45 protein-coding genes and 1 pseudogene (2 of these 46 only partly in view) are annotated in these 57,671 nt (G+C 73.7%); 14 read left to right on the forward strand and 32 right to left on the reverse strand.

From position 1 onward, the window contains the following. From ahcY to BX286_RS06640, 12 genes are all read right to left on the reverse strand, one after another. On the reverse strand, window positions 1-389 hold the start of the coding sequence (gene ahcY / locus BX286_RS06585) for an adenosylhomocysteinase (protein WP_079424593.1). It extends 1,018 nt beyond the left edge of the window; only the first 389 of its 1,407 coding nucleotides appear in the window; it begins with the start codon at window positions 387-389; its stop codon lies beyond the left edge, outside the window. Between the two features lie 35 nt (window positions 390-424). Further along, entirely contained in the window at window positions 425-3,880 is a 3,456-nt protein-coding gene (gene metH, locus BX286_RS06590) for a methionine synthase (protein ID WP_121014716.1), read from the reverse strand. 1 nt (window position 3,881) lies between these two features. Continuing rightward, complete coding sequence (locus BX286_RS06595; RefSeq protein WP_121014717.1) at window positions 3,882-4,865, reverse strand: carbohydrate kinase family protein; 984 nt, start codon at window positions 4,863-4,865, stop codon at window positions 3,882-3,884. A gap of 1 nt (window position 4,866) precedes the next feature. Next, window positions 4,867-6,090 carry a methionine adenosyltransferase gene (metK, locus tag BX286_RS06600; RefSeq protein ID WP_079424597.1) on the reverse strand — a complete coding sequence of 408 codons (1,224 nt, stop codon included), beginning with the start codon at window positions 6,088-6,090 and terminating at the stop codon, window positions 4,867-4,869. Continuing rightward, window positions 6,087-6,851 (reverse strand): holo-ACP synthase, encoded by a 765-nt coding sequence (acpS, locus tag BX286_RS06605; RefSeq protein ID WP_079424599.1) that lies wholly within the window; start codon window positions 6,849-6,851, stop codon window positions 6,087-6,089. The genes metK and acpS overlap by 4 nt, the downstream gene beginning before the upstream one ends. A 1-nt stretch (window position 6,852) precedes the next feature. Then, window positions 6,853-7,719 carry a hypothetical protein gene (locus BX286_RS06610; protein WP_079424600.1) on the reverse strand — a complete coding sequence of 289 codons (867 nt, stop codon included), beginning with the start codon at window positions 7,717-7,719 and terminating at the stop codon, window positions 6,853-6,855. A 34-nt stretch (window positions 7,720-7,753) separates the two neighbouring features. Next, window positions 7,754-8,647, reverse strand: a complete 894-nt coding sequence (locus tag BX286_RS06615; protein ID WP_079424602.1) for a diiron oxygenase — start codon at window positions 8,645-8,647, stop codon at window positions 7,754-7,756. Between the two features lie 65 nt (window positions 8,648-8,712). Beyond that, a complete protein-coding gene (locus tag BX286_RS06620) occupies window positions 8,713-9,759 on the reverse strand; it encodes a class I SAM-dependent methyltransferase (RefSeq protein WP_079424604.1) in 1,047 nt (348 codons plus the stop codon). Continuing rightward, window positions 9,756-10,595, reverse strand: coding sequence for an SAM-dependent methyltransferase (locus tag BX286_RS06625; RefSeq protein ID WP_079424606.1), 840 nt, complete (start codon window positions 10,593-10,595; stop codon window positions 9,756-9,758). The genes BX286_RS06620 and BX286_RS06625 overlap by 4 nt, the downstream gene beginning before the upstream one ends. A gap of 60 nt (window positions 10,596-10,655) precedes the next feature. Continuing rightward, complete coding sequence (locus BX286_RS06630) at window positions 10,656-11,162, reverse strand: MaoC family dehydratase (RefSeq protein ID WP_079424608.1); 507 nt, start codon at window positions 11,160-11,162, stop codon at window positions 10,656-10,658. A 65-nt stretch (window positions 11,163-11,227) separates the two neighbouring features. Next, window positions 11,228-12,418: a PLP-dependent aspartate aminotransferase family protein gene (locus BX286_RS06635; protein ID WP_079424610.1), complete on the reverse strand. Its 1,191-nt coding sequence runs from the start codon at window positions 12,416-12,418 to the stop codon at window positions 11,228-11,230. Window positions 12,419-12,520: 102 nt separating this feature from the next. Beyond that, entirely contained in the window at window positions 12,521-13,978 is a 1,458-nt protein-coding gene (locus tag BX286_RS06640) for an MFS transporter (protein ID WP_079424612.1), read from the reverse strand. A 253-nt stretch (window positions 13,979-14,231) separates the two neighbouring features. Here BX286_RS06640 and BX286_RS06645 point away from each other — a divergent pair, with 253 nt between their 5' ends. Together BX286_RS06645 and BX286_RS06650 are read left to right on the forward strand one after the other, a co-directional pair. Continuing rightward, a complete protein-coding gene (locus tag BX286_RS06645) occupies window positions 14,232-16,793 on the forward strand; it encodes a molybdopterin-dependent oxidoreductase (protein WP_121014718.1) in 2,562 nt (853 codons plus the stop codon). Next, complete coding sequence (locus BX286_RS06650) at window positions 16,790-17,788, forward strand: xanthine dehydrogenase family protein subunit M (RefSeq protein ID WP_100865213.1); 999 nt, start codon at window positions 16,790-16,792, stop codon at window positions 17,786-17,788. Before BX286_RS06645 ends, BX286_RS06650 begins: the two co-directional genes overlap by 4 nt. Here BX286_RS06650 and BX286_RS06655 read toward each other — a convergent pair. Together BX286_RS06655 and BX286_RS06660 are read right to left on the reverse strand one after the other, a co-directional pair. Continuing rightward, on the reverse strand, window positions 17,760-19,919 hold the full coding sequence (locus BX286_RS06655; protein WP_121014719.1) for an FUSC family protein: 2,160 nt from the start codon (window positions 19,917-19,919) through the stop codon (window positions 17,760-17,762). The two genes, BX286_RS06650 and BX286_RS06655, sit on opposite strands and share 29 nt — an antisense overlap. 45 nt (window positions 19,920-19,964) lie before the next feature. Further along, window positions 19,965-20,825, reverse strand: a complete 861-nt coding sequence (locus tag BX286_RS06660) for a DUF1152 domain-containing protein (RefSeq protein ID WP_315974781.1) — start codon at window positions 20,823-20,825, stop codon at window positions 19,965-19,967. 17 nt (window positions 20,826-20,842) lie between these two features. On the opposite strand from BX286_RS06660, the gene BX286_RS06665 reads away from it, so the two are divergent. Together BX286_RS06665 and BX286_RS06670 are read left to right on the forward strand one after the other, a co-directional pair. Beyond that, complete coding sequence (locus tag BX286_RS06665; protein WP_079424618.1) at window positions 20,843-21,091, forward strand: hypothetical protein; 249 nt, start codon at window positions 20,843-20,845, stop codon at window positions 21,089-21,091. Between the two features lie 73 nt (window positions 21,092-21,164). After that, window positions 21,165-22,144, forward strand: a pseudogene (locus BX286_RS06670) (IS5 family transposase). A gap of 19 nt (window positions 22,145-22,163) precedes the next feature. On the opposite strand, the gene BX286_RS06675 reads toward BX286_RS06670, so the two are convergent. From BX286_RS06675 to BX286_RS06725, 11 genes are all read right to left on the reverse strand, one after another. Beyond that, window positions 22,164-23,081, reverse strand: a complete 918-nt coding sequence (locus BX286_RS06675) for a DMT family transporter (protein ID WP_187344100.1) — start codon at window positions 23,079-23,081, stop codon at window positions 22,164-22,166. Between the two features lie 140 nt (window positions 23,082-23,221). Continuing rightward, complete coding sequence (locus BX286_RS06680; RefSeq protein ID WP_121014721.1) at window positions 23,222-24,904, reverse strand: thiopeptide-type bacteriocin biosynthesis protein; 1,683 nt, start codon at window positions 24,902-24,904, stop codon at window positions 23,222-23,224. A 34-nt stretch (window positions 24,905-24,938) separates the two neighbouring features. Further along, the gene (locus BX286_RS06685; protein ID WP_079424622.1) at window positions 24,939-26,843 is read right to left on the reverse strand and encodes a TOMM precursor leader peptide-binding protein; all 1,905 of its coding nucleotides are present in this window, start codon (window positions 26,841-26,843) and stop codon (window positions 24,939-24,941) included. Continuing rightward, on the reverse strand, window positions 26,840-28,915 hold the full coding sequence (locus tag BX286_RS06690) for a hypothetical protein (protein WP_121014722.1): 2,076 nt from the start codon (window positions 28,913-28,915) through the stop codon (window positions 26,840-26,842). Before BX286_RS06690 ends, BX286_RS06685 begins: the two co-directional genes overlap by 4 nt. Beyond that, complete coding sequence (locus BX286_RS06695; RefSeq protein WP_159402072.1) at window positions 28,912-30,048, reverse strand: lantibiotic dehydratase C-terminal domain-containing protein; 1,137 nt, start codon at window positions 30,046-30,048, stop codon at window positions 28,912-28,914. Before BX286_RS06695 ends, BX286_RS06690 begins: the two co-directional genes overlap by 4 nt. A 38-nt stretch (window positions 30,049-30,086) precedes the next feature. After that, on the reverse strand, window positions 30,087-32,795 hold the full coding sequence (locus tag BX286_RS06700) for a lantibiotic dehydratase (RefSeq protein ID WP_121014723.1): 2,709 nt from the start codon (window positions 32,793-32,795) through the stop codon (window positions 30,087-30,089). Between the two features lie 93 nt (window positions 32,796-32,888). After that, window positions 32,889-33,071, reverse strand: a complete 183-nt coding sequence (locus BX286_RS06705; RefSeq protein WP_079424628.1) for a thiazolylpeptide-type bacteriocin — start codon at window positions 33,069-33,071, stop codon at window positions 32,889-32,891. A 56-nt stretch (window positions 33,072-33,127) separates the two neighbouring features. Next, window positions 33,128-33,316, reverse strand: a complete 189-nt coding sequence (locus tag BX286_RS06710) for a thiazolylpeptide-type bacteriocin (protein WP_079424630.1) — start codon at window positions 33,314-33,316, stop codon at window positions 33,128-33,130. Between the two features lie 394 nt (window positions 33,317-33,710). After that, the gene (locus BX286_RS06715) at window positions 33,711-34,067 is read right to left on the reverse strand and encodes a zinc ribbon domain-containing protein YjdM (RefSeq protein ID WP_079424631.1); all 357 of its coding nucleotides are present in this window, start codon (window positions 34,065-34,067) and stop codon (window positions 33,711-33,713) included. A gap of 82 nt (window positions 34,068-34,149) precedes the next feature. Further along, window positions 34,150-35,595, reverse strand: a complete 1,446-nt coding sequence (locus BX286_RS06720; protein ID WP_079424633.1) for a glyceraldehyde-3-phosphate dehydrogenase — start codon at window positions 35,593-35,595, stop codon at window positions 34,150-34,152. 68 nt (window positions 35,596-35,663) lie between these two features. Further along, the gene (locus BX286_RS06725; protein ID WP_079424635.1) at window positions 35,664-36,623 is read right to left on the reverse strand and encodes a LysR family transcriptional regulator; all 960 of its coding nucleotides are present in this window, start codon (window positions 36,621-36,623) and stop codon (window positions 35,664-35,666) included. Window positions 36,624-36,766: 143 nt separating this feature from the next. On the opposite strand from BX286_RS06725, the gene BX286_RS06730 reads away from it, so the two are divergent. Next, window positions 36,767-40,276, forward strand: a complete 3,510-nt coding sequence (locus BX286_RS06730) for a M28 family peptidase (protein ID WP_261993377.1) — start codon at window positions 36,767-36,769, stop codon at window positions 40,274-40,276. 189 nt (window positions 40,277-40,465) lie between these two features. Further along, complete coding sequence (locus BX286_RS06735) at window positions 40,466-40,921, forward strand: GNAT family N-acetyltransferase (RefSeq protein WP_079424639.1); 456 nt, start codon at window positions 40,466-40,468, stop codon at window positions 40,919-40,921. Window positions 40,922-40,931: 10 nt separating this feature from the next. Here the strand turns inward: BX286_RS06735 and BX286_RS06740 are convergent, their stop codons facing one another. The 3 genes from BX286_RS06740 to BX286_RS06750 form a co-directional block, all read right to left on the reverse strand. Beyond that, the gene (locus BX286_RS06740) at window positions 40,932-41,207 is read right to left on the reverse strand and encodes a hypothetical protein (protein ID WP_100865177.1); all 276 of its coding nucleotides are present in this window, start codon (window positions 41,205-41,207) and stop codon (window positions 40,932-40,934) included. A gap of 57 nt (window positions 41,208-41,264) precedes the next feature. Then, window positions 41,265-42,251, reverse strand: a complete 987-nt coding sequence (locus BX286_RS06745) for an alpha/beta fold hydrolase (RefSeq protein WP_121014725.1) — start codon at window positions 42,249-42,251, stop codon at window positions 41,265-41,267. Window positions 42,252-42,317: 66 nt separating this feature from the next. Next, on the reverse strand, window positions 42,318-42,506 hold the full coding sequence (locus BX286_RS06750; RefSeq protein ID WP_148710258.1) for a hypothetical protein: 189 nt from the start codon (window positions 42,504-42,506) through the stop codon (window positions 42,318-42,320). Window positions 42,507-42,624: 118 nt separating this feature from the next. On the opposite strand from BX286_RS06750, the gene BX286_RS06755 reads away from it, so the two are divergent. From BX286_RS06755 to BX286_RS06765, 3 genes are all read left to right on the forward strand, one after another. Further along, entirely contained in the window at window positions 42,625-44,067 is a 1,443-nt protein-coding gene (locus BX286_RS06755; RefSeq protein ID WP_121014727.1) for a hypothetical protein, read from the forward strand. Between the two features lie 268 nt (window positions 44,068-44,335). Then, window positions 44,336-46,339, forward strand: a complete 2,004-nt coding sequence (locus BX286_RS06760; RefSeq protein WP_261993619.1) for a discoidin domain-containing protein — start codon at window positions 44,336-44,338, stop codon at window positions 46,337-46,339. Window positions 46,340-46,427: 88 nt separating this feature from the next. After that, a complete protein-coding gene (locus BX286_RS06765; protein ID WP_079424651.1) occupies window positions 46,428-47,048 on the forward strand; it encodes a TetR/AcrR family transcriptional regulator in 621 nt (206 codons plus the stop codon). Window positions 47,049-47,078: 30 nt separating this feature from the next. On the opposite strand, the gene BX286_RS06770 is transcribed toward BX286_RS06765, so the two are convergent. Continuing rightward, complete coding sequence (locus BX286_RS06770) at window positions 47,079-48,479, reverse strand: NADP-dependent succinic semialdehyde dehydrogenase (RefSeq protein ID WP_079424653.1); 1,401 nt, start codon at window positions 48,477-48,479, stop codon at window positions 47,079-47,081. 241 nt (window positions 48,480-48,720) lie between these two features. Between BX286_RS06770 and BX286_RS06775 the strand changes: the two genes are divergently transcribed. After that, window positions 48,721-49,326, forward strand: coding sequence for a hypothetical protein (locus BX286_RS06775; protein WP_079424655.1), 606 nt, complete (start codon window positions 48,721-48,723; stop codon window positions 49,324-49,326). A 434-nt stretch (window positions 49,327-49,760) separates the two neighbouring features. Here the strand turns inward: BX286_RS06775 and BX286_RS06780 are convergent, their stop codons facing one another. Then, on the reverse strand, window positions 49,761-50,537 hold the full coding sequence (locus tag BX286_RS06780; RefSeq protein WP_100865172.1) for a LysR family transcriptional regulator substrate-binding protein: 777 nt from the start codon (window positions 50,535-50,537) through the stop codon (window positions 49,761-49,763). Window positions 50,538-50,594: 57 nt separating this feature from the next. On the opposite strand from BX286_RS06780, the gene BX286_RS06785 reads away from it, so the two are divergent. Further along, window positions 50,595-50,999: a DUF5997 family protein gene (locus tag BX286_RS06785; protein WP_079424659.1), complete on the forward strand. Its 405-nt coding sequence runs from the start codon at window positions 50,595-50,597 to the stop codon at window positions 50,997-50,999. Window positions 51,000-51,074: 75 nt separating this feature from the next. Here the strand turns inward: BX286_RS06785 and BX286_RS06790 are convergent, their stop codons facing one another. Next, window positions 51,075-53,006, reverse strand: coding sequence for an APC family permease (locus BX286_RS06790; RefSeq protein WP_079424661.1), 1,932 nt, complete (start codon window positions 53,004-53,006; stop codon window positions 51,075-51,077). Window positions 53,007-53,187: 181 nt separating this feature from the next. Between BX286_RS06790 and BX286_RS06795 the strand changes: the two genes are divergently transcribed. Next, window positions 53,188-53,787, forward strand: a complete 600-nt coding sequence (locus BX286_RS06795; RefSeq protein ID WP_079424663.1) for a DinB family protein — start codon at window positions 53,188-53,190, stop codon at window positions 53,785-53,787. Between the two features lie 244 nt (window positions 53,788-54,031). Here the strand turns inward: BX286_RS06795 and BX286_RS06800 are convergent, their stop codons facing one another. Continuing rightward, on the reverse strand, window positions 54,032-55,708 hold the full coding sequence (locus tag BX286_RS06800) for a DUF885 domain-containing protein (protein ID WP_079431585.1): 1,677 nt from the start codon (window positions 55,706-55,708) through the stop codon (window positions 54,032-54,034). Between the two features lie 170 nt (window positions 55,709-55,878). Between BX286_RS06800 and BX286_RS06805 the strand changes: the two genes are divergently transcribed. Further along, window positions 55,879-56,229, forward strand: a complete 351-nt coding sequence (locus BX286_RS06805) for a CU044_2847 family protein (protein ID WP_079424664.1) — start codon at window positions 55,879-55,881, stop codon at window positions 56,227-56,229. A gap of 9 nt (window positions 56,230-56,238) precedes the next feature. Beyond that, window positions 56,239-57,671 carry the beginning of a trypsin-like peptidase domain-containing protein gene (locus BX286_RS06810; protein WP_121014729.1) on the forward strand. It continues 2,878 nt past the right edge of the window, so the window shows 1,433 of its 4,311 coding nt (coding positions 1-1,433); it begins with the start codon at window positions 56,239-56,241; its stop codon lies off the right edge, out of view.

A 57,671-nucleotide genomic window follows, 5' to 3' on the forward strand; every position in this document is an offset into this window, starting at 1 on the left:
ATCATGTTCGGGCCGGCCTGTCCGGGCCAGGTCAGCGCCTGCTCCGTACACCACCAGTACTCCTCCAGCGTCTCGCCCTTCCAGGCGAAGACCGGGATCCCGGCGGCCGCGATGGCCGCGGCGGCGTGGTCCTGCGTCGAGTAGATGTTGCAGGACACCCAGCGGACCTCCGCGCCGAGCGCGACGAGGGTCTCGATCAGGACGGCGGTCTGCACGGTCATGTGCAGGGAGCCGGTGATGCGGGCGCCGGCCAGCGGCTGCGCCTCGGCGTACTCCCGGCGGATCGACATCAGACCCGGCATCTCGTGCTCGGCCAGGGTGATCTCCTTGCGGCCGAAGGCGGCGAGGGAGATGTCGGCGACCTTGTAGTCGGTGAATGCGGCAGACATGCGGTGTGCTCCTCGGAAAGGTGCGGGGGCCGGGGTCATCGACGGCCTCCCGCGTTGAAATAGCCGGCCTCGGGGTGGTGGACGACCAGAGCATCGGTGGACTGCTCGGGGTGGAGCTGGAACTCCTCCGAGAGGTGGACGCCGATCCGCTCGGGGCGGAGCAGTTCGGCGATCTTGGCCCGGTCGGAGAGCTCCGGGCAGGCCGGGTAGCCGAGCGAGTATCGGCAGCCCTGGTACTCGGTACGGAACATGCCGTCCATGCCCGCCGGATCGGATCCGGCGATGCCCAGCTCGGCGCGGACGCGGGCGTGCCAGTACTCGGCGAGGGCCTCGGCCAGCTGGACGGACAGGCCGTGCAGCTCCAGGTAGTCGCGGTAGGAGTCGGACTCGAACAGCTTGGCCGTGGCCTCGCCGATCTTCGAGCCGACGGTGACCACCTGGAGGCCGATGACGTCCACCTCGCCCGACTCCTCGGGACGGACGAAGTCCGCGAGGCACAGCCGCCGGCCCCGGCTCTGCCGGGGGAAGGTGAAGCGGGTCCGCTCGGCGCCGCCCTCGTCCAGGATGATCAGGTCGTCGCCCTTGGAGACGCACGGGAAGTAGCCGTGGACCACGGCCGCTTCGAGCAGCCGCTCCGTGTGCATCCGGTCCAGCCAGCCGCGCAGGCGGGGCCTGCCGTCGGTGGCGATCGAATCCGCGTCCTTGAGGCCCCACTGCCCCTTGAAGAGCGCCTGCTCGTCCAGCCAGCCCGCGTACTCCTTGAGCTGGATGCCCTTGACGACACGGGTCCCCCAGAAGGGCGGGGTGGGCACCGGGTTGTCCACGGCCACGTCGGAACGGCCGGCCTCCTCCGGTTCCCGCACGTCGAGGGCGGCGGCGCGCTGCGGTACGCGACGCTGCTTGAGGGGCGGGAGTTCGGCGCCGGGGACGCCGCGCTTGACGGCGATCAGGGCGTCCATCAGCCGCAGGCCCTCGAACGCGTCGCGGGCGTAGCGGACCTCGCCCTCGTAGATCTCGTGGAGGTCCTGCTCGACATAGGCCCGGGTCAGGGCCGCGCCGCCCAGGATCACCGGGAAGTCGGCGGCCAGCTTGCGCTGGTTGAGCTCCTCCAGGTTCTCCTTCATGATCACGGTGGACTTCACCAGGAGCCCGGACATGCCGATCACATCGGCCTTGTGCTCCTGCGCGGCCTCCACGATCGCGGAAACCGGCTGCTTGATACCGATGTTCACCACGTTGTAGCCGTTGTTGGTGAGGATGATGTCCACCAGGTTCTTACCGATGTCATGGACATCACCGCGGACCGTGGCCAGCACGATCGTGCCCTTGCCCTCGTCGTCCGTCTTCTCCATATGCGGCTCCAGATAGGCCACCGCCGTCTTCATCACCTCGGCCGACTGGAGCACGAACGGCAACTGCATCTGCCCCGACCCGAACAGCTCACCAACGACCTTCATCCCCTCCAGAAGGGTGTCGTTGACGATGTCCAGCGCCGGACGGCCCGTCAGCGCCTCGTCGAGATCGGCCTCCAGACCGTTCTTCTCCCCGTCGATGATCCGCCGCCGCAGCCGCTCCTCCAGCGGCAGCGCAAGAAGCTCCTGCGCACGGCCGGCCTTCAGCGACTTCGTGTTGACCCCCTCGAACAGGGCCATCAGCTTCTGCAGCGGGTCGTAGTCACCCTCACGACGGTCATAGATCAAATCCAGAGCCGTGCTGACCTGCTCCTCGTCGAACCGCGCGATCGGCAGGATCTTCGACGCATGAACGATCGCCGAATCCAGACCCGCCTTCACACACTCGTCCAGGAACACCGAGTTCAGCAGCACACGAGCAGCCGGATTCAGACCGAACGAAATATTCGACAGACCCAGCGTGGTCTGCACCTGCGGATGACGCCGCTTGAGCTCACGGATCGCCTCGATCGTCGCGATCCCGTCCTTACGCGACTCCTCCTGACCCGTGCAGATCGTGAACGTCAGGGTGTCGATCAGAATGTCCGACTCACGGATACCCCAGTTCGACGTCAGGTCCCCGATCAGCCGCTCCGCGATCGCGACCTTGTGCTCGACCGTACGGGCCTGGCCCTCCTCGTCGATCGTCAGCGCGATCAACGCGGCACCATGCTCCCGCGCCAGCCGCGTCACCTTCGCAAAACGCGACTGCGGACCGTCACCGTCCTCGTAGTTCACCGAGTTGATGACCGCACGCCCGCCCAGCATCTCCAGACCCGCCTGGATCACCGGAACCTCGGTCGAGTCCAGCACGATCGGCAGCGTCGAAGCCGTCGCGAAACGCCCCGCCAGCTCCCGCATGTCCGCGACACCGTCACGGCCCACATAGTCCACACACAGGTCCAGCATGTGCGCGCCCTCACGGATCTGGTCCCGCGCCATCTCCACACAGTCGTCCCAGCGGCCCTCCAGCATCGCCTCACGGAACTTCTTCGACCCGTTCGCGTTCGTCCGCTCACCGATCGCCATGTACGAGGTGTCCTGCCGGAACGGCACCGTCTGATACAGCGAGGCCGCACCCGGCTCGGGGCGCGGGTCGCGCTCCACGACGGCGGCGCCCCTCACCCGCTCCACCACCTGCCGCAGATGCTCGGGAGTGGTGCCACAGCAACCGCCCACCAGCGACAGCCCGTACTCCCGCACGAACGTCTCCTGCGCATCCGCCAGCTCCGACGCCGACAGCGGGTAGTGCGCACCCTGCTTCGTCAGGACGGGCAGACCGGCGTTCGGCATGCACGACAACGGGATGCGCGCATGACGGGCCAGATAACGCAGGTGCTCGCTCATCTCCGCCGGACCGGTCGCACAGTTCAGACCGATCATGTCGATCCCCAACGGCTCCAGCGCCGTCAGCGCCGCCCCGATCTCCGAACCCAGCAGCATCGTGCCGGTCGCCTCCACCGTGACCTGGACGATCAGGGGCAGGTCCCCCATCCCGCACCAGTCCAGGGCCCGCCGGGCGCCGATGACGGCGGCCTTCGTCTGGAGGAGGTCCTGGGTGGTCTCGACGAGGAGGGCGTCCGCGCCGCCGCGGATCAGGCCCTCCGCGTTCTCCTGGTAGGCGGCGCGCAGACGGTCGTAGGCGATGTGCCCGAGGGTGGGGAGCTTGGTGCCCGGGCCCATGGAGCCCAGGACCCAGCGGGGCCTGCCGTCGTCCGCCGTGAAGGCGTCCGCCGACTCGCGGGCGATGCGGGCGCCGGCCTCGGAGAGCTCGTAGATCCGGTCCTCGACCCCGTACTCGGCGAGCGCGGCCAGGTTCGTGCCGAAGGTGTTCGTCTCGACGCAGTCGACGCCGGCCGAGAAGTAGGCGTCGTGCACCGAGCGGACGATGTCGGGGCGGGTGGAGTTGAGGATCTCGTTGCAGCCCTCCAGCCCCAGGAAGTCGTCCATGGTGGGGTCGGCCGCCTGGAGCATCGTGCCCATCGCCCCGTCCGCGACCACCACACGGGTCGCGAACTCCTCCCTCAGTGACCGTCTCATCTCATTCCAGTCCCCTCAGGTGTCCGGACAGTTCCGCCTCGCTGCGCGGGCCGTAGGCGGAGCGCAGCCGGGCCAGGAGGGCTTCCCGGGACAGCCGGTACTCCTGGGTGCCGGCGTGGTCGAGCACGGTCGCCGCGACCGCGCAGCCCAGCTGGGCCGCGTACCGCTCGGGCACGCCCCAGGCCGTCCCGGCGAGGAAGCCGGCCCGGAAGGCGTCGCCGACGCCGGTCGGGTCGACCACGTCCGCGACGGGCACCGCCGCCACGGTCAGCTCGCCGCCGGCGGCGGTGCGGATGCGGACGCCGTCCTCGCCGCGGGTGGTGACCCAGGAGCCGACCCGTTCCAGGACCTGCTCCTCGGTGAGCCCGGAGCGTTCGCAGAGCAGGGCGGACTCGTACTCGTTGGTGAACAGCCGCGTCGCCCCGTCGAGCAGTTCCAGCACCTCGTCCCGGGTGAGCCGGGCGAGCTGCTGGGAGGGGTCGGAGGCGAAGGGGACGCCCAGTTCGCGGCAGGCGCGGGTGTGGCGGAGCATGGCCTGCGGATCGTCCGGGGAGACGAGCACCAGGTCGGGGCGGCCGGTGCGGGCGACGACCTCGTGCAGGTCGATCTCGCGGGCCTCGGCCATCGCGCCCGCGTAGAAGGTCGCGATCTGGTTCTGCTCCTCGTCGGTGGTGCAGACGAAGCGGGCGGTGTGAAGGGTGTCGCTGACGCGTACGGAGTCGGTGTCCACTCCGTGGTCCTTGAGCCACAGCCGGTACGGCTCGAAGTCCGCGCCCACCGCGCCCACCAGCAGGGGGCGCAGTCCCAGGACGCCGAGACCGAAGGCGATGTTCGCCGCCACGCCGCCACGCCGCACGTCCAGGTGGTCGGCGAGGAAGGACAGGGAGACCCGGTCCAGCCGGTCCGCCAGCAGCTGCTCGGCGAACCGGCCGGGGAAGGTCATCAGGTGATCGGTCGCGATGGAACCCGTGACAGCGATCCGCATGTCAGACCCCGGCTGCCTTGCGCAGGGCGTGCACGCGGTCGGTGCGCTCCCAGGTGAAGTCGGGGAGCTCGCGGCCGAAGTGGCCGTAGGCGGCGGTCTGCGCGTAGATGGGCCGCAGCAGGTCGAGGTCGCGGACGATGGCGGCCGGGCGGAGGTCGAAGACGGCGGAGACCGCCTCCTGGATCCGCTCGTCGGGCAGGGACCCGGTGCCGAAGGTCTCGACGAACAGGCCGACGGGCTCGGCCTTGCCGATCGCGTACGCGACCTGGACCTCGCAGCGGGCCGCGAGGCCTGCGGCGACGACGTTCTTGGCGACCCAGCGCATGGCGTACGCGGCCGAACGGTCCACCTTCGACGGGTCCTTGCCCGAGAAGGCGCCGCCGCCGTGGCGGGCCATGCCGCCGTACGTGTCGATGATGATCTTGCGGCCGGTGAGGCCGGCGTCGCCCATCGGGCCGCCGATCTCGAAACGCCCGGTCGGGTTCACCAGTAGGCGGTAGCCCTCGGTGTCCAGCTTGATGCCGTCCTCGGCGAGCTGGGCGAGGACGTGCTCGACCACGTGGTCGCGGACGTCCGGGGTGAGCAGGCCCTCCAGGTCGATGTCCGCGGCGTGCTGCGTGGAGACGACCACGGTGTCGAGGCGGACCGCACGGTTGCCGTCGTACTCGATGGTGACCTGGGTCTTGCCGTCGGGGCGCAGGTACGGGACCGTGCCCTCCTTGCGGACCTGGGTCAGGCGGCGGGAGAGCCGGTGCGCGAGGTGGATCGGCAGCGGCATCAGCTCGGGGGTCTCGTCGCAGGCGTAGCCGAACATCAGGCCCTGGTCGCCCGCGCCCTGCCGGTCGAGCTCGTCACCCTTTCCACCTGTGGCGGCCCCCTCGACCCGGGACTCGTAGGCCGTGTCGACGCCCTGGGCGATGTCCGGGGACTGGGCGCCGATGGACACCGAGACGCCGCAGGAGGCGCCGTCGAAGCCCTTCTTCGAGGAGTCGTAGCCGATGTCGAGGATGGCTCCGCGGACGAGTTCGGCGATCGGCGCGTAGGCGGTGGTCGTGACCTCGCCGGCGATGTGGACCTGGCCGGTGGTGATCAGGGTCTCCACGGCGACGCGGCTGGCCGGGTCCTCGCGCAGCAGGGCGTCGAGGATGGTGTCGCTGACCCGGTCGGCGATCTTGTCGGGGTGGCCCTCGGTGACCGATTCGGAGGTGAACAGGCGCTTGCTCATGCCTTCACCTCGGCGGAGAAGAAGTGGGTGGCGATGGCGTCGAGGGTGCGGATCTCGTCGACCTCGAGGGTCTCCATCTGGATGGAGCGGCCACTGTGCTGTTCGAGCAGGAAGACGAACTCGACGAAGGACAGGGAGTCGATCAGCCGGTTCTCGATGAGGTCCAGGTCGGAAGCGATGTCGTCCAGCTCCTCGTGGCGGGCGAGGAGCCAGTTCTTCACGAGCTGCAGGCCTTCGGACATGGTGTCTCTCCTTGGAGTGCTGTGTTCGGGTTGCGGGGTGTGCGCGGACCCGGCGGCCGGGTCCGGGAGTGCGGGCGGTGGGGGTGGCTCCGGCGGGCCGGGGTCCACCAGCGGGGCGGCGACCGCCACCGCGTAGTCCACGTCGTGGCTGATGGTGACGGTGATGCCGGAGATGCCGGAGTCGGCTGCCATGCCGGCGGCCGCCCCGCGGAGTTCCACGAGGGGCCAGCCGCCCTCGGAGCGCCGTACGACGATGTCCCGCCAGGGCAGGACCACGGCCCCGACGCGGAGGGTCTTGAAGGCCGCCTCCTTGGCCGCGATCCGTCCGCACAGGCTCAGCACGTCGAGCCGGGCGGAGGTGTGGCAGTCGGCGAGTTCGCCGGGGGTGAGCATGCGCTGGAAGAAGTCCTCGCCGTATGCGGCGAGCAGCCGGCGGACACGGTGGACGGACACGATGTCCATGCCGAGGTTCGCCCAGCCCAGGCCGCCCGCCGGCGGGGCGACGGGTCGGGTCTGCACGTCAGATCGCCGGCCCCGCCGCGTTCGCGCTCAGGACGGCGGCGGTCGCCGCGCCCCAGCTGCCGTGGCGGCGGGTGAGCGCGGACAGCCAGCGCTCGAGGCCGAAGGCGACGCAGCTGGTGAAGGCCGGGCCCGCGCCGGAGGCGAGGGGGATGTCGCAGCGGTCGCCGAAGAAGTTGCGGTGCGTGTTGACGGAGGCGATCGCGAGGTCCTCGTACAGGAACTCGTGCTTGACCGGGGTCAGCCTCTGGAGCACCGCCTTGGAGCTGCCCTTGTCGAAGAAGGGGTCGCAGGCGGCCTCCTTCGTCAGCGGCAGGTCCAGGGCCTCCGCGAAGGCGTGGATGCGCCGGGTGAAGCGGGCCAGGTGCTCCTCGGCGTGCTCGCGGGTGCCGATGGCGACGATCTCCCGCATGCGGAAGCCGAGCTGGCGGCGCAGGCCCTCGTAGTGCGCTTCCTTGCGGAAGCACCAGCCGACCACGGTGACGAGTTCGTCGTCGGCGGCCGGGCGGCCCTGGTGGTCGATGTAGACGGCGTAGCAGGAGGCGGAGGGCAGGCCGAGGGCGGCCGGCTCCAGCGCGTCGCAGGGGAAGCAGCCGGTGTCGGTACAGAACTCGCTGGTCTCCCGGACGTCCAGGTTCAGCGGGGCGGCGACGACGGCCTGGTGGGGGAAGTTGTCGTAGTAGTCGAGCCGGGCCAGGTCGGCGGCCGGGAGCAGCGGGGGCATGGTCATCGAGCGGGCCCCGGCGTGCACCCCCCAGCTCTCGAAGGTGTCGTCGAGGAGCCGCAGCAGGGCGGTGCCCTCGGGGCCGAGCGACGGCAGGCCCCGGGTCTCGGTGGTGGTGGGTGTCTTGACGGTCGTGACGCTCATGGGGGTGTCACCTCTCGGGCGGCGGTGGGCCCTCTCAGACGACGGGCAGGACGTCGTCCGTGAAGATCCCGGTCTTCAGGAAGAAGCCGAGCGGCTTGCGGATGGCCTTGCGCTCGTGGGGGCGGCGCCGTTCGTCGGCGACGAGCGCGTTGCGCAGGCCGATCGGGTCGGCGATGCCTGCGTCCCGGTACACGTGGGGGTTGTAGAGGGAGTTGATGCTGTAGACCACGTAGCGCTTGAGGTAGGCCTCGACCTCGGCGACGCGGGCGGCGGGGACGGCCTCCTTCATGCGGGTGAACAGGAGGGAGACCAGCTCGCGGCCGAAGGCGATGTGGCGGGACTCGTCCTGGTGGTGGATGCGGTTGACCTCGCGGATGGTGTGGCACAGCGACTCGTCGCGCGCCATCCGCGTGTTGTAGTGGTCGACCAGCTCCTCGAAGAACAGGATCCGGGAGAAGACGAGGAAGTTCTCGACCTCCGGTTCCCAGGCGGAGTCGGCGCGCAGGGCGGTGGAGCCGTAGATCTTGTCGCCGTAGCGGCGGCAGAACTCGGCGAAGAACCACATGTGCTCGTTCTCCTCACCGATGAAGTGGTGGAAGAAGTCCGAGGGCACCTCGAAGCCGGGCATGTGGATGCGGCCGACGACCTCGATGAGCAGTTCGCGGATGCCGTGCACGTTGAGGCTGTAGAAGTTGATGCTCTCCCACTTCGAGAGGCGCTGGAGGGTTTCCTCGCCGAGCTCGTCGTAGAAGGGGGTGCCGTAGACGGTGAGCAGCTCGGGGGTCATCCACATGCGGCCCTCGTCCAGCTTCTCGGGCCAGTCGAACTGCTGGTACGGGTTGTAGTACTCCTCGATGGAGCGGGAGCTCAGGCGTTCCAGGACTTCCAGGAACCGGTCGTTGACGGGCAGGGGGGCGCTGACGCCCATGGTGACTCCTCGTCGGTGGTGGTGGGGCGGGGGCGTGCGGGCCCCGGGGCCGGTGGGGCCGGGCGCTACGGGCGGACCTCGTAGACCGCGTTGACCGGGGTCTCGGTCGCACGGCGCCAGCGGGTGAAGCCGGCCTCTTCGGCGATGGCGCGGAAGGCCTGCTCGCCGGAGTGGTTGCCGAGCGCGTGGGGGCCGCGCTGGGCGACGGCCACGGGCAGGCACATCACGGCGGAGAGGGCCATGAACATGCGGGCGGCGGGGGTCTGGGTGTCGATGTCGTCGGGCGACACGTTGGACTCGACGAGCATCCAGGTGCCGTCGGCGTCCAGGGACTTGTGCACGTGCTGGGCGGCGGAGACCGGGTCGCCCATGTCGTGCAGGGCGTTGAAGAAGGTGACCAGGTCGTAGCCGGAGCCGGGGTAGTCGTCGGCGGAGGCGACGTCGAAGACCACGCGGTCGGAGAGGCCGGCCTCGTCGGCGAGCTGGCGGGCGAGGGAGATGGCCTCTTCGGAGTAGTCGAAGCCGTGGACGGTCGCCTGCGGGAAGGCCTTGGCGATGAGCAGCGTGGTGTGGCCGACGCCGCAGCCGACGTCGGCGACGGTGCCGCCCGCGGCGAGCTTGGCGGTGACCCCGGTGAGGGAGGGCAGCCAGTCGGGGACGAGGCGGTGCTCGTAGGTGGGCTGGAAGAAGCTGCCCATGCCGGTGTCGAGGGCCGGGTCGTGCTCGGCCCAGCCGACGCCGTCGCCGGTGCGGTAGGCGTCGACGAGGAGGTCTTCGGTGCCGTAGAGGGCCTTGAGGGCGGTGAAGAACCCGGCGGCGAAGGTGATGGCGTTCGGGTCGGCCAGCACCGGAGCGTGGTCGGCCGGCAGGGTGTAGGCGCCGGTGGCCGGGTCGCGTTCGACGTAGCCGGCACTCAGCTGGGCGTGCAGCCACTCCTCGGCGTAGCGGGGGTGGATCGCGGTGCGTCCGGCGAGGGCGGCCGGGGTGAGCGGGCCGGCCTCGGCCAGGGCGCGGTAGAGGCCGAGCCGTTCGCCGAGGGCGACGGTGAGACCGCGTACGGCGGCTCCGGCGTCGCTGATGACGCGCTGGTGGAAGTCGTGGGTGGCGCTCATGCCGCTTTCACCTCGGTGGTCGGGAGGTCGCAGGTGAACAGGAAGGACCGCGGGACGCGCGGGACGCTGCGCGCGGGGACGGGGTAGGGCCAGCGGCCGAAGTCGGCGCCGTCCTCGCCGGGCTGGCGGACCTCGCGGACGTCCCAGCCGCATTCGGCGAGGAGCTGCTCGGGGGTCTCGGTGCCGAACAGCCAGGGGTTGCCGTCCTCTTCCAGGCACTTCAGGAAGGGGCGGGAGAGCGGGTTCTCCAGGGCGGCCCTGCTGATGACGTCGCCGAGGAGGACCGAGCCGGGCGCGGAGTGTCCGGCCAGGGTGGAGATGAGGTTGCGGACCGCGGCCTCGGGGAGGAAGAACAGGAGGCCCTCGACGACCCACAGCACGGGCTCGTCGGAGCGCCAGCCGGCCTGCGCGAGGGGGCCGGTCCAGTCCTGGGTGAGGTCGACGGCGACGGGGACGCGGGTGCGTCCGGCCGGCTGGGGCTCGTCGGCCAGCATGCCGGCCTTGGCCTCCAGGAGGGCGGGGCGGTCGAGTTCGTAGACGGTGACGCCGTCGGGCCAGGGGAGCCGGTAGAAGCGGGTGTCCATGCCGGCGGCGAGGAACACGACCTGGCGGATGCCGTGCTCCTGGACGGCGGCGACGATCTGCCGGTCCAGGTAGGTGGTGCGGATGGCGAGGAACGGCACGGTGCCGGCTCCGGCGTAGCGCTCCAGCAGCTCGAAGCCGATGGTGTCGGCGACGGTGCGGGCGTAGGGATCGGCGAACAGCCGGTCCTCGCGGTCGGTTTCCAGGGCCCGCGCTGCGGCGGTCCACTGGGCGGTGCGGGATACGGCCTCCACGGGAGGCTCCCTTCACTTCGGCGGACGGGGTGGGGGCGGGCGCGGGGTGGGGACCCTCGGCTAGGCCAGGGAGTTCACGCGGACGACCGGGTCCTCCGCGGCGCAGGGGTGCGCCGGGGAGCACGCGGCGGGCCGGCGCTGGAAGATGCTGTGCAGGATCATGCTGAAGACGACGTTCCCCTCGGCGTCGGACAGCGTGCACTTGGGCTGGACGACGCCGGTGGTGGGGTTGAACGGCGAGGGGCGCGAGCCGAGGATCTCGACGCGCGCCGTGAGCACGTCACCGGGACGGACGGGCCGCAGGTAGCGGATCTCGTCGACGCCCGGCGAGCCCGTACAGGCGCTGTAGGCGAGCAGTCCGTCGACGTAGCGGCGCATGAACATCGAGGCGCTGTGCCAGCCGCTGGCGATGAGGCCGCCGAACGGGGTCTGTGCGGCGAGCTCCGGGTCGGTGTGGAAGGGCTGCGGGTCGAAGCGCCTGCCGAACTCCAGCACTTCCTCCGTCGTGACGGTGATGGTCCCCAGCTCGTGGACGTCACCGGTCCGGAAGTCCTCGAAATAGCGCATCACGCGCCCCCCTTGACGTAGAGGAGTGGTTTTCTCTGGCGTGAACCAATCTACGAATCAGGCGCTTATTTTGTCAACCCAAAAGAAGACCGCAGTGCCTGTTCAGCGTCCTGCCAGAGGTCCTCCGGGTCCTCGATGCCGACCGACATCCGCACCAGGCCCGGACCGATGCCCGCGCGCGCCAGCGCGTCCTCGTCCAGCTCCCGGTGGGAGGTGCTGGCAGGGTGCGTGACCAGCGTCTCCACCCCGCCCAGCGACAGCGCGAGCCGGGCCAGCCGGACCCCTTCGACGAAGGCGCGGCCCGCCTCCCGGCCACCGTGCAGCTCGAAGGAGAGCAGCCCGCCGCCGCCGGAGAGCACCTTGCGGGCCATGGCGTACGAGGGGTGCGTTCTCAGCCACGGCCAGTGGACGGCCGCCACGGCGGGGTGGTCCGCCAGCCGCCGCGCGAGCAGGGCCGCGTTGGCGCAGTGCTCGCGCATCCGCAGCGGCAGCGTCGCGATCCCGCGCAGGGTCAGCCAGACGGCGAACGGGTCGGCGCTGGCGCCGAGTTCGACCGTGCGCGGCCAGATCTCGCGGCGCAGGGCGTCGTCCGCGAAGACGGCCGCCCCGCCGAGGACGTCGGAGTGCCCGGCGAGGTACTTCGTGGTGGAGTGGAGCACGATGTCGGCGCCGTGCTCGATCGGACGGCACAGGACGGGCGAGGCCAGGGAGTTGTCCACGGCGCTGAGCACGCCCAGCCGCCGGGCCGCCGCCAGCAGGCCGGGCAGGTCGGGGACCTGTCCGGTGGGGTTGGCGATGGTCTCCAGCACGAGCAGCCGGGTGCGCGGCCCGGCGAGCGCCTCGAACTCCGCCGCGTCGTCACCGCCGATGTGGTCGACCCGGATCCCGTAGCGCTCCGAGAGGTCCGCCAGCGCCGCGTACGTGCCCCCGTACAGGCAGCGTTGCGCGATCACCTGGTCGCCGGGGCGCAGCAGGGCGAGCAGGACCCCGCTGATGGCGCCCATCCCGGAGGCGAAGGCGATGGCCGAGGCCCCGCCCTCCAGGCCGGCGAGGGTGCGCTCCAGGGCGCGCACGGTGGGGTTGCCGCGGCGGCTGTAGACGTAGTCGCCGTCGGGTCCGGCCATGGCGCGCGCCAGTTCGTCTGCCGAGTCGAAGGCGAAGGCGGAGGACTGCACGAGCGGTACGGACAGCGGCCGGCTGGCGGGGGCTTCGAGCTCGTGGGCCACGTGCACGGCCCGGGTGCGGATGTCCTTCATCGAGGGGTCTCCCTGTCTCGTTCGGTACGGAAAAGGGGCCGCCCGACGTCCGGGGAGGACGTCGGGCGACCCCTGGGGCGAGCGCGGGGGCGTCCCCGTACGTCAGACCCCCGCCGTCTGGCCGCGCGACGCCGGGGCGTCGGCGGCCGGGGCGGCGGCAGCGGCAGCGGCGGCGACCGCCTTGTCGCCCTTCATGGCGAGGAGCGTGATCACCGCACCGGCGGCCGCGATGACGGCGGCGGCGATGAACGCGGCGCTGAACCCGTCGGTGAGGGCGGGCAGGTTGCCCAGTTCACCGGCGCCCTGGGTGGTGGCGAGGGCGGTCAGCGCGGCCAGGCCGAGGGCCGAGCCCACGTTGTAGGTGGTGTTGACGATGCCGGAGGCCAGGCCGGCCTGTTCCTGCGGGGCGCCGGACATCGAGGCGATCATCGCCGGGATGTAGGCGAGCGCCATGCCGAGCGCGGCGACGAGCGAGGCGGGCAGGACGTCGACCAGGAAGGTGCCGGTCGGCTCGACGGCGGAGAGCCACACCAGGCCGAGGGCGAGGGCGAACAGGCCGCCGACGATCAGCGGCTTCGCGCCGAAGCGGCCCATGAGCCGGGCGGTGATGGCCGTCATGAAGATCATCAGCAGGATGGTCATCGGGAGCAGGGCCGCACCGGAGGCGAAGGCGCCGTAGCCGAGGACCTGCTGGAGGTAGAGGTTGAGGAAGTACCACATCGGGATCCAGGCGGCGCCCAGCAGGGTCATGGCCAGGTTGCCCGAGCCCAGGCGCGGGATCCGCCACACGCTGAGCGGCATGAGCGGCTCGCGGATGCTCTTCTGGATCACGAAGAAGAGGACGAGGAGGACGGCGGCGCCGATCAGTTCCAGCACGGTGGCGGTGGAGCCCCAGCCGGCCTCGGGGGCGCGGACGACGGCGAAGACGGCGAGCGCGAGCCCGGCGGTGACGGCGATGGCGCCGAGGACGTCCACGGAGCCGCGGCGGGACCCGACGGCGGGCAGCAGCTTCGTCAGGGCGAGGGTGATCACACCGATCGGGACGTAGATGATGAAGCACCAGGGCCAGCTCACCCACTCGGTGAACACGCCGCCGAGGAAGACGCCGGCGGTGCCGCCGGCCGGGGCCGCGGCGCCGTAGAGGGCCATCGCCTTGCCGAGCTCCTTCGGGTCGTGCCCGAAGAGCATCATCAGGAGGGTCATGGCCGAGGGGGCGATCAGCGCGCCGCCGACTCCCTGGACGGCCCGGCCGGCGATCTCCACGGAGGCGCTCTGCGCGGCGGCGGCGAGCACGGAGCCCACGATCATGACGACCCAGCCGGTGGCGAAGATCTTGCGCGCCCCGAACAGGTCGGAGAGCCGCCCGCCGAGCAGCAGTAATCCGCCGAAGACGATGACGTAGGCGTTGAAGACCCACTGGAGCTCGCCCTGGGAGAAGCCCAGGTCCTTCTGCATCTCGGGGAGCGCCACCCCGATGATCGAGGTGTCCATGATCACCATGAACTGAGCGGCGGCAAGCACGCCAAGTGCCCACCAGCGCCGGGGATTGACGGTTGACATTGCCCTGGCCCTTCCTCTGTCGTATACCCCCAGGGGGTACCTTCGGGATGGAAGTTAGCATACCCATGGGGGGTATGTAAGGCTGCGGTCAGGCGCTCGAGCGGGGCTCGACCGGCCGGGGCCCCGTCCCTCACCCGCTCAGCCCTGCCCCGGGCGCGGGCGCGCTGCGCGGGCCCCTGCGGCGGGATATCAAGGAGGTGAAGGTGAGCGCGCGGCCCCGGCGGTCGCCACCCCGCCCGGAGGAGTACGTCCCGTGGAGTTCGAGGTCAATGGCGTCCGGCACACGACGGACACGGACGACGACCCCGCGGCCGTGGAGGTGCTGCGCGACCGGCTCGGCCTCACCGGCACCAAGCTGGTCTGCGGGGGCGGGGTGTGCGGCGCCTGCACCGTGCAGGTCGACGGCGACCCCCGGGTCTCCTGCCTGACGCCCGCCGCCCTGCTGGCCGGACGCCGGGTCACGACGGCGGAGGGCCTGGCGGACCACCCCGTGGCCCGGGCCTTCGCCGGCCGCGACGCCCTCCAGTGCGGCTACTGCACCCCCGGGTTCGTCGTCGAGGCAGCCGCGTTCCACGACCGGTGGCGGGCCGGACACGGGCTGACCGCCCCCGGCCGCGAGCAGATCGCCGACGCCCTGGCCGGCCACCTGTGCCGCTGCGGCGCCTACGAGCGGATCTTCGAGGCGGTGACCGCCGCCTGTACGGGCGCGTACGACGGGGAACCGGACCCGGCGGACCCGCCCCCGCGCGCCGAGGCCCCGGAGAAGGCCTGCGGCGCGGCCCGGTACACCACCGACCTGCGCCCCGAGGGACTGCTGGAGGGGGTGGTCGTCCGCTCCCCGCACGCGCACGCCCTCGTCCGCTCCATCGACGCCGGCGGCCTCCCGCTGGTACGGCTGCTGCCGCCCGACGGGGTGGTGCGCTACGCCGGCCAGCCCGTGGCCGCCGTCGCGGCGCCGACCCGGGCGGCGGCGCGGGCGGCCGCCGGGAAGGTCGTCGTGGACTACGAGGTACGGCCGGCGGCGCTCGACGTGCGCAGGGCCCGGGCCGGCGAGGGCCCGCTGGTCTACCCGGACAAAGCGGCCCGCAAGCAGGCGCCCAGCTCCGGCGAGGGCGGCCTCGGCCTGCCCGCGAAGTGGGAGGGCAACCGGCGGGGTCCGGTGAGCATGAACAAGCGCGGCGGGGAGGCCGTGCGCCGGATCCTCAAGGCCCGCGCCAAGACCCCCGACCGGCTGGTCGAAGGGCTGTACACGACCGCCGCCCAGAGCCACACCCCGCTCGAACCGCACACCGCGCTGGCCCACTGGACCGACGGCACCCTCCGGCTGGAGGTGTCCACCCAGGCCGTCCAGCGCGTCGCGCAGCTCGCGGCCGAACGCTGGGGCCTGCCCCCCGAACGGGTCATCGCCGACGCCCCGCACGTGGGCGGCGGCTTCGGCTCCAAGGTGGGGCTGACCACCGACGTCGTCGCCGCCGTGGAGCTCTCCCGGCTGTACGGCGCCCCCGTCCGGGTCTCGCTCGACCGGGACGAGGAGCTCACCGACGGCGGGTACCGGCCCGCCACCCGGATCCGGCTGGCGATGGCGGCCGACACGGCCGGGGACCTGTCGGCCCTGGCCGTCGACGCCGACAGCGACGGCGGCGTCTCGATCGGCGCTTCCGTGGCCGCGCTGGCCCGGTTCATGTACGGCCGCTCCCCGCGCCGGCTCCGCGACTTCGACACCGTCACCAACCGGCCCCCGGGCGCCCCCTTCCGCGGCCCGGGCGGACCCCCGCTGTGCTGGGCGCTGGAACAGGCCGTCGACGAGATGGCCCACCGGCTCGGCCACGACCCCATCGACCTGCGCCGCCAGTGGGACGGCAACCCCAAGCGCCGCGCCCTGTACGACTGGGCGGCGGCGCTGCCCGTGTGGACCGATGCCCGGCGCGGCGGCACGGGCCGCTACCGGCGCGGCGTCGGCGTCGCCGCCGCCAACTGGCTCTACTTCGTCGACCCCGCCACCGAGGTCGAACTCACCGTCGAGGACGGGACGGTGGTCGCCCGCTGCGCCGTCCAGGACATGGGCACCGGCTCCCGCAGCGTCCTGCGGCGGGCCGTCGCCGACGGGCTCGGCATCGAGGAGGGGCGGGTCCGCGTGGAGATCGGCCGCAGCGGCGCCGTGCACGGCCCGATCTCCGGGGGCAGTCGCACCACCCCCTCGCTCGCCCCCGCCGCCCGGGACGCCGCCGACCGGCTGCGCGCCGCACTCGGCGGCGGCGACGTCGCGTCCCGGCTGGACTCCGGCCACGGCACCCGCGTCACCGGCAGGCGCCCGCGCGACCGGCGCGGCTTCGCCCTCCCCTTCACCCTGGGCGGCCTGGCGGTCGGCCGCGGGTTCACCGGTTCGGTCCAGGTCGCCGAGGTCGAGGTGGACACCCGGCTGGGCCGGACCCGGGCGCTGCGCGTGTGGAGCGGCATCTCCGCCGGCCGGATCCACGAGGACCGCCTCGCCCGCAACCAGTGCGAGGGCGCGGTCGTCCAGGGCGTCGGCTACGCACTGTACGAGGAGCGCCGCACCGACCCCCGCACCGGCCGGGTGCTGACCGAGAACCTGGAGGACTACCGGATCCCCGGCATCGGCGACACCCCCGAGATCACGGTCCACTTCCACCAGGAGGGCTTCGATCACGTGCCCGGCGGCGGCGTGGGCCTGGGCGAGGTGGCCACCCTGCCCACCGCGGCCGCCCTGGGCAACGCCGTGTACGACGCCACCGGCTGGCGCCCGTACGACCTGCCCATCCGCCCCGACCGGCTCCTGGAAGGACTGCGTCCGTGAGCACCGAGCCCGCCCTCACCGACCTGTCGGCCGCCGTCCTGGCGCGCGGCGGGGAGCTGCGCGCCGGAGGCACCGACACCACCGCCCGGCAGCGCGCGGGCCTGTCCCCCGGACCGTTCACCGACCTGTCCGGGGTCTCCCACCTGCGGGGCTGCACCGGCCTGCCCGGTGGCGGGCTGCGCATCGGCGCCCTGACCACCCTCGCCGAACTGGCCCGCGACCCGCGGGTGCGGGAGGGCTGGCCGGCGCTGGCGCTCGCGGCGGGGAGCACGGCCACCCCGCAGATCCGCGCCGCCGGGACCCTGGGCGGCAACCTGCTCCAGCGCAACCGCTGCTGGTACTACCGCAACCCGCACATCGGCTGCCTGCAGAAGGGCGGCACCGGCTGCCCCGCCCGCGAGGGCGACCACCACTACGGGGTGGTGGCCGGCGAGGGCCCGTGCGTGGCCCCGCACCCCTCGACCCTCGCCGTGGCCCTGCTGGCCTACGACGCGGAGGCCGAGGTGCACGGTGAATCCCCGCGCCCCGTCGCCGCGTTGTACGGGGACGGCAGCCGGCTGCACGACGTCGACCACCTGCTGCCGCCCGGCCGGGTCCTCACCTCGGTGCGGCTGCCCGCCGCGCTGCCCGGCGAACGCGCCGCCTGCCACCGGGCCATCAGCCGGACCCGCGCCGAGTGGCCGCTGGTCGAGGCCGTCGCCCGGCTCGCGCTCCAGGGCTCGACGATCACCCGTGCCGCCGTCGCCGCGGGCGGGGTGGCCCGGGTCCCGCTGCGGCTGCCGGAGGTGGAGGAGGCCCTGACCGGCCGCGAGGCCACCCCGGCGGTCCTCGCCGAGGCGGCCGGGGCGGTCCTCGGGCGCTGCCGTCCCCTGCCGCACACCGGCTACAAGACCACCCTCTTCCGCGACACCGTCCTGGAGGTCCTGGAACGGGCTGCCGCCCCCGGGCCGCGTCCCGGGGAGGCGGTCAGCGGGTCCCGCCCTCCGGGGCCGTGACCCGTTCCAGGTCGGCCATCAGGGAGTCCAGCCAGGAGGCCGCCGCGTAGTAGCGGCGGGGCGCGCCGGGCGGCTCCGCCGTGAGTCCGCGGTACGCCGGGTCGCGCAGCGGCGCGGGCACCGGCGGGGTGTCCCCGCCGGGGTCGAGGTGCGCCGACACCAGCAGCATCCGTCCGGCCACCCGGTCCCCGATGCCGGTCAGCCCCTCGGCCGCCTCCGGCCCCAGGGGCGCCGGGCCCGCGGGCCCCGTGCCCAGGCCGTCGGGCGGGGCGGGCCTGTCGGGTGGGGCCGTCAGCCGGTCCGCGCCCCACAGGACGTGGTGGCCCGTCATCAGGGCCGCCTGCCAGTCGGGCCCGGGCGGGCGCGGGGTGGCGGCCCCGAAGCGAACCGGCTCGCTCTGGAACTGCGCGTACGCCGACTCGGCCATGGTCAGCGCGTGCCGCAGCGACCGGTACCCCCGTCCGGCCACCGCCCCCTCCCCCGTGCCACCCGCCGCGACGGAGGCACTCGTCGCGACCACGATCTCGGCGGCCCGGCGCAGCAGGCCCGCCGTGGCGCGGCCCAGCTCGTCGTGGGCGCCCCGGGGCCAGGCCAGCAGCCCGAACACCCCGCCGATCACGCTTCCGATCAGCACGTCGGCCATCCGTACCTCGGCCAGCTGCCAGGTCGCCGGCGCCAGCTGCGCGAACACCATGGCCACCAGCACCGTGAACAGCCCCTGCGCCCACCCCACCCCCCTCACCGGCCCCACCGTGAAGGCGAAGAGCATCCACAGCGGAAGGACCACGGCGTACACCGCCGTGTGCGGGCCGACCACGGTGAGGAGGCCCGCCGTGAGCAGGGCGCCGGCGAAGGTGCCGGCCAGGGCGATCCGGATGGTGCTCCAGGTCTCGCCGACGGTGGTCCGCGTCAGGGAGAGCGCCGCCAGCGTCGCCCAGAACCCGTGGGGCAGCGTGTCCAGTCCGGCGACCAGCCGGGCCGCGGCCAGCGCGAGGCCGATCCGCACGGCGTTCTGGAAGAACACCGACCGGCGCACGGCGTGTCCCCGGATCCGGTGCCACCACAGCAGCACGGCGGGGGTGCGCGCGTACCAGAACCGCCCCGGCTGCACCCGGTCCGCCACCACCGGGCCCCCTACGGCGAGGGAGGCGGCCGTGGCCGTGGTCAGGGCGGCGTCGGCCACCTCCAGCACCGCCGCGTCCCGGCGCAGCGCCGCCGGGCCGGCCGGCCCGGCGGGGACGGCGGCCAGCCGGGCCCGGGCCGCGGCGAGTTCCCGGTACGCGTCGCCCGGGCCGGTGTCCGCCCGGAGCCGCAGGCGGCCGGCGGTGCGCTCGGAGAGCAGCGCCACCCCGCGCAGTACCTCCCCGGCGCTCTGACCCGGGTCGTGGAGCGCGGAGAGCCGGCCGAGCAGGGTCCGCGCGGCCAGGCCCGTGTGCGTCAGCGCCCGGTCGCGCGCGCCCGGCCCCGCCGGCCGGTCGGCCTCGGGCACCTTCAGCGACCGCAGGCCCGTGCCCGCCTCGCGGGCCCGCTCGGCCGCGGCCGCCGAAAGCGCGTACGGGGGCTCGGCCAGCTCCCGCGCACAGTGCGCGGCGGCGTCGGCGGCGCGGGCGGCGAGCTCCCGGTAGGGCGGTGGCGCGGGCTCGGGGAAGAGGTACCGCTCGGCCAGGACGAGCAGGGCGAGCCCGGCGGTGGTGCCGGCCAGCCGGACGCCGAGGGAGCCCGGATCGTACGGGGGAAAGGACGGGAGCATGTACAGCAGTTGCAGTCCCGGCCCGGCTCCGGCCAGCCACGGCCCGCCGACGGCGGCGAAGGCCAGTACGAAGCCGATCACGAGCATCCCGGCGACGGCGCTCCAGGTGCGCACCGACAGGAAGGTGCCGGTCACGACCAGCAGCCAGCACGCCGGCACCAGCCGCAGCACGGTCGCGGCCCGCTGCGGCCCCGTGCCGGGGATCCGCGACAGCCCGGCGAGGGCCACCGCGGAGAACAGCGCGTAGGTGGCGGCGACGGAGGAGCCGAAGCCGTACAGGAACAGGTAGAACCCGGCGGCGGCGACCAGCGTCACCCGCACCGCCCGGACCCCCGAGGCCGCGTAGCCCGGCGGCAACCAGCGCCTGGGCACACCACCCATCCCACCAGCATCACCCGTCCGGGGCCCTGCGGCACCACGGCACGCTCAGCCTGCCGCCAGCCGCCACAGCGGGGGGACGTGGCGCCCGGGCACGGTCTTGCGCAGGCCGGTGAGCAGGGCGCGGGCCTCCGTGGCGGTCAGGTCGAGCTCCTCGGTGATCCGGCGGGTGGTGGCGTACGCGATCCCCTGCGCGAGCGTCTCCCGTTCCCAGGCGGCGAACCGGTCCAGGACCGCGGCGGGGTCGCGGTCCGGGCGGCTCCGGGCGGGCGGGGTGCCGGGGTGGGCGGCGCGGCGGCGTTCGCGGGCGATCTCCGAGAAGCCGCAGACCGCGCGGGACGCCTCCTCGGCCTCGTCCAGGCCGCGGCAGCCGGCGAGCGCCCGGGCCAGCGGGCTGAGTCCGAGGACGCGGTCCAGGGTGAGCCGGTGGACCTGCCGGGAGGTGGCGTCGAGGAGTACGGGCCGGGGCGCGTCCCGGGTGCCGCAGACGCCGCGCACCCCGCGGGCGGCGGCGACCAGCAGGGCGCCGGCTTCGGAGGGGTGCCAGTCGAAGACCCCGGCCACCACCTCGGTGTGCGCGGCGCCGAGGGTGAGGGCGGGCGCGCCGAGCCGGGGCAGCAGGTCGGGCAGGGGCACCTCGTTGTCGAGGCCGGGGCCGGCGACGTACACGGAGGCCGGCAGGCCGGTCTCGGCGCAGGCGGCGACGGCGAGGGCGTCGCCGAGCGGGCTGCGCAGGGTGGGTTCGTCCCCGTGGGCGACGATGTCGCCGCCCACGTCCACCAGGTCGATCCGGTCTGCCCGGCACCAGCGGGCGGCCGCCGCGATCTGGCGGGCCAGGCCGCGCGTGCCGCCGTACGGGTCGAGCAGCCCGAGCCGCGGCCGCAGGGCCCCGGACAGCCGCGGGAGCAGCGAGCCGGCGGCGCCGGATGTACGTGCTCCAGCACCTGCTGGAGTTCACGGGCCTGCGCCCGGGCGCCTACCAGGAGGTGTTCGCCACCCGCTTCGAGGACGACTTCGGCCCGCAGCTCGCCGCCCTGCTGGAGCGGCGCTGGCTGCGGGAGGAGGGCGGGGCGCTGGCGCTGACCCCGGAGGGCATGGCCTGGGCGGACGCGGTGGGCCCGATGTTCTTCTCCGACCGCGTGCACGAGAACATGCGCTCCTACCAGGACCGCTAGGGCCTGTGTGATGTCGTGATCAGTTGCTGGGTTCTGCCCTCTTCGTGGAGCGGAACCCGGTAGGACTGTGGCCGTGACGCGTAGGCAACTGACCGATGCCCAGTGGAAGTTCATCGAGCCGTACCTGCCGATCGGCAGGTACGGACCGTACCCCGAGCGACTGCGGGAACAGTTCGAAGGGGTGATCTGGCGGTTCCGGTCCAGTGCCCAGTGGCGGGAGATGCCCGCTGAGTTCGGGCCCTGGGCCACCGTCTACGGGCGCTTCCGCGTCTGGCGGGACGCCGGCGTCTTCTCCGCCCTGCTGGAAGGCCTGATCGCCGCAGCGGCCCGCACCGGGAGAACGGACTTGTCGCTGGTCAGCGTGGACTCCACCACGGTCCGCGCCCACCACGACGCCGCCGGGATGCGTATCGGCGAGGACCTCATGGAGGCCCTGGAAGAGGCTGCGCGCGAGCAGGAGGAGGCCCGGAAAAAAGGGGCGGACCGGAGGAACAGAACGGACAGGCCGAGCGCCGGCGCGTCCGGCTCAGACGCAAGCTCCGCATGAAGGAAGCCCTGCTCGGCAGGTCCCGCGGTGGACTGACGACCAAGATTCATCTCGCCGCGGACCGGCAATGCCGTCCGCTCGCGTTCGTCCTGACCGTCGGACAGGCCGCCGACAGCCCTCAGTTCATCCCTGTGCTGGGCAAGGTGCGGGTCCGGCTGCCCGTCGGCCGCCCCCGCACCAGACCCGGCGCGGTCGCCGCGGACAAGGCCTACTCATCCCGCGGCAACCGCACCTACCTGCGCAAACGCAACATCAAGGCAGTCATCCCGGAGAAGAAGGACCAGGCCGCCAACCGGAAGAAGAAGGGCGCAAGGGGCGGCCGGCCCGTCAGCCACGACGCCGGCCTCTACAAAGAGCGGAACACCGTCGAACGCCTGATCAACAAGCTGAAGGCCTGGCGAGGCATCGCCACCCGCTACGACAAGGCGCCCCAGAGCTACCTCGCCGGCCTCCACCTCCGCGCCACAATGATCTGGATCGACGACCTCCTGAAGACCGCCGACTGATCACAACATCACACAGGCCCTAGGCCCCGCGGGTCGCCGGTTCCGGCTCGGTGTGCGGGGCCGGTGCGGTCCGCGGCCCGGGGTGGCGCTCGGGGAGGGACACGAGGACCAGCCCGAGCAGCAGCAGCGCCGCCCCGGCCGCCGCGGACGGTCCCGGCCGCTCGCCCAGCACCGCGACCCCGAGCACCGTCGCGACCAGCGGTTCGGTCAGGCTCAGCGTCCCCGTCGTGGCGGCGCTGAGCCGGCCGACGCCCCGGGTGAACAGCAGGTACCCGAGGGCGGTGGTGCCCAGGCCGAGCCAGCCGATCAGGGCGGCCGAGCGGACGGTGGCCAGGCCCCCGGGGGCCACCAGCAGGTACGGGGAGACCAGCAGCCCGGCGCACAGCACACTCACGGGGGCCGCGGCGCCGAGGTCGGCTCCACGCGCCCCCAGTTCCTTCGTGGCGGCGATGTACACGCCGAAACTCGCCCCCGCCACGACGCCGAACAGCACACCCGGCAGGTCCGCGGTGGCCCCGCTGCCGGGCAGCAGCACCAGGGCGATGCCGAGCACGGCGCAGCCGGTCCCGGCCAGCCAGCGGGGTGTCAGCCGCTCCCCGGACAGGGCCCGGGCGGACAGGCCGCCGACCACGGGCACGGTCCCGAAGGCGACGGCGGTGGCCAGGGCCGCGCCGCCCCGCTCGACCGCCTGCAGGAAGCACACCTGGAAGGCGGCGGTGACCAGCACGCACAGCCCGAGCCACCGCCGCACCCCGGGCCGCCGCAGCGTGCGCAGCCCGGCCGGGCGCACCGTCAGCAGGCTGAGCGCCAGCCCGCCGAGCAGCATCCGGCAGGCCCCGAGCGCCACGGGGTGCACCCCGGTGTCCGCCCAGAGCTGGGCGGGCCCCACCGTCCCCCACAGCACCGCCGCCGCCAGCACGGACGCCAAAGCTCCCATGACTACCCCCTCCACCACGCTCCGGTCATGGCGAAGCTATCGGGGCGCGGCCGGGCAGACCTACTGGCCGAAACCATGAGATTCCCTCTCAAAGTACCGGCCGGTCCGTGCCTTCACACCAACCCGTCTTCCGTCGCACGTCACCCGTCTGCTGCGCGGCGTCCGAGCGGCAGCAGGTACTGGAGGGGCTGTTCCAGGTCGTCCAGGCCGAGGAGTTCGTGGGCCAGGTCGTCGTGGAAACCGCCGAGCGGGGTGCCGGCCAGGCCCAGGGCCGTGCCGGTGAGCAGCAGGTTCTGCGCCAGGTGGCCCGTCTCCAGCAGGGCCAGGCGCAGGGCGCGCAGACCGTAGCGGCGGCGCAGCAGGCCGAGGTCCGCGTAGAGGGCGAGGACCACCGGGACGCGGTCGATGCCGATCCAGTGCGGGTCGGTCGGGGGCCGGGACAGGTATGTCGACAGCGAGGCGATCTCCGCCGTGGCCGGGGCCGGGCCGACGGGGCGCAGCGTCCGCCGCTCGGGCACGCAGTCGTACGTGCCCGCCGGGACGCCCTCGACGTCGAGCACCAGCAGCCGCACCCGGGCCGTGTACAGGGCGCCCGCACTGGGGTAGGCCCGGTGGACCGGGGTGTCGGCCGAGCCCTCGGGCAGCGGCGCCCCGCCGCGCTCCCGGTCGGCCAGGGCGTGCCACAGCAGGGCGCCCAGGTCGGGGGCGGTGAGGGGCCCGCCGAGCGCCCCGCGCGCCGAGGCCCGGGCCGTGAGGGCGGCGCCGAGCGAGACCTCGGGCAGCGGGGCGGCGGGCAGGGGCAGCTCCGGCGCGGCCGGAGCGTACCGGGGCGGCCCGGGCGGCAGGGTGCGCAGGGCCGTGTCCTCGTTGCGGCCGATCTGGAACTTGCTGCGCTCCACGTACTGCAGGTCGGGGGCGGTGTGCCCGGCCGGGAAGTAGTCCGCCGGCTCCCCGGTCTCCAGCAGGGTGCGGGCGGCCAGCCGGCACACCGCCCGCTCCTCGTCGGGGGTCACCCCGAGCCGGTTGAACAGCATGTGGAGCTGCGAGCCCCAGATCCAGGCCGTCGCGTCGGGGGCCGCGTCCGGGTCCAGCCCGGCCCGGAGCAGGGCGTCGGTCTCGCGGACCCGCCGTTCCCAGTGGCCCAGCCAGGGTGCGGCGGTGCCCTGGGCGAGCCGTTCCCGCAGGCCCCGGGCACGCCGTGCCAGGCCGGAACGCTGCGCGGCGTAGACGGAGTTGACGCGGGTGTGCACGGAGGCCCCCGGCAGCAGCGGCACCTCGGTGACCCACCGCCAGCCGGCCGCGTGCCGGCGCAGCCAGCGGGCGGCGGTGAGCCGGTCCAGGCCGAGCGCCTGCACGGTCGTGTGGACCAGGTCCGCCGCGTGCGTCAGGCGGGCCGAGCCGCCGCCCCCGGCGGCGAGGTCGCGCAGGACCCGGAGCACCACCTGGGAGGAGTCCGCGAAGACCTCCTCGGCGAGGGGCAGGGCGCGCGGGCCGCCGTACCGGTCGGTCTCGGGCACGTACGGGACGGCGCGGACCTCGCCGTGGGCGGAGGTCCAGGGGCCGGGCACCGAGGGCACCTCCCCGGCCGCGCGCGCCAGTTCGGCCGGGAGCCGCGCGGCGGCGGCCGGGGCGAGCCCGCGCACGCGGACGCGTACGTGGGGGCCGTCCTCCGCGTAGCGGATGAAGAACCACCGGTCGGCCTCCCCGGCCGCCACCAGGCCGTCCAGGAGCGGGGCCGCCTCGCGGACCAGGAACGCGTCGGTGTCCTCGGTCGCGCAGTGCAGGAAGACGTGGTGGCTGTGCCAGGCGTCGGTCGTGGTCATCTGCGGTCCTAGCGGGAGGGGGCGGAAGGGCGGATCAGGGGAAGGGGTGCGGGTGGAGGGCCAGGTCCTCGTGGCGCAGCGGCCGGGGGGTGCGGCCCAGCCGGTGGGGCACGTCGAGCAGCCGGGGCAGGCCGCGGGTGCGCCGGTTGACGTGCCCGAAGGTCATCGGCAGCGAGCCGGGGACGACGACCTTCACGCAGTGCAGGCCGAGCCGGTCGCGCAGTCCCGGTTCGCTCTGGTCGACGGTGACCACCTCCAGACCCGTCGCGGCCAGCCTGTCCACGGTCGCCGTGAGCAGGGCGGCGAGGTCGGCGACCGGTTCCGGCGCGCCCGGCCAGGCCGCCGCGACCGGCACGGAGGGGGTGTCGGCGAGGAGGAACGCCAGCCGGGGGGCCGCCTGCGGGAGGGCGTTGACCCCGACGTGGTCGTCCAGGCCGACCACCAGCTCCGGCCGGTCCAGCATGGGCCGCAGCCGCCGCGGGTCGCGTGCGCCGTCCTCGGCGAAGGACCGCCCCGGCGACTCCAGGACGTTGGTGACCACCTCCGCCACGGCGGAGCGGATCGCGGCCCGCGGATCGTGGTGGGCGCCGGCCGCGAGGAACATCCGGGGCGCGTCGGGGTGGGTGCCCTCGTAGTGGCAGACGGCCACGACCGCCGGGATGCCGAAGTCGTTGGTCGCGTCGAGCAGCAGCAGCCGGTAGCCCGCGACGGCGGCCCGGTCCGCGAGGAGCGCCGTGTCCCGGTCGTCCGGGGGCGGTTCGACGCGGCGCAGGGGGGTGGCGGCGTACCAGGCCATCAGGAAGGCGTCGCGCTCCGCGACCTCGAACAGGCCGTAGAGCGCGGCCTCTTCGGGGCTGTTGCCGAGACCGCAGCCGTTGGAGGACTCGTACACCACGCGCGGCCCGCCGGCGCCGGGCACGTCCCAGTAGGCCACGTGCTCGGGTACGAGGACCGGGCGGCGCCGGGTCAGCGACCAGCCCCGTACCCAGTCCAGCTCCAGATCGGGCGTGTAGGGGACGGTGGGCGAGGCCGGGTGCCCGTGGTGGGCGGGGTCGGGCAGGCCGAGCCGTCCGGGGTCCAGGGCCCGGTCGGGGCCGAGTGCGGCGAAGGGGGCGCGCAGGTCGGTGCGCCGGCCGGTGGGGCGCATCCCCGCGTACCGTTCGACGGCCTCGAAGAGGGCGATGCGCTCGCTGGTCGCGAAGTCGTGGGCGCGGCCGTACCCGCCGTCGTCGACGAGCCGGCCGTCGCTGACGAACGCGCTCGTGAGGGAGAAGGCGGAGTCCTCGGAGCGGAAGAGACGGCGCACCGGCCCGAACCGTTCGTCGTGCAGCGCCTCCCGCAGGAGTCCGGGACCGGCGGTGCGGGGATTGGGGGCGCGCAGCACGTACGGGTCGGGCAGCGGGCGGGGCGCGGCGGGCAGCGGGTCCGGGGCGGTCGCGGAGTCGGCGGGGAGGGGGTGGCAGACGGCGCAGCCGCCGACGGGACGGACGCGGTGGGTGGACCAGGTGCCGCGCCCCTGGTGGACGACGTGCACGACGGCCGCCCCGTCCTCCCGGCCGGGCTCCTCCCCGGCCAGCAGGTCCTGGACCAGGGAGCCGAGGGCGGCGGACAGGGCCGGGGCGGGTACGCCGGCCAGCGCGAGCGCCGGGCTCCGCCAGGGCACCCGGCCGCCGGCCGTGGCCAGGCGCTGGTACTCGGTGCAGCACAGGCAGGCCGCCGCCCCGGGGGCCAGCACCGGCCCGACGACGGCGAGCGGCCCGTCGAAGCGGACGGGGACCCACTCGACGGGGTGGCCGAGCGCGTGCCGGCTCAGCTCCTCGGCGAGCCCCAGCGTCCACCGCTCCAGCAGCACCACCGCCGGCCCGGCGGCAGCGGCGAGCGCGTCCTCGGGTGCCAGGACGGGTACGCGGAGGGGCCCCAGGGGGCCGGAGCCGGTCATCGGGCCTCCTCGGACCGGGCGTTCAGAACCGTGAAACCGAAGGCCCGCAAACGGGCGGCGAGTTCCCCGGGGCCGGGGACACCGACGCGGCCGGCGGCCGGTTCCACGGACTCGGGCGTTCCGGCGTCGCCGGGGGTCCCCGGGGCGCCGGGAACTCCCGGGGTGATGAAGGCTCCCGGAGCGTCAGGGGCTCCCGGCGCGTCAGGGGGACACAAGGCGTCGGGGCGTCCGGCAGCGCCTGGGATCCGCGGGACGCCGGGGGCTCCCGGCGCGTCGGGGAGTTCGAGAACTCCCGGGAGGTCTTGGGCGGTACGGGGGGAGGTTTCGGTGAACCGGTGCAGCGCGTCCTGGAACCGCACCTCACGTCCGGCGACGTCCGCCATCCAGCCGTTGGTCCAGCCGGCGTCCTCCCAGGCGGCGATCCGCGCTCCGGCCGTGGCCAGAGCGGCGACGGCCCCGCCCGAAGGCGGCACCCGCACCGCACCCGTCCCGGCCGGGGAGGCCGGTACAGCCGGGGCGGTCGGGGCCGTGAGGAGGGGTGGTGCGGCGGGGGCGGCGGGAGCGGGCGGGGTGTTGGCAACGGCGGGGGGTGTGGAGGCCGATACGGCCGACACGGCGGCCAGTGCCGCGAAGGCCGCCGCGTCGCCCGGGGTCGCCTCGACCGCTTCCCCGAGCACCCCGGCCCCGGATGGTCCGGCTGCCCGCGCGTCGGCGCCGGGGGGCCGGGGCGCCCCCGGCCCGGCCGGGCCGGGGGCGGCGGGGTGCGGAAGCGTCCGGCGGACCACCGCGTGGTAGACCTCCTCGTCCGGGGCGGCCCGGACCACCTCCAGCCGGGCCGGTACGCCGAGGCGGACGGTCAGGGTGGTCCACCAATGGCGGGCCTGCGGGTGCCCCGACCACGCCTCCTCGGACACCACGGCCCCTCCCGCCCGCCGGGCCGCCGCCGCCCGCAGCGCCCTCCCCCGGGCGTGCTCCGGGTTCGCCCCGACCGTGAACTCCCCTTCCCCCAGCGAGAGTTCCGCGGCCCGGCAGAACAGCTCCAGGCGGGCCAGGTCCAGCCGGGGCGCCCCGCCCGTGAGCCGCCCCCGGGGGAGCGCGCAGGCGGCCAGCGGTACGGGCAGCTGCCCCAGGCCGGTCGGTTCCGGCCCCGGCAGGACGCCGCAGCGCCCGTCGCCGAGGGCGTCCAGCCGCCGCAGCGCCTCGTCCAGGGTCCGGGCGGGGGCGAGGTCGGTGCACCGGTCCCGGTCGAACCGTTCCGGGCCGAGCCAGGTGCGGTAGTCGGCGCGCAGCGGCCGGGAGTCGGCGAGGAGCACGGCGGGCAGACCGGGCAGCAGCCGCTCGTCACCGCCCTCGGCGGCCGGGTCCGCCAGCCCGGCGGCCGCGCACAGCAGCCGGTGGACCGCGGCGCCGGCCAGCAGCGGTACGAACGCGGCGGCCCCGGCGTCCCCGGCCGGCCCGAGGCGTGCCTCCAGGGCCCGTGCGTCGGCCCGGGCCTGGGCGGGGCTGCCGGGGGCGGTGGCGTATCCGCCCGTGCCGCACCGCCCGGCCGCGACCGCCCGGTCCGGGCCGGCGCCGTGGACGCGGAGCAGGATCCGGTCCCCGGCGAGGTCCGGGTCGGCGGTGTACGCGACGGGCAGGCCGCAGTCCGCCAGCGCCCGTCCGGCGGCCCGCGCCAGGGGTGCGTCCGGGTGGCCGGCCAGCACTTCGGCGCGGGCGGCGGCGAGCGCGGCGGCCGGGGCCGCGGGCCGCCCGGTGCTCTCCGCGAGCCACGCTCCGACGGGGCCGGGCGGCGGGGCGCCCGTGGTCAGCAGGCCGTGCGTCTCCAGCTGCCGCAGGAGGGTGTCCACGGCCCCGCGCAGCGCCGACCCGGGCTCGATGCCGTCGAGGAGGGTTTCGAGCCCGCCCTCCCGCAGCGGTTCCTCCAGGAGCTTCCACAGGGCGGGCAGGGCGTTGCTGCCCTCCAGGGTGAGGCTGCCGCTCGGGCCCCTGAGGTGCAGGCCGGCCCGCAGCGGGGTCACGGCCACGCCGGGCCGCAGCCTGCGTACGGTCCTCGGGCGCGCGACGGTGGTCATGCCCGGCCCTCCACCGCGTCGATGGCCTCGCCGACCTCCGTGCGCCAGTCGCTGCCGGTCAGCCCGGGTACGGCGCTCACGACCAGGTGCGCCGCCAGGTACCGCTCCAGCGGCCGGACGTCGCAGATGGCGAGGAGCCGGTACAGGGCGTTGGTGCAGGCCCGGTACACGAGGTAGTCGGGGCTGGTGAACATCCGCCCGTGCGGGTCGGCGCGGCTCAGCAGCCGGTGGAACTCGCTGTAGCGGGTGCGCAGTCCGTGGTTCCAGCGTTCCGCCGCCCCGCGGTCGCCGGTGGCCAGGGCGCGGGCGCCGTACTCGGCCGGGCTGCCGGAGAGGTCCGCGCCCGCGTCGTGGCGGGCGCGCGCCAGCCGCCAGGCGCCGGCCGAGAACTCCGGCCAGGCCCGTTCCCAGCCCAGCGCACCGCCCTCGGCGATCCGCCCGACGAGGGCGGTCACCGCCGCGCCGGCGCGTTCGGCGTGCTGCTCGAAGCGGGCGCGCAGCCGGCCGTCGGGGTCGTCGTGGACGAGGAAGTCCTCCAGGTGGGAGACGTACGACCAGTGGCCGCCGGCCAGCCCGCCGGGGTGGGCGCTCGCGTGCGCGGCGAGGGCGGTGACCGCGAGCCGGATCCGGGCCTGCGCGCCGTCGCCGTGCTCCCCGAGGAAGCCGGCGCCGGCCCGCAGCGCGCCCAGGCCCGCCCGGAGCAGGTCGTCGCGCAGGCCGGCGCCGTCCTCGCCGAGGAGGCCGCGGACGGAGGAGCGGTCGACGGGCTCGGTACGGACGGTGTTGTCGGGGTGGACCGGCCCGTAGGGCGGGGGTACGAGCTCGGCGCGGCCGGCCTCGGCGGCCCGTTCCAGCAGCTGTGCCCCGGTGAGGTCGGCGTGCGAGGGGTGGTCGCGGAGCCAGTCGCGGAGCGCGGCCGCGGCGGAGCCGGCGGTCCGGGTCACCTGGCGGGGCGGTCCCTGGAGGCGCAGCCGCAGGTGGGGGCCGTGCAGCCAGTGCCGTTCCACGTGGGCGGCGAGTCCGTCGGCCGTGGCCGACTCGGCGAGGGGCAGCAGGGCTCCGCGCAGCAGGGGGGCCTTGTCGGGGTGGTGGTAGTAGGCCACCACGTCGAGGGCGTGGTCGTGGGGACGCATGTGCTCCGTGCTCCCTTCCGTGGTCGTCCGGTGTCGGTTCATCGTTCGGCGGCCGCTCCGGGGCCGCCGCCCTGCCCGGTGCGGTAGACCTCCAGGACGAGTTCGACGGCGCGGGCCGGGGCGCTCTGGCCGCCGGGGGCGGGCAGGGCCTCTTCGAGGACGGCGCCGCCGCCGTGGCGGGAGAGCCATTTGGGCAGGCAGCGCAGGTGCAGGGCGTTGCCGAGGTCCACGAGGTGCGGTTTGGGGCGGCTGATCCCGGTCAGGAAGTCCTCGGCGGCCCGGCCGGTGGGGGCGGCTCCGGCGGGGTGCAGGAAGACCTGCTCGGGGAGGTCCAGGGCGGCGCGCCAGCGGGCGGCGGCCTGCGCCGGGACGGTGCCGTCGGCGGTGAGGTCGGCGCGGAGCCGTTCCACCGTCCCGGGCGGCAGCAGCCAGCGGCGGCGGCGGAGCACCAGGTCGCGGTGGCGCAGCCGGGGGAGGTGGGTGACGCGGCCGCCGCCGGGGGCGTGGCGGGTGCCGCGGGGGACGAGGGGGCCGAGGTCGACCATGCCGTGGGGCTGGTCGCTGAGGTGGGCGCCGAGGCGGCGCGGCAGCAGGACCGGGGCGAGGAAGCCGGGGTAGAGCACGTCGAGGAGTTCGCCGGTGTCGCGCAGCCGGATGCGTACCTGGTCGTCGGTCTCGTCGTGGACGAGTTCCAGGTCGGTTTCGCCGAGGGAGGCCCAGCGGCGGTCGGGGCCGATCTCGTCGGGGACGAGGAGGGGGTGGAGGTTGGCGTTGAACCCGCCGACGGGGCGGATCTGGGCGGCGCGGGCGCCGGGGCCGAGGGCGCGGCGGATCTGCCCGGAGACCGCGGCGGCGGCCGCGGGGTCCAGGGTGTCGAGGAAGCGGCTGGTGAAGCGGCCCCAGCCGCCGTAGACCTGGTTGACGCAGAGCAGGCCGTGGCGGGGGTCGCGCTGGAGGAAGTAGGCGTAGCTGAGCGGACGGGCGAGGGCCCAGGCGGGCAGCCGGTCGCCGAGGCCTTTGAGGAGGCCGGGGGGCAGGAGGACTTCGGGGGCGGTGGCCGGGTCTGCGTCGAGGGCGTCCCGGACGGCGGTGACGGCCTCGGCGCGCAGGTGGGCGAGGGCGCCGGTGCCGCTGGGGTGCGCGTCGGCGGGGTCGAGGGCGGAGAGGCCCCCGGCGGCCTCCCAGGCTTCGGCGATGTCGGGGCCGAACTCCCACGGGTGCGGGCAGCGGCCGCCGGTGCCGTAGCGGGCGACGAAGCGGTCGCGGACGACGCGGCGCAGCAGGTGGCCGAGGTCGAAGAGCTCGGCGAGCGCGGTGACCTCGCCGAGCGCCTCGTGGTCGGTGGGGGCGAGGAAGCCGTCGAGGTCGAGGGGGTGCGGGGCGACGACGTCCTCGGAGACCGGGCTGAGCGGCGCCGAGACGGCCGGGACGGGGCGGCCGGCGGCGGCCAGGGCCCGGGTCCAGCGCTGGGACAGGCCGGTCAGCAGGGCGGGGCGGGCGGCGGCGGGGGCACCGGCGAAGTCGGCGGTCGCCCGGGCGAGCCCGTCGAGGCGTGAGGCGTGGGCGGCGTCCTCGGCGGCCTCTTCGGCGGTGGTTCCGTCGAGGGAGCGCAGCCAGTCGGCGGTCCGGCCCAGCGGGTCGGTGTCCTGCGGCGGGACGGGGGCGGTGGGCACGAGCAGTCCGGCCTCCGCGAGCCGGCCGAGGAAGCCGGCCGCGGCGGCCGGGCCGTCGGCGCCGGCCGCGCCGGTCAGGGCGGCGGCGAGCAGGGCGGTGAGCTCGTCGAGGGGTACGGGGTGTGCGGCGTTCTCGGTGACGAGGGCCAGCGGGCCGGTGTACGGCAGCCGGGCCTCGTCCTGCGCGGCCACGAGGTAGCGGCCCCCGGCGAAGGCGGTCCGGTCGCGGGTGTAGGCCGCCTGCCCGTCGGTGAGGCGGGCGGTGCTGGTGATGCGGTGGGGCAGGGCGGCCCGGCGGTGCGGGGCGTCCAGCAGGGCGAGGACGAGGGCGGTGGTCAGGGTGCGGCTGGGCTGCACGGCCGCCCGCAACGGGCCCTGGAACAGGGGTGCGGTGCCCCAGGAGGCGACGGTGCGGCCCGGGGCTGCGGGCAGGGGGCCCCAGCCGACGGCCGTGAACCAGGACAGGGGGCTGGTCTTGGTGCTGGCCCGCAGGGCGTAGCGCAGGACGGCGGGCTCCTCCTTGCGGGCCCTGCGGTCCTGGGCGCCGGTGGCCGCCCGTTCCACGGCCCGCAGCAGGTCGGCGCTGGTGAGGGCGACGGCCTTGGCGAGGGCGGGTTCACGGCACAGGGCGGTCAGGGCGCCGCGTTCGGCGGTCAGGGCCCTTTCGGCGGCGGGGGCCAGTGCGGCGAGGAGGGCGTCGCGGCGGGTGCGCAGGTCGAGCCAGTGGGCGAGCCGGGGGATCCGTGCGGGGAGGTCGCCGAGGCGTTCCAGCAGGGCGGGGCGGGGTTCGCGCCCGTTGTGCAGGGCGCGGCGCAGCGGGAGGACGATGTCGCGGTGGAGGGCGTCGGGGTGGCCGCCGCGGCTGTCGTGGAGGTCGTCGCAGAGGGCCGGGGCGGTCTCCAGCAGCTGCCGTTCGAGGTCGCGGAGCCGGGCGAGCCGGGTGCGGAATCCGGCGGCTTCGGCGGTGGGGGCGGGGTGGCTCAGTACGGTCGCGCGGACCAGCGCGTACGGCGCGGAGCACACCCGGTAGGCGTCGGTGCCGGTCCCGGCCGGCGTGCCGTGTGGCTGCTGCATGCTGGTCCCCGTCTGTGTGGGTGGGTGGCGCGCGGGCTTCCCGCCGCGCTCGGGGCGCGGCGGGAAGCTGTTCTGCGTCGTGGGACGGCGGGGTTACACGGGGGTCGGCTGGGCCGGCTGGGCGCAGGACGACGAGCCCTGGCAGGAGCAGGAGCCCCAGGAGGCCCCGCCCTCGGGCAGCGCGACCGTGTCCCGCATGGCGGTGACGGTCAGGTCGCCGAGGTCCAGGTCGAGGTCGTCGAGGGCGAAGTCGGGGGTGTGGTTGCCGGCGGTCATGGATGACTCCTCTGGTGGAAGGCCGGTGGTCCGGGTGTCCGGGGGGTGCGGGGCGGTCAGTCGAGCAGCGAGTCCATGACCGGCGGCTTGTTGCACGAGGAGGAGCCCTGGCAGGAGCAGGAGCCCCAGGAGGCCCCGCCCTCGGGCAGCGCGACCGTGTCCCGCATGGCGGTGACGGTCAGGTCGCCGAGGTCCAGGTCGAGGTCGTCGAAGCCGAATTCGGGGGTGCGCGCGGTGTCGGACACGTGTGTCTCCCTTGATGGAGGCGATAGCCGCATGTGCACGGAGCGGGATCCCGCGGGCAGGCGAAAGAAGGCAGGCCGCGGAAGGGAATGCCGGATGTGCTCGGATTTCGGCCCGGCCGGATATCGATCCCGTCCGGCTCTTTCTGTCGGCCGATCCGGAACTCAGGATCACCCGGGCGCTTGAAGGTCCGCTAGAGCCGAGATCCAGCCGCGCTTCCGGACCCGGACGGCCCCTGGCTCGTTTTCGTGGAAATCGGCGCCCCGCGGGGATCGGATCGAACCATTCAGGCCACTCCGGCCGAAAAGACAGCTGCGAAAACACCGCGGACACGACGACGCCCCCGTCCACCGGGGGGTGGACGGGGGCGGAAGTCGGTGGGATGTCAGTCGGAAATCAGCCTTTCCGCACCACGCTCGACTTCAGCTGCATGGAACCGAAGCCGTCGATCTTGCAGTCGATGTCGTGGCCGTCGACTCCGTCGACGAGGCGGATGTTGCGCACCTTGGTGCCGGCCTTGATGCCGGTGGGGTGGCCCTTGACCTTCAGGCCCTTCACGACGGTCACCGAGTCGCCGTCGGCGAGCACGTTGCCGACGGCGTCCTTGATCACCCGCTCCCCGGGGGACTCGCCGCCCCCGGCGGCGACGAGCGGCCACTCGTGCCCGCACTCGGGGCAGACGAGCAGGGCGCCCATCTCGTACGCGTACGCGCCGGAGCATTCGGGACAGGGGGGAAGTGCGTTGTCGTTCACCCTGCCAGTCTAGGGAACGCGGCGGTGCCCCGCCGACGGATGTCGACGGGGCACCGGAGCACGCTCTGCCTGGTCGGGCCGGTCAGGCGACCGGGACCGGGTAGGTCGGGTACTCGACGCCGGACACGTGCTGGACCACACGGATGACCTGGCAGGAGTAGCCGAACTCGTTGTCGTACCAGAGGTACAGGATCGCGTTGTCGCCGTCGACCTTGGTGGCGCCGGCGTCCACGATCGAGGCGTGGCGCGAGCCGACGAAGTCCATGGAGACGGCGTCGGGGGCGGTGGTGAAGTCGATCTGGCGCTTCAGCGGCGAGTGCAGGGAGACGCCGCGGAGGTACTCCAGGACCTCGTCGCGGGTGGTCTCACGGCCCAGGCGCAGGCTGAGGATGGCGATCGAGACGTCCGGGACGGGGACGCGGATCGAGCTGCCGGTGATCGGCGCCTTGAGGTCGGGCAGCGCCTTGGCGACGGCGGAGGCGGCGCCGGTCTCGGTGATGACCATGTTCAGCGGCGCGGAGCGGCCGCGGCGGTCGGCCTTGTGGTAGTTGTCCAGGAGGTTCTGGTCGTTGGTGAACGAGTGGACCGTCTCCACGTGGCCGCGCAGCACCCCGTACTCGTCGTCCATGGCCTTGAGCGGCGGGACGATGGCGTTGGTGGTGCAGGAGGCGCAGGACAGGATCTGCTCGTCCGGCTTGATCGTGTCGTGGTTGACGCCGTGCACGATGTTCGGGACGTCGCCCTTGCCCGGGGCGGTCAGGACGACCTTGTCGATACCGGGGCGCAGGTGCTTGGACAGGCCCTCGCGGTCGCGCCACTTGCCGGTGTTGTCGATGAGGATGGCGTCCTTGATGCCGTACGCCGTGTAGTCGACCTCGGAGGGGTCGTTCGCGTAGATCACGCGGATCGCGTTGCCGTTGGCGATGATCGTGCTGTTCGCCTCGTCGACGGTGATCGTGCCCTGGAACTGGCCGTGGATCGAGTCGCGGCGCAGCAGGGAGGCGCGCTTGACCAGGTCGGCCTCGCCTCCACCGCGGACCACGATGGCGCGCAGGCGCAGGCCGTTGCCGGAGCCGGCCTTCTCGATGAGGAGGCGGGCGACGAGGCGGCCGATGCGGCCGAAGCCGTAGAGGACGACGTCGCGGCCGGAGGAGAGCTCCAGCTTGTTCTCGCCGGTGGCGCCGGCGACGGCCTCGGCGGTGAATTCGGCCACGGACAGCCCGCGGTCGTCGCTGCCGTAGTTGGCGGCGAGCATGCCGATGTCGATCTGCGACGGACCGAGATCGAGGGCGGCGAGAGCCTGCAGGAACGGCATGGTCTCGGTGACCGAGAGCTCCTCGCCGTCGATCTGCCGGGCGAACCGGTGGGTCTTGAGGATGCTGACCACCGACTTGTTCACCAGGGAGCGGCTGTGCAGCAGGATCGTTACATCCCGCTCGCGGTGCAGCTTCCCGATGATCGGGATCATCGACTCCGCGATCTCCTCGCGGGTCTTCCAGTTGCTGAACGAGTCCTCGTTGACAGTCACAGAGTTATCTTTCGAGCTAGGCGGCGCTCATATGGTAACCCGACCGGAATCCGCCTCTTCGGCAGGGGTCAGCCGAGGGTCGGGTGCGCTTCCGGGTGGGCGTCCCACCATGTCCGGTGGAAGGCGTTGTTGTCCACGTTCGCCAGATACGCCTCGACCGCCGCACGGTGCAGCAGATCCCCCTGGTGCGCGGAGACCGACGCCCGGTTCCAGGCCAGCCGGATCCGCCCGGTGACCGGGGTCCCCGCCAGGGGCCGCATCACGGTGCCCGGCACGGCGGGGGCGGTGGGCTGGCTCAGCGAGATCGCCCGGCCCGCCGCGATCAGGTCGTGCTGCATCTTCCGGTCGGTGATCCGGTAGCGCAGCGAGGGGGTGAAGCCCGCTTCGGCGCAGGCCTCGATCAGGGCCTCGGGGCCGCCGTCGTCGTCCTGGACGAGGGTCATCCACTGCTCGCCCGCCAGGTCGGCCAGCTCCAGCCGGCTGCGGGAGGCCAGGGGGTGCCGGGCCGACATCCGGATGCAGAACGGCTCCCGGGGCACGACGGTGCGCGCCCGGACGCCACCGGGCAGCGGGACCTCGTAGTCGTTGACCTCGCCGTAGACGATGGCGTCGTACCGCCCGGCGCCGAGCATCCGCACGAGGGCGGTCACCGAGTTCTCCAGGTCCACGGCCACCTCCCGCCCGGCCAGGGCCAGGTCGGTGCGTGCGAGGAGCCCGTCCAGCAGGACGAGCAGGATGCAGCCGAGCCGCAGGGGCACGTCCGCCGACAGTGCCCGGGCCTCGGCGCCCAGGGCGTCCATCTCGCCGAGCACCCGGCGGGCCTTGGCGAGGACGAAGTGGCCCAGCGGGGTGGGCTCCACCCCGCTGCGGCCGCGTACGAACAGCTCGCCGCCCGTGACCCGCTCGATCCTGCGCAGCTGCGCGGAGAGCGCCGGCTGGGAGACCCCGAGCCGGCGCGCCGCCGCGCCCAGGCTGCCTGCCTCCGCTATCCGGCAGACGGCTTGCAGGTGCCTCAACTCCAGCTGCATCCCGGCAGCTTACGAATCGTGACCGCGCGGCACCATAACCCGCGCCTTATGCCCGCAGGGATGTCCCAATCTCGCCATGTCCACGCCCATACTCGGCGACGGCGTACAGCCAGCCACCCCCCACACACGATCGGAGTGGACTCGTGCAGCCCACCAGATGGACGGCGTCCGTGGCGGCCTTCGCGCTGACCGCGAGCCTCGCCGGCGCTCTGGCCGGCACCGCGTCGGCCGCGCAGCAGCCAGATCCCGTACCGCCCCGCCCCTCCCGGGCCGACCGGGCCGTGGCCGCCGCCGATGCGGCCGTGCGCAGCGGCCTGGACGGCCTGGTCAACCAGCCGCAGCAGCAGTACGACCGCAGGCTGGTCACCCCCTGGGTGCAGGACCTGTACTCGGTCGCGTACGAGCGCAGCTACCGGGGCCTGCCGGTCGTCGGCGGCGACGCGGTGGTCCTCGCGGACGGGGAGGGCAAGGTCCGCGCCCTCCAGTCGGCCTCCTCGACCGTGATCGACGTGTCGGTCACGCCGACGGTCACCGCCAAGGCCGCCGAGTCCTCCTCCCGGGCCGAGCTGGCGAGGGTGGACAAGGTCGAGAGCAGCCGCCTGGTCGTCCGGCTCAAGGACGACAGGCCGGTCCTGGCCTGGGAGACGGTCCTGACGGGATCGGCCAAGTCGGCGCCCAGCCGGATGCACGTCTACGTGGACGCCCGGACCGGCAAGGTCGTCGACCGCTGGGACGAGGTCGTCGCGGGCACCGGCAACAGCAAGTGGAACGGACCCAACCCGCTGACGGTCGACACCACCGCGTCCGGCGGCACCTACTCCCTGCGCGACCCGAACCGCCCGGGCCTGAGCTGCCAGGACTACAGCACCGGCACCGTCTTCTCGAAGTCCTCGGACTCCTGGGGCACCGGCAACCCGACCTCCAAGGAGACCGGGTGCACGGACCTGATGTTCGCCGCACAGAAGCAGTGGGACATGCTCCGCCAGTGGCTCGGCCGCAACGGCGTCGACGGAAACGGCCGCAGCTTCCCGGGCAAGGTCGGACTGAACGACCTCAACGCGTACTGGGACGGCGGCTCCGTCACCATCGGCCACAACAGCGCCAACGAGTGGATCGCCGGCATCGACGTGGTGGGCCACGAGTACGGGCACGCCATCGACACCAACACCCCCGGCGGCACCAGCGGCCAGGAGGCCGGGCTGGGCGAGGGCACCGGAGACATCTTCGGCGCCCTGACCGAGGCGTACGCCAACGAGCCCGCCCCGTACGACACTCCCGACTACACCGTCGGCGAGATGATCAACCTCCAGGGCCGCGGCCCGATCCGGAACATGTACAACCCCTCGGCGGTCAACAACGACCCGTCCTGCTACAGCTCCTCCATACCGAGCACCGAGGTGCACGCGGCCGCGGGGCCCCTGAACCACTGGTTCTACCTGCTGGCCGAGGGCAGCAGCCCCGGCGGCGGCAAGCCGAGCAGCAGCACCTGCAACCAGTCCACGGTGACCGGCGTGGGCGTCCAGAACGCCGGCAAGATCTTCTACGGCGGCATGCTGCTCAAGACCAGCAGCATGTCGTACAAGAAGTACCGGACGGCGACGCTGAGTTCCGCGAAGACCCTCGACGCGAGCTGCGACCTGTTCAACAAGACCAAGGCCGCCTGGGACGCCATCAGCGTGCCCGCCCAGTCCGGCGACCCGGCCTGCACCCCCAGCGGACAGGGTGACTTCTCGCTCACCCTCAACCCGGCCTCGGGCAGCGTGCAGCAGGGCGCCTCGGTGACCACCACCGTGGCCACCAGCACCACCACCGGCCAGGCCCAGCAGGTGACCCTCTCCGCGAGCGGCCTGCCCGCCGGGGTCACCGCCTCCTTCAGCCCGGCCACCGTGCAGTCCGGCCAGTCCTCCACCCTGACCCTGACCGCGAGCTCCACCACGGCCCCCGGCCCGGCCACGGTCACCGTCAAGGGCCAGGGCGCCTCCCTCGCGCACACCGCCGACTACGCCCTGACCGTCGGCGGCGGCCAGGGCGACCCCACCACCCCGCCGGACATCAGCGCGGCCAACGTCCAGGCCCACCTGAACCAGCTGGGCACCATCGCCACGCAGAACGGCGGCAACCGCCGCGCCGGCAGCGGCGGCCACACCCAGTCCCTCGCGTACATCAAGGGCAAGCTCCAGACCGCCGGCTACACCGTCACCGAGCAGAACTGCACCTCCTGCACCTACCCGTCGAACAACCTGATCGCCGACTGGCCGGGCGGCCCCGAAGACCAGACCGTGATGTTCGGCGCCCACCTCGACAGCGTCTCCGCCGGCCCGGGCATCAACGACAACGGCTCCGGCTCCGCGACCCTGCTGGAGAACGCGCTGGTCCTGGCCCAGAAGAACCCCACCATGACCAAGCACGTGCGCTTCGCCTGGTGGACCGACGAGGAACAGGGCCTCAACGGCTCGAAGTTCTACGTGGGCCAGCTCGGCAGCGCCCAGCGCGCCGCCATCAAGGGCTACTACAACTTCGACATGGTCGGCTCGCCCAACGGCGGCTACTTCATCAACAACCTGAACTCCACCACGGCCGCGCCCCTGAAGGCGTACTGGACCTCGCTGAACCTCGCCCCCGAGGAGAACACCGAGGGCCAGGGCCGCAGTGACGACTACTCCTTCCAGCAGGCGGGCATCCCCACCTCCGGCTACGCGGCCGGCGCCAGCGCCCGCAAGACCTCCGCGCAGGCCGCGAAGTGGGGCGGCACCGCGAACGCCGCCTACGACTCCTGCTACCACAGCTCCTGCGACACACCGAGCAACATCAGCGCCACGACCCTGGACCGCAGTGCCGACGGGGTCGCCTACGCCATCTGGAAGCAGGCCGTCGGCAACGGCACCCCCGCCTCCGACTTCTCCGTCGCCACCTCCCCCGCCGCCGGCACCGCCGCCCCGGGCTCCAGCGTCACCGCGACGGTGAACACCGCCACCGTCAGCGGCAGCCCCCAGAACCTCGCCCTGACGGTCTCGGGCGCCCCGGCCGGCGTCACCGCCACCGTCAGCCCGTCCTCCGTGCAGTCCGGGCAGTCCGCCACCCTCACCGTCCAGGTCGCGGCGGGCACCGCGCCCGGCACGGCCACCCTGACCGTGACCGGCACCGGCACCACCACCCACAGCACCACGTACACCCTGACGGTCAGCGGGGGCGGCGGCTCCTGCACCCCCGCCCAGGTCGTCGCCAACGGCGGCTTCGAGAACGGCGCGAGCCCCTGGAACGCCACCTCCGGGGTCATCACCAACCAGGCCGGAGAGGCCCCGCACGCCGGCGCCTACATGGCGTGGCTGAACGGCTGGGGCTCCCCGCGCACCGACAGCGCCTCGCAGTCCCTGACCCTCCCGGCCGGCTGCTCCTCGGCCCGCCTCGCCTTCTACCTGCACATCGACACCGACGAGACCGAGAGCACCGCCTACGACACGTTCACCGTCTCGGTGGGCGGCCAGACCCTGGAGACCCTGTCCAACGTGGACGCGGGCTCCGGGTACACGCTCAAGAGCTATGACGTCTCCCCGTTCGCCGGGCAGACCGTCACCCTGCTGTTCCAGGGGGTGGAGGACCAGTCCCTCCAGACCTCCTTCGTGGTCGACGACGTCACCCTCCAGGTGAGCTGACCGACCCCGCAGTGCCCTCCAGGGGCCCGGTCCGGCACCCCGCCGGACCGGGCCTCCGCCGCGTCCGCCCCTGTCCACGGCGTAGGGGAGCACGCCCGGCTTTGGACACGGTGGAGCATCCCGGGCCGCGGGACGCTCCGGCAGGATCCGCAGGAGACGACCCGGCCCCCATCCCAGGAGACACCGCACATGTCCGATATCTCGGTCCGCGCCGCACAGCCCGGGGACTTCGCCCAGTGGCGCGTCCTCTACCGGGGCTACGCCGACTTCTACGGGGTGGAGCAGACCGAGGAGGCCGCCGCGACGGTGTGGGCCTGGATCAACGACCCCGCGCACGAGACCGGCGCCCTGGTCGCCGAGGACGCCGGGGGCCGGCTGGTCGGCCTCGCCCACTACCGCCCGTTCGCCCGTCCGCTGTCCGCGACGACCGGCTGCTTCCTCGACGACCTGTTCGTGGCCCCCGAAGACCGCGGCTGCGGCGCGGCCGACCTGCTGCTCGGCGCCCTGCGCGAGCTCGCGGCGGAGCGCGGCTGGAGCGTCGTACGGTGGATCACCGCCGACGACAACCACCGGGCCCGGGCCAAGTACGACCAGGTGGCCACCCGGACCATGTGGGTCACCTACGACATGGCCCCCGGCCGCTGACCCCTCCCGCTCACCCCTCCCCGGCGGCGTCCGCGCAGGCGGGGCAGACCCGGTCCGCGTACGCCTCGGGGTACCAGGGCGAGCCGGGGTGCTCGGCGGGCCGCCAGGAGGCCGTCTCCATGGCGAAGGTGTCCCGGCCGCAGAGGGTCCTCGGGCCGCGCACGTCGTGCCGGCCCGGAGCGGTCGACGCCGCGTGCACCCGCAGGACGTCCCCGGGGGCGGGCTCCCCGGCGGGGTGCGCGGGGCCCGTCCGGTCGTATTCGTACACCACGACGGTCTCGCTCATACCTCCGACGATAGGCGGGCGGGCCGCACCCCGCCGGGCGGCCGGGAACCGCGCCGGTCAGCGGCAGGAGCCCGCCGCCAGCTCCAGCTCGTCCGCCCACACCGCCGCGTCCCGGGGGCCCACGTGCGGGGCGGCCAGGGAGCGCACCCGGAAGCGGTTGCGCGGCGTGGCCGCGTCCGCTTCGCGGATCATCAGGTCCTGGAGCGCGAGCGGGATCGCGCGGTCCTGAGTGAACCGCAGGAACGTGCGCGGCACCCGCCCCCACTTCTCCGGCAGCCCCCGGGAGTCGGCCGTCCCGATCGCCGCCGATTCGTCGGGCTCCAGGGTGGCGATCAGGGCCCGGACGGCGGCGTCGGGCCAGTCCGCGGCGAGGGCCTCCTTGGCCGCCGCGAAGAACGCGGGGTCGCCGGAACGCCAGTTGGCCCGGTTGACGCCCAGTCCGGGCGGCGTCTCGACCCGGTCCAGCCGGAGCAGGGCGCTGGTGGAGCCCTCGGGGGTGGACATCAGCTGCGCGGCGGAGGTGTGCCCGGTCGCGCAGAACGCGGAGGCGTACACCAGGTGGGAGATCAGCTCGGGCACCCGGTTGGCGACCGCGTTGAGGGTCACCCCGCCCATGCTCTGGCCGACCAGGACCACGGCCCCGAGGCGGGAGGCGCGCCGTACGACGCCCACCACGTGCTCGGCGAAGTCGTCCAGCGTCACCTTCCCGAGCGGCGAGGGCTCGGTGCGCAGCGCCTCCAGGTCCTGCGGGGTCTGGTAGGAGACCGGGTAGTAGGCGCCGCGCCCGTGCCCGGGCAGGTCGACGGCGACCGCCTTGTGCCCGCGCAGGGCCAGCTCGGCGACGACGGGTGCCCACCCGTAGGAGTTGCCGCCGGCCCCGTGCACGAGCACGAACACGGGCGCCGCGCACCGCCGCTCGTCGGCCCGCGCGACGGACCCTCCAACCCCCACAGCGGCAACCGCCCCCGCCCCGGCCACGGCCGCCTTCAGCACCCCGCGCCGGGACCGCGCTCCGGAACCTGTGGTGTCATCGATTTCGTTCATGAGGCCGACTCTAGGAGGGGGCTCCCGCCTCGTCGGTCAATTCCGGACACCGCTGCCGAGGCTCCGTCAGACGACGGCCTCCTTGTCGTGCACGCCACCCACACAGGTCCACAATCCCGTCGAGGGGTCGTACTGGACCTGTCCGCCGGTCGCCTCACACGTCTTCGTGTCCACGTCGGCCTGTGCCGCGTTGGCCCCGGCGCCGAGAACGGCGAATACCACGACGGCGATGAACCCGAGAACCCTTGTGCGCATGGGGACCTCCCGAAAGGACGGGGCAGGGGACAACACCAGTTTCACCCCGCCCGGGGTGGGGGCGCACCCGCTGCCTCCTCCGGGGGCGGCCGCTCCGGTACGGCAGGAAACTGGTGCCATGGCGAACAGACCCGTGGTGGACGTGGGAGGGCCGAATGCGCTCGGGTGGCGGAAGGTCACGATCGACGACAAGCCCGCCGGGCAAGTGCGCTCCGTCCAGGAACTGCAGAAACTGCTGCGCCATGCCGGCGTCCCTTTCGAAATCGACATCCGCTGGCACGGCGGGGACGCCAACGCCTGGCCGGACCGCGCGTGCCGCAGACGGGTTTACGGCCTCGTCATGGCGGTCGGTCTGCTGGCGACCGCGTACGTTTTCGTCAGGATCGGCGCATCGGACACGTTCACCGCCCTGACCTACCCCGGGCGCATCACGGGGTTCATATTCCTCCTCACCGCCCTGGCCGAAGTGGCGGCCGCGGCGGCCACCTTCGACTACTGGGGCCGGCGGGATATCAAGTACTCGGGCACGGTCATCCTGATCGGGACCGCTGCCGCCCTCACCGCCAGCGCCGTACTGCTCATCATGCAGGTCAGGGGCGGGAAGTACACGCCCTGGCTGCTGCTCTGGTGCGTCCTCGTGCCGTGGTCGCTCTGGGCCCTGTCGGTCCTCGTCCGCGACCGGGCATGGAAAGGCCTCCCCAATCCCCGGCGCATCGCGATCGGGGTGGTCATCTCCACCCTCCTGGCATTCGCCAACCTCGCGTACACCCACGTCTACGTCCCCTACACGACAGCTCCGCTGATAGAGATCACGGCCACGTTCGGAACGGCGACCTTCAACGACGAGCGGACGAAGCTGTTCGTTCCGTTCCACCTCCAGGTGAAGAACTCCGGTCAGATTCCCGTGTACGTCCTCGGCAGCATCTACTGGGTCCGCGGCCAGCCCCTCAGCACGAAGCCGCAGGATGCCCGGAAACAGCGGCTGCTCAGCTCGGACGAGTTCATCCAGCCGTCGGGCCGTCCGTTGAATCCGGGAGAGGAATGGGCGGAGGACGAGGTGGCCCTCATCGACGGACCACGCGAGGCCCCGTACGAAACCCTCAAGATCGAAACAGAGGCGTGGGTGGCCAGGAAGGACAGAATGGCGATCACCACCGACTACGTGACCAAGAGGATGAACGCGTCGGTACTCGTGGCCCAGCACCTCGACAAGGACCCGCCGGGCCCGGAGCCGCCGTACTTCAGATATCAGGGAAGCGTCAAGAACAGCAACGAGATACTCAACATGACCCGGGGCCGGCAACGCATCACCCTGTGGCACACCACGAACTCCCAGCCCTACCTCTACGTCAACCTCGCGCCGCCCGACGAGAAGAAGCCCTTCGTCCCCACCAACCCCACCGCGGACGAGAAGAATTCCGTCAGGTACGGGCTCACCAAGGTGCGCGGCTCCATGACCCAGAAGCCCTTCGCGGAACTCCTGGAGAAGGCGGAGGCGCAGGCCGATCGCCGCCCGCCCGCGACGACGCCCCCGAGCCCGGGTCCCGCGTCGCGGCCGTGACGGCGGCCCACCCCTGAGCGGCGGCCGCGGACGGACGGTCCGACGGGCCATCAGGTCAAGCGTCCCGGACTCTTGACTCCTTACGCGCCAGTAGCGATTCTCATGCCCACCATTGTGCCGGGCATGACAATTCATGCCTCGGTCCGACCGCGCTCTCCGCCGACCGAAGGCATGAGTGATCACCTTGACCCCTCACCCTCCACCGCGTCCGCGCCGCCGCCGCGGGCGCCCCTTCGCCTTGCTCTCCCTCCTCCTCGCCGTGATCGCCATGGCGCTCGCCCCCGCGCCCAGCTCCGCCGCCGACTCCGCCTCGGATCCCGGCTGGTGGAACCCCACCGCCCGGCCGCAGCCGGACTCCGGCATCAACGTGACCGGTGAGCCCTTCAAGGGCACCGCCCCCGACGGCAAGGTCCGCGGCTTCGTCGACGCGCACGACCACCTGATGTCCAACGAGGGCTTCGGCGGCCGGCTCATCTGCGGCAAGCCCTTCTCCGAACTCGGCGTCGCCGACGCCCTCAAGGACTGCCCCGAGCACTACCCCGACGGCACCCTCGCCGTCTTCGACTTCATCACCAAGGGCGGCGACGGCAAGCACGACCCCGTCGGCTGGCCCACGTTCAAGGACTGGCCCGCCCACGACTCGCTGACCCACCAGCAGAACTACTACGCCTGGGTCGAGCGGGCCTGGCGCGGCGGCCAGCGGGTCCTCGTCAACGACCTCGTCACCAACGGGGTGATCTGCTCGGTCTACTTCTTCAAGGACCGCGGCTGCGACGAGATGACCGCCATCCGCCTCGAAGCCCAGAAGACGTACGACATGCAGGCGTTCGTCGACAAGATGTACGGCGGCCCCGGAAAAGGCTGGTTCCGGATCGTCACCAGCTCCGACCAGGCCCGCGAGGTGATCAAGCAGGGCAAGCTGGCCGTCGTGATGGGCGTGGAGACCTCCGAGCCCTTCGGCTGCAAGCAGGTCCTCGACGTCGCGCAGTGCTCCAAGGAGGACATCGACCGGGGCCTGGACGAGCTGTACAAGCTGGGCGTGCGCAGCATGTTCCTGTGCCACAAGTTCGACAACGCCCTGTGCGGGGTGCGCTTCGACGAGGGCGCCCTGGGCACGGCGATCAACGTCGGCCAGTTCCTGTCGACCGGAACCTTCTGGCAGACCGAGCAGTGCACGGGCCCGCAGAAGGACAACCCGATCGGCCTCGCGCCCGCTCCCGCGGCGCAGAAGGAGCTCCCGGCGGGCGTGGCGGTGCCCTCGTACTCCGCGGACGCCCGGTGCAACACCCGCGGGCTCACCGCACTCGGCGAGTACGCCGTGCGCGGCATGATGAAGCGGAAGATGATGCTCGAGGTCGACCACATGAGCGTCAAGGCCGCGGGCCGGGCCTTCGACATCCTGGAGTCCGAGTCGTACCCGGGCGTGATCTCCTCGCACAGCTGGATGGACCTCGGCTGGACCGAACGCCTCTACAAGCTGGGCGGTTTCGCCGCCCAGTACATGAACGGCTCGGAGGCCTTCAGCGCGGAGGCCAAGCGCACGGACGCGCTCCGCGAGAAGTACCACGTCGGCTACGGCTACGGCACCGACATGAACGGCGTCGGCGGCTGGCCCGGCCCGCGCGGGGCCGGCACCCCCAACCCGGTGAAGTACCCCTTCCGCAGCACCGACGGCGGCTCGGTCATCGACCGGCAGACCGCCGGGCAGCGCACCTGGGACCTCAACACCGACGGCGCCGCCCACTACGGGCTGGTCCCCGACTGGATCGAGGACATCCGGCTGGTCGGCGGCCAGGACGTGGTGGACGACCTGTTCAGGGGCGCCGAGTCCTACCTCACCACCTGGGGCGCCTCCGAGAAGCACCAGGGCAGCGTCAACCTCGCCACCGGGTCCGCCGCCTCGGCGTCCACCTCGCAGTGGTGGAACCCCTTCGTGGACTACTCCCCCGCCCGCGCCGTGGACGGCGACTCCGGCACCCGCTGGGCCAGCGAGTGGAACGACGGCCAGTGGCTGCGCATCGACCTCGGCTCCGCGCACCGCATCGGCCGGGTCACCCTCGACTGGGAGGCCGCGTACGCGAAGGCCTACCGGATCGAGACGTCCACGGACGGCTCGAACTGGCAGCCGGTCTGGTCCACGACCGACGGCGACGGCGGCCTGGACACCGCCCGGTTCGACGGGGTGACGGCCCGCTACCTCAGGGTCCAGGGGGTCCAGCGCGGCACCCAGTGGGGCTACTCCCTGCACGAGGTCGGCGTCTTCAGCAGCTGACCCGCGCCCGAAGCCGAGGGCCGGCCGGACCGGGTGGACCGGTCCGGCCGGCCCCGGCCGCTCCCCCCAGCCGCGAAAGAGGGACCCGATGCCGCGGATGCCGTCGGCCGACCGGCGCAGACAGCTGACCGAGGCGGCGATCCGCGCGATGACCCGCGACGGGGCCGCACGCACCACGACCCGTTCCATCGCCGCCGAGGCGGGCGTCTCGCTGAGCGTCGTCCACTACTGCTTCGACTCCAAGGCGGAGCTGCTCGAAGCCGTCATCGAGGCGATCACCGCCCACAGCGTCGCGCTCGTACGGGAGGCGATCCGCCGCAGGCCCACCCTGCACGAGACCGTCCGGGCCGGCTTCCAGGCGTACTGGGACCACGTGTGCGCCCAGCCCGGCGAACACATGCTGACCTACGAGCTCACCCAGTACGCCCTGCGGCGCCCGGGGCTGGAGCACCTGGCACACCGCCAGTACACGAGGTACCAGGAGACGTACGAGGAACTCATCGTCCAACTGAGCGGTGCCATGGGGCTCGTTCCGCGCCTGCCGGTGCCGGTCCTGGCCCGCTACCTGGCCGCCATGACCGACGGGCTGACGCTCAGCGCCCTGGCGCTCGGCGAGACGCGCACCCCGCACGACCCGGCCCGCGCCCGCGCCGGCGCACCCGTCCTCGACCTGATGACCGACCAGGTGACCGCCCTGCTCGGCCGCTGATGCGGCGGCCTCCCGCGGGCGGGCGGCGGGTCAGGCCGGGTCCGCCGCCTGCCAGACGGTGGTGATGTTGCAGAACTCCCGGATGCCGTGCCCGGACAGCTCCCGCCCGTAGCCCGAGCGCTTGACGCCGCCGAAGGGCAGGGCGGGGTGGGAGGCCGTCATGCCGTTGACGAAGATGCCGCCCGCCTCCAGCTCCTGGACGAACCGGTCCAGGTCGGCGTCGTCCCGGGTCCACACGTTCGAACTCAGCCCGAACGGTGTGTGGTTGGCCCGCTCCACGGCCTCGTCCAGGCTGCCCACCCGGTACAGGGTGGCGACCGGCCCGAAGGTCTCCTCCAGGTCGATCCGCATCGCCGGGGTGACGTCGGCCAGCACGGTGGGCTCGTAGAACCAGCCGTCGGGGTGCTCCGGCGGCCGCCGCCCCCCGCACAGGACCGTGGCCCCTTGCCGGACGGCGTCGTCGACCAGCTCCTCCACGTCGGCGCGGCCGCTCTCGGTGGCCAGCGGGCCGACGTCCGTGGACTCCTGCATCGGGTCGCCAACGGTCAGGGCCGCCATGCCCTCCGTGAAGAGGCGGGCGAACTCCTCGTAGACGTCGGTGTGGACGATGAACCGCTTGGCGGCGATGCAGGACTGGCCGTTGTTCTGCACGCGCGCGGTCACGGCGGTCTTCGCGGCGCGGGCGATGTCGGCGGAGGGCATCACGATGTACGGGTCGCTGCCGCCCAGCTCCAGGACGGTCTTCTTCACCTCGTCCCCGGCGACCGAGGCCACCGCCCGTCCGGCCGGCTCGCTGCCGGTCAGGGTGGCCGCGGCCACCCTGGGGTCGCGCAGGATGCCCTCGACGGGGCCCGAGCCGATCAGGAGGGTCTGGAAGCAGCCCTCCGGGAAGCCGGCCCGCCGGAAGAGGTCCCCCAGGTAGAGGGCCGTCTGGGGGACGTTGGAGGAGTGCTTCAGCAGGCCCACGTTGCCGGCCATGAGCGCGGGCGCGGCGAACCGCACGACCTGCCAGAGCGGGAAGTTCCACGGCATGACCGCGAGCACCACGCCGAGCGGCCGGTAGCGCACCCGGACGGCCGAGGCCCCCGCGTCGCGGACGTCGGAGTCGGCGGGGCGTTCGTCGGCGAGGAGGCCCTCCGCGTGGGCGGCGTACCAGCGCATGGCCTTGACGCACTTGGCCGCCTCGGCACGGGCGGCGGCGAGCGGCTTGCCCATTTCGATGGTCATGGTGCGGGCGATGTCCTCGCCCTCGGCCTCGAGGAGGCCGGCCGCGCGGTTCAGCAGGGCGGAGCGTTCGGCGAAGGTGGTGCGGCGGTAGGTGACGGCGGTGCGCGCGGCCTCGTCCAGGCAGCGTTCGATGCCGTCGGCGTCGAGCGCGTCGAAGGTGCGCAGGGTCCGGCCTGTCGTGGGGTTGACGGTGGCGATGGGCATGGTCCGACCTTCCTGGGAGGGAGCCGCCCCACCGACCCTGCCCGCCCCGTCGCGTCGGCGCAACGCGAGGACCGGCCGTCCCCGCCCCGGGGGGCCCGGGGCGGGGACGCCGACCGGGAGCGGGTGGTGCGTTCCCCCGCCGGCACGCTTGCCCGCCGGGTCCGCCGCGGTCGCACAATGGGATCGGGAGACCCGGGGGACCCGGAGGATCCGGTCGAGCCGGGCGGGAGGCGGACGGGCCGTGGACGAGCGGGCGCAGGACGAGCCGGAGCGCCGCCGCGCGTGGGCCCGGGAGCTGGTGGCGGGGCTCACCGCCGCCGAGGACCTCGACCGGGCCCTGGCCGCCGTACTCGACCCGGAACCGGACCTGTCGGCGGAGAACGACGCCCGCCGCGCCCGCGCCGTGCACGCGGCCGCACTGGGCCTGGGCCCGGCGGGCTGCGCCGCGGCGGCGGGGATCCCGGAGGCGCTGTTCGCCGGGTGGCGGGCCCAGGACCCCGCCTTCGAGGCCGCGCTCGCGGCGGCGACGGCCCTGGCCGCGGCGCACCGGGGCCCGGAACGGGGGCGGATCGGCGGGCTCGGGCTGCGGCTGTTCCTGCAGGCCGTGGCCCGGGGCGCGCACACCGGCAGCGCCGCGTCGAGCGTGGGCCTGCGCTCCGACCAGCTGCTGCGGCTGCGCCGGGCGAACCCGCTGGTGGCCGCCCTCGTGGACGCGGCCGTCCAGCAGGCGAGGGGCCTGCGCGGCGGCGAACGCCGGCCGAAGCGCACCCCCGCCTACCGCCTGGTCACCCTCCGCGACCCGGGCCCCCGCCCGGCCGCAACGGAGGGACCGGAGGAACCAGTTTGACCGCGACGGCCGGACCGGACGGGACGGAAGGTGCCCGCCCGTACGAGCCTGCGCACCCGGAAGGCGCCCCGGGAGCTACACGCGGCGGAACGGGCCCGGTCGTGCGGGCCGACGCGGCCAGTAGGCGACCCGGGAGCTACGCGGGACGGGACATGCCCGGTCGGGCGGCCCGACGCGGCCAGAAGGCGGCCCGGCAGCTACACGCGGCGGGACGGGAGCCCCGCCGTGCGGGCCCGCGCGCCCAGAAGGCGCCCCGGGAGCTACACGCGGCGGTGTGTGCCCGGTCGGGCGGAACGGAGCGCCCGCAAGGCGGCCCGGCGGCGGCTCGGGGCCCCGCCCGTACGAGCCCGCGCGCCCGGAAGGTGCCCCGGGAGCTACACGTGGCGCAACGGGCCCCCTCGCACGCGCGGGCGCGGCCGAAGGCGGTCCCGGGGCTACGGGCGGCGGCGGGGCTTGCCTCGCTTGGGGGTGGACGCGCCGCCGCGGGCATTCGGCTTGCCCCCGGACTTCGCCGCCGGCTTGCCGGCCGTCCGCGGCTTGCCGCCGGTCTTCTTCGCCGCCGCGGCCTTGCGGTCCTGCTTGGGCTGCGGCTGCGCGGACTGGCGGCCGCGCGAGCTGTTGACCGTGCGGCCCCGGACGATCCCGATGAAGTCCTCGACCATGTCGGTGGTCTTCTCCTCCGGCCAGGACAGCGCGACCCGCGAGGCGGGGGCGTCCGTGACCGGCCGGTAGGTGAGGTCCTTGCGGTGGTGCAGCCGGGCGAGGGACTGCGGGACGACGAGCACGCCGATACCGGCCGCCACCAGCTCGATCGCGTCCCCCGTGGTGGCGGGCCGCTCGAACGCCGGCTTGCCGGGCAGGGCCTCCCAGCCGAGGACGTCGTCCAGGGGGTGGAGCACGATCTCGTCGGCCAGGTCCTCGGTCGACACCTCGTCCACGGCGGCCACGACGTGGTCCTTGGGGACCACCACCACGGTGGTCTCGGTGTAGAGCGGGATCGCGCTGAGGTCCGTGCCGTCCACCGGCAGCCGGACGAACCCGGCGTCGGCGTCACCGGCGCGCAGCGCGGCGAACGCCTCGGCGGCGCCGACGCCGACGAGGGTCAGCGGGATGTCGGGCAGCCGCTCGTTCCAGATCCGCACCCACTTGGTGGGCGTCACTCCCGGGACATAGGCGAGCCGGAACGAAGGGGATGCATCCGAGCCTGTCACCCCGCAAGGTTACCGGTCGTGGTCGGAGCCCGCGCACATGCTCGATACCCTTGGAGCATGACGTCGCACCAGAGCACCCAGACGATGAAGCCCGCGACCGCGGCGAAGAAGCTGGGTGTGTACCTCGAGGCCACCCCCGCAGAGTTCCAGGAGGGTGTCGTCTCGCGCACCGAGCTGAACGCACTCCAGGCCGAGCCGCCCGCCTGGCTGGTGGAGCTGCGGCGCAACGGCCCGCACCCGCGCCCGGTCGTCGCCTCGAAGCTCGGCGTCTCCATCGCCGGTCTCGCCCGCGGCGGGGTCACCGAGGCGCTCACCACCGAGCAGATCGAGGCCCTGAAGCAGGACAACCCGGAGTGGCTGCAGAAGGAGCGCGCCACCCAGGCCGAGGTCCGCAAGGAGGCCGTCCGCATCAAGGAGAAGCAGGCGGAGAAGGCGCAGAAGGACGCGGAGAAGCGTTCCTGAACCCCTCCCCCGCACGCACGACGGCCGGGCCGGGTCCCTCGGGACCCGGCCCGGCCGTTCTCGTACGCGGGACCGTCAGCCGGCGTGGACGTGGGGGCGGCGGGAGCGGTCGGGTTCGGCCTCACGGATGACCTCGCGGGTGACCGGGGCGACCTCGCCCTGGCCGAAGAGGAAGAACCGCAGGAAGTTGGCCATCGGGTTGCCCTCGGTCCACTCGAAGTAGATGTGCGGGCGCTGCCCCGTCTCGTCGCGGACGTGCAGCAGCAGCGCGGCGAGGGCGTTGGGGATGGTGGAGCTCTCCAGGGTCAGGACCCGGTAGCGGCCGTGGAGCACCTCGCCCCGGACCTTGAGCCCGGACTCGAACTCGGACGGGTCGAGGACGGTGACCTCGACGAACATGACGTCGTCGCCGTCCGGGATGTCGTTATCGGCCCGGATCTGCGCGACCTTGTCGCGGTACTCGGCCTTGTCGCGGTGGTCCGGCTCGTTCGCGATGAAACGTATCGTCCGGTTCGCGGTGTCTCGGATGAACCGCTGGGCCATGTCGTCGAGCTCCACGTGCGTCACGCGCAGCTCGAAGACGCGGGCGAGGCGGGAGAGCAGGGACAGGGCCATGATCCCGCCGATGAAGCAGGCGCCGATCTTCACGCCGTCGGGGCGCTCGACCACGTTCACGGCGGTCGTGTAGATGAAGACGGCGGAGATGATCCCGAAGCCGATGGTCCAGCCGCGTTCGCCGGCCTTGCGGGCGGCGATGGTGACGGCGACGGCGGCCGAGGTGATCAGTACGAGGACGCCGGTGGCGTAGGCGCCGCCCTGGGCGTCGACGTCGGCGTTGAAGAGCCAGGTCACCAGGAAGGCGATCAGCGTGAAGACGATCACCATCGGGCGCAGGGCCCGGGCCCAGTGCGGGGCCATGCCGTAACGGGGCAGGTAGCGCGGCATCAGGTTGAGCAGGCCGGCCATGGCGGAGGAGCCCGCGAACCACAGGATGAGGATCGTCGAGACGTCGTAGACGGTGCCGAAGGCGGAGCCGAGGTGCTCGTGGGCGAGGTAGGCGAGGGCACGGCCGTTCGCCTCGCCGCCGGACTTGAACTGGTCGGCGGGGATCAGCAGCGTGGTGACGAAGCTGGAGCAGATCAGGAAGACGCTCATGATCACGGCGGCCGTGGTGAGCAGCTTCTTGGTGCCCCTGATCCGCCCGGCCGGGTTCTCGGGGGTGTCGTCGGCGGCGCCCTGGACGTGCGGCATGACGGCGACGCCGGTCTCGAAGCCGGAGAGGCCGAGGGCCAGCTTGGGGAAGACGACGAGCGCGATGGCGATCATCATGAAGGGGTTGCCGTGCTCGGTGGTCAGGGCGTCCGACCAGTCGGCGACGACGTGCGGTTCGGTGATCACCTGCCAGAGGCCGACGGCGACGACGACCGCGTTGAGGGCGAGGTAGGTGGAGACCAGGACCACGGCGACCCCGATGGCCTCGCTGAAGCCCTTGAGGAAGACCGCCCCGAGCAGGGCGACCAGGATCAGGGTGATCAGCACCTCGTGCCCGTGCAGGGTGCTCGTCAGGTGCGGGTTCTCGACCATGTGGGCGGTCGCATCGGCGGCCGACAGGGTGATGGTGATCAGGAAGTCGGTGGCCGCGAACCCGAGGAGGGTGAGGACGAAGAGCTTGCCCTTCCAGAAGGAGAGCAGCCGTTCCAGCATGGCGATGGAACCCTCGCCGTGCGGGCTCTCCTCGGCCACGCGCCGGTAGACGGGCAGGGCTCCGAAGAGGGTGAGGAGCACCAGCACGATCGTCGCGACCGGCGACAGCAGTCCGGCGGCCAGCGCGGCGATGCCGGGCTGGTAGCCGAGGGTGGAGAAGTAGTCGAGACCGGTCAGGCACATGACGCGCCACCAGGGGCGCCCTTCGTGCGCGGCATCGGCGTGCGACTGCTGTCGGGACCGGTCGGTCAAGCCTTCCAGCATCCACGCGCGCAGGCGTGAGGTGCGGGCAGGGGTGGCCATCGTGGGGGGCTCCTGTCGTGGGGCATGAATCGGCCATCGACACACCGACGGCTGAGCCAGCGTACGCAGCGAGACCGTTTTTGCACGTCAGGCGACCGATCCTGACACTTCCTTAACGCCCATCCGGCCGATGACCCGAAAATCCGACGACTGGTGATCTTCCTCGGGTGAGACTCACCGCATGACCGGAGCCGATTTCAAAGAAGACCTGCGGGTGTACCTCCAGGACGCCCGCGACGCCCTCCTGTGGAAGCTGGAAGGGCTCGGCGAGTACGACGTGCGCCGCCCGCTGACCCCCACCGGGACGAACCTGCTGGGCCTGGTCAAGCACCTGACCAGCGCCGAGGCCCTCTACTTCGGCGCGACCTTCGGCCGCCCCTTCGAGGCACCGGGCCTGTGGATCACGGGCGACGCCGAGCCCAACGCGGACCTGTGGGCCACCCCGGAGGAGTCTCGCGAGCGGATCACCGGGCTCTACCGCGCCGTATGGGCCCACTCGGACGAGACGATCAGGACACTGGACCTCGACGCCGTCGGCCGGGTGGCGTGGGGCGACCGGAACGAGACCACCCTGCACCGGAGCCTCGTGCACATGATCGCCGAGACCGGCCGGCACGCCGGGCACGCCGACATCGTCCGCGAGCTGGTCGACGCCACCACCGGCCTGCGCGCCGACGGCGAGTGCACACCCGACGGCGACACGGCGTGGTGGCGGGAGCACCACGGCCGGGTCGAGCGCGCGGCCCGGGAGGCCGGCCGGGCCGACGGCTCCGCGCCCTAGCGTTCCGGGGCCGCAGGGGGCCGTCGTCACCGCACTGCGCACCGCCCGTTTTCTGGAGGCCGGCCCCGACCTGGTCCGGTCCCCGGCCCCGGCCGCGCCGGGGCCGCGGGAGTCGCAGGAGCACGAGCGGCAGCTGGAGTCCGCCGTGTAGGGTCCGGCACGTTCTTCCCGGCGGCGAGAGCGAGCGGGCCCCGTCCCGAAGGAGGGCCGTCCTGTGGGACGGGGCCCGTCGCCGCCGCTGGTCCTAAAGTGCGGCGAGTTGGCCGACCAGGTCGTCGAGGCCGAGCGAGCCCTGGGCGAGCGCCTTCATGTGCCAGGTCTTGAGGTCGAACGCGGCGCCTTGCCGGCTGCGGGCGGCTTCGCGTCCCCGCAGCCAGGCACGTTCACCGAGTTTGTAGCCGATGGCCTGGCCGGGCCAGCCGAGGTATCGCACGATCTCGCTGTCGCGCAGTTCGGCGGGGCTGCCGTTGTACGTGGCCATGAACTCGGTGGCGAGTTCGGGAGTCCAGCGCTCGCCGGGGTGGAAGCCGGCATCGGCGGGGATGGAGAGGCCCAGGTGCATGCCGATGTCGATGATCACCCGGATGGTGCGCAGCATTTGCTCGTCGAGGAAGCCGAGACGGTGGGCGGGGTCGGTGAGGAAGCCCAGGTCGTCCATGAGTCTTTCGGCGTACAGGGCCCAGCCCTCGATGTTGGCGCTGACCATGCCCAGCGTGGTCTGGTAGCGGCTGAGCCGCTCGGAGTGGGCGACCCACTGGGCGAGTTGCAGGTGGTGTCCGGGGACGCCTTCGTGGTACCAGACGCTGACGAGCTGCCAGGTCGGGAAGGTGTCGCGGCCGAGGGTGGGGAAGTAGGTGCGGCCCGGTCGGCTGAAGTCCAGACTGGGGCCTGAGTAGTACGGTGCCGCGGCGCTGCCGGCCGGCGCGATCAGGGACTCGACCCGGCGCAGGGGGCCGGAGATGTCGAAGTGGGCGCCGTCGAGGGCGGTGATCGCCCGGTCCATGAGCTGCTGCAGCCAGTCGCGGATCGCTTCCGCGCCCTCGACCGCGTGCCCGTGCCGCTCCAGGTGGTGCATGGCCTCCCGGACTCCCGCCCCGGGAAGCACGCGTTCGGCCTCGGCGCGCATCTCGGCGTTGGTGCGGTGGAACTCGCTCCAGGCCCAGGCGTAGGCCTCGTCCAGGTCGAGATCGGCGCCGGTGTGGTGGCGCACGGCGAGCCGGTAGCGTTCCCGCCCGACGGCGTCCGGGGTTCCGACGGTGGCCGGCGCATAGGTGTCGCGCAGCCAGTCGCGGAACCCGGCGACGGCCGCGGTGGCCCGGTGGGCGGCGGCGTCCAGTTCGCCGCGCAGCCGTTCGGGGCCGGGGGAGACGAAGTCGGCGAACCACCCCGCGCCGCCGGTGCCTTCGCCCGTCCAGGCGGTGAGCTGGTCGACGACTGCGATGGCCTGGCGTGGCGCGGCGAGCAGCCGGCGGGATATCCCCTCGGTGAGCGTCGCGCGGTACCCGTCGAGCGCGGCGGGCAGGTTGCGCATGCGCCCGGCCACCGCCGCCCAGTCGTCGTCGGTGGCGGTCGGCATGAAGGTGAAGATGTCCCGTACGTGGTGAACGTGCGCACCGATGTTGCGCAGTTGGCGGAAGTTCTCGCCGGAGTCGTGCAGGGCCAGCCCGGCGGTGAGGCGCTCGCGGAGCAGCCGCGCGCAGGACCGGTCCGCAGGGTCGTCGCCGGTGGGAACGGTGCCGAGTGCGGCCAGGGTGCCCCGGGCGATGTCGGCGAGCGATTCGAACCCCTCGGGGGAGAGATCCGGTTGCCGGGCGTCGCCCGGGTGCAGGCCGAGCCAGGCGGCCTCCAATGGATCGTGCGCGGCCACCTGGTCGAGGTGGCGGTCGGCGATGGCCCGTGCGGTGATCGTTTCATCCGTCATGCCGACATCCTGGCCCAAGCCGACGCCCACCATGATCCAGTCGAACCGGCCCGCCAGGTCGGTTTCGGCCATCCCCGGCGCACATGCTCCTCGGTCTTGCCCCGACTCCCCTCCGGCGTGAAAGAGTTGCAAGGACACCGAGCCGCTGGGCGACGGGGAGGGTGGTCGGCATGGGTACCGACGTGCGTACGGTCGAGGTCCCGCTCGGGGACGGCACCGACGGGGTCTTACGGGTGCAGATACGTGAGGTCGACGAATCGCTGGCGCGGGTCGGGCGCGGCGGCGGCGCGGTGGCGCGGGCTTCGCGCTCCTTCGGGGACATGGTGGACGGCATCCGGCCGGTCGCCGACAGCTTCGTCAGCCGCCTCGGCGGGATGGCCCACCGGCCGGACGAGATCACCCTGGAATTCGGGGTGTCCCTGTCGGCCGAGGCGGACATCGTGATCGCGAGCACCACGACCGAGGCCAACTTCTCGGTCACGCTGACCTGGAACTCCCGGACCCCCCGCGACACACCGTAGGGGCGGGGGATGACCACCGGGAGCGGCGGCCCGGCGAACGCCGACGCCGCGCTGGGCTCCGCCGTCGTCCGCGTCACCGGTCCCGACGGGGCGGTCGGCGGCGTCGGCTTCCTCGTGGCCGCGGACCTGGCTCTGACCTGCGCCCACGTCGTCGCCGACGCGCTGGGGCTGGAGCGGGGACTGGCCGCGGCCCCGGCCGGCGCACTGACCCTCGACCGGCCCCTGTCCGGCAGCCCGGGCAGTACCCCGGCGGAGGTGGCGCACTGGGTCCCGCTGCGGGACGACGGCACCGGGGACATCGCGGTCCTGCGGCTGGCGGCCCCGGTCCCGGGCGCGACCCCGCTGGCCATGGCCTCGCCGCCCGGGGTGTGGGAGCACCCGGTGCGGGTGGCGGGCTTCCCCGCCTCCTCCCCCGGCGGCGTCTGGCACGCCGGACGGCTGCGCGGCCCCACGGCCGAGGGGTGGGTACAGCTCTCCGGCGCCGACCGGCAGGGCGTCCCCGTGGACAAGGGGTTCAGCGGCAGCCCCGTCTGGGACGAGCGGGCCGGGGCCGTCGTCGGCATGGTCGTGGCCGCCCAGCTCTCGGGAACCCGCCAGAGCTTCATGATCCCCACCCGGACCCTGCTCGCGGAGGTCCCCGCCCTCACCCCCGTCCTCACCCCGGCCTCCCCCTTCCGGGGCCTGGAGACCTACCGGGAGGCCGACGCGGCGGTGTACTTCGGCCGGGACGCCGAGGCCGCCGACGTCACCGCCCTCCTGAACTCCGGCCCCCGCCCCTGCGTGGCCCTGATCGGCCCCTCGGGCTGCGGGAAGTCCTCGCTGGCCCTGGCCGGCGTGGCACCCCGGCTGCGGGCCCGGGGCCACGAGGTGCTGGTGGTACGGGCCGCCGACGGGCTCCCGGTGCGCACCGCCCTCGCGGCCGAGCTCGCCCGGCTGGCCCGGCCGCGACGGCACGCCGGCCCGGCGGCGCTGCGGGAGCTGGAGGAGTCCCTGACCCGGCACGGCCTGCCGGTCGCCGCGCGGCTGGCCCTGGGCGACGGGCGCGCCGGACGGCTGCTCGTCGTGCTCGACCAGGCCGAGGCCGTCCTGGCCGGCCCGCGGCGCGGGGGCGACGACGGGGTGGGGCTGCTCTTCCCCGATCCGCATCCCCCCGGACTGCGGGTGCTCCTCACGCTCCGGACCGACTTCACGGACGCGGCCGTGGCGCACCCCGTCCTGGGCCCGGCCCTGGCCCGGGCCGACGTCCGGGCGCTGCTGCCCATGACCCGCGCCCAGATGTCCGAGGTGATCCTGCGTCCGCTCGCCCGGGTCCCCTCCGTCTCGTACGATCCCGGCCTGGTCGCCCGGATGCTGGACGACGCCGGCACCGAGCCCGGCGCCCTGCCGCTGCTGGGATTCGTCCTGGCCCGGCTCTGGGACGAGCAGGCCCTGGGGCGGCTGCG

This window comes from Streptomyces sp. 3211.6, from assembly GCF_003634815.1.
In the GTDB taxonomy this organism is placed as follows: Bacteria; Actinomycetota; Actinomycetes; order Streptomycetales; family Streptomycetaceae; genus Streptomyces; species Streptomyces katrae_A.

What these genes read in the sequence shown, in the direction of transcription:
- BX286_RS06800 (WP_079431585.1), bottom strand. Translation starts at nt 55,708, where the DNA reads ATGACGGATGAAACGATCACCGCACGGGCCATCGCCGACCGCCACCTC.
- metH (WP_121014716.1), bottom strand. Translation starts at nt 3,880, where the DNA reads ATGAGACGGTCACTGAGGGAGGAGTTCGCGACCCGTGTGGTGGTCGCG.
- BX286_RS06665 (WP_079424618.1), top strand. Translation starts at nt 20,843, where the DNA reads ATGTACGTGCTCCAGCACCTGCTGGAGTTCACGGGCCTGCGCCCGGGC.
- BX286_RS06595 (WP_121014717.1), bottom strand. Translation starts at nt 4,865, where the DNA reads ATGCGGATCGCTGTCACGGGTTCCATCGCGACCGATCACCTGATGACC.
- BX286_RS06795 (WP_079424663.1), top strand. Translation starts at nt 53,188, where the DNA reads ATGACCGGAGCCGATTTCAAAGAAGACCTGCGGGTGTACCTCCAGGAC.
- BX286_RS06725 (WP_079424635.1), bottom strand. Translation starts at nt 36,623, where the DNA reads ATGCAGCTGGAGTTGAGGCACCTGCAAGCCGTCTGCCGGATAGCGGAG.
- BX286_RS06790 (WP_079424661.1), bottom strand. Translation starts at nt 53,006, where the DNA reads ATGGCCACCCCTGCCCGCACCTCACGCCTGCGCGCGTGGATGCTGGAA.
- BX286_RS06765 (WP_079424651.1), top strand. Translation starts at nt 46,428, where the DNA reads ATGCCGCGGATGCCGTCGGCCGACCGGCGCAGACAGCTGACCGAGGCG.
- BX286_RS06760 (WP_261993619.1), top strand. Translation starts at nt 44,336, where the DNA reads ATGGCGCTCGCCCCCGCGCCCAGCTCCGCCGCCGACTCCGCCTCGGAT.
- BX286_RS06615 (WP_079424602.1), bottom strand. Translation starts at nt 8,647, where the DNA reads ATGGGCGTCAGCGCCCCCCTGCCCGTCAACGACCGGTTCCTGGAAGTC.
- BX286_RS06745 (WP_121014725.1), bottom strand. Translation starts at nt 42,251, where the DNA reads ATGAACGAAATCGATGACACCACAGGTTCCGGAGCGCGGTCCCGGCGC.
- BX286_RS06610 (WP_079424600.1), bottom strand. Translation starts at nt 7,719, where the DNA reads ATGAGCGTCACGACCGTCAAGACACCCACCACCACCGAGACCCGGGGC.
- metK (WP_079424597.1), bottom strand. Translation starts at nt 6,090, where the DNA reads ATGAGCAAGCGCCTGTTCACCTCCGAATCGGTCACCGAGGGCCACCCC.
- BX286_RS06680 (WP_121014721.1), bottom strand. Translation starts at nt 24,904, where the DNA reads ATGACCACGACCGACGCCTGGCACAGCCACCACGTCTTCCTGCACTGC.
- BX286_RS06675 (WP_187344100.1), bottom strand. Translation starts at nt 23,081, where the DNA reads ATGGGAGCTTTGGCGTCCGTGCTGGCGGCGGCGGTGCTGTGGGGGACG.
- BX286_RS06735 (WP_079424639.1), top strand. Translation starts at nt 40,466, where the DNA reads ATGTCCGATATCTCGGTCCGCGCCGCACAGCCCGGGGACTTCGCCCAG.
- BX286_RS06690 (WP_121014722.1), bottom strand. Translation starts at nt 28,915, where the DNA reads ATGACCACCGTCGCGCGCCCGAGGACCGTACGCAGGCTGCGGCCCGGC.
- BX286_RS06705 (WP_079424628.1), bottom strand. Translation starts at nt 33,071, where the DNA reads ATGACCGCCGGCAACCACACCCCCGACTTCGCCCTCGACGACCTCGAC.
- BX286_RS06770 (WP_079424653.1), bottom strand. Translation starts at nt 48,479, where the DNA reads ATGCCCATCGCCACCGTCAACCCCACGACAGGCCGGACCCTGCGCACC.
- BX286_RS06755 (WP_121014727.1), top strand. Translation starts at nt 42,625, where the DNA reads ATGGCGAACAGACCCGTGGTGGACGTGGGAGGGCCGAATGCGCTCGGG.
- BX286_RS06685 (WP_079424622.1), bottom strand. Translation starts at nt 26,843, where the DNA reads ATGACCGGCTCCGGCCCCCTGGGGCCCCTCCGCGTACCCGTCCTGGCA.
- BX286_RS06785 (WP_079424659.1), top strand. Translation starts at nt 50,595, where the DNA reads ATGACGTCGCACCAGAGCACCCAGACGATGAAGCCCGCGACCGCGGCG.
- BX286_RS06750 (WP_148710258.1), bottom strand. Translation starts at nt 42,506, where the DNA reads ATGCGCACAAGGGTTCTCGGGTTCATCGCCGTCGTGGTATTCGCCGTT.
- BX286_RS06805 (WP_079424664.1), top strand. Translation starts at nt 55,879, where the DNA reads ATGGGTACCGACGTGCGTACGGTCGAGGTCCCGCTCGGGGACGGCACC.
- BX286_RS06740 (WP_100865177.1), bottom strand. Translation starts at nt 41,207, where the DNA reads ATGAGCGAGACCGTCGTGGTGTACGAATACGACCGGACGGGCCCCGCG.
- BX286_RS06655 (WP_121014719.1), bottom strand. Translation starts at nt 19,919, where the DNA reads ATGGGTGGTGTGCCCAGGCGCTGGTTGCCGCCGGGCTACGCGGCCTCG.
- BX286_RS06640 (WP_079424612.1), bottom strand. Translation starts at nt 13,978, where the DNA reads ATGTCAACCGTCAATCCCCGGCGCTGGTGGGCACTTGGCGTGCTTGCC.
- BX286_RS06620 (WP_079424604.1), bottom strand. Translation starts at nt 9,759, where the DNA reads ATGAGCGCCACCCACGACTTCCACCAGCGCGTCATCAGCGACGCCGGA.
- BX286_RS06630 (WP_079424608.1), bottom strand. Translation starts at nt 11,162, where the DNA reads ATGCGCTATTTCGAGGACTTCCGGACCGGTGACGTCCACGAGCTGGGG.
- BX286_RS06700 (WP_121014723.1), bottom strand. Translation starts at nt 32,795, where the DNA reads ATGCAGCAGCCACACGGCACGCCGGCCGGGACCGGCACCGACGCCTAC.
- BX286_RS06635 (WP_079424610.1), bottom strand. Translation starts at nt 12,418, where the DNA reads ATGAAGGACATCCGCACCCGGGCCGTGCACGTGGCCCACGAGCTCGAA.
- BX286_RS06695 (WP_159402072.1), bottom strand. Translation starts at nt 30,048, where the DNA reads ATGCGTCCCCACGACCACGCCCTCGACGTGGTGGCCTACTACCACCAC.